The 55,113-nt window shown below is 73.7% G+C and carries 56 protein-coding genes (1 of these 56 only partly in view); 26 read left to right on the top strand and 30 right to left on the bottom strand.

The window, feature by feature from the left end; genetic code table 11:
* From LG396_RS03240 to LG396_RS03230, 3 genes are all read left to right on the top strand, one after another.
* Window positions 1–7: the final stretch of an HAD family hydrolase gene (locus tag LG396_RS03240; RefSeq protein ID WP_225793484.1), read on the top strand. It extends 719 nt beyond the left edge of the window; only the last 7 of its 726 coding nucleotides appear in the window; its start codon lies off the left edge, out of view; its stop codon occupies window positions 5–7.
* A 102-nt stretch (window positions 8–109) separates the two neighbouring features.
* Window positions 110–1,219: an aminoglycoside phosphotransferase family protein gene (locus tag LG396_RS03235; RefSeq protein WP_225793483.1), complete on the top strand. Its 1,110-nt coding sequence runs from the start codon at window positions 110–112 to the stop codon at window positions 1,217–1,219.
* A 9-nt stretch (window positions 1,220–1,228) separates the two neighbouring features.
* Window positions 1,229–1,633: an ankyrin repeat domain-containing protein gene (locus LG396_RS03230; RefSeq protein WP_064751431.1), complete on the top strand. Its 405-nt coding sequence runs from the start codon at window positions 1,229–1,231 to the stop codon at window positions 1,631–1,633.
* 5 nt (window positions 1,634–1,638) lie between these two features.
* On the opposite strand, the gene LG396_RS03225 is transcribed toward LG396_RS03230, so the two are convergent.
* A complete protein-coding gene (locus LG396_RS03225; RefSeq protein ID WP_130456278.1) occupies window positions 1,639–2,403 on the bottom strand; it encodes an ABC transporter permease in 765 nt (254 codons plus the stop codon).
* Entirely contained in the window at window positions 2,396–3,337 is a 942-nt protein-coding gene (locus tag LG396_RS03220) for an ATP-binding cassette domain-containing protein (protein ID WP_225793482.1), read from the bottom strand. Before LG396_RS03220 ends, LG396_RS03225 begins: the two co-directional genes overlap by 8 nt.
* Before the next feature lie 126 nt (window positions 3,338–3,463).
* On the opposite strand from LG396_RS03220, the gene LG396_RS03215 reads away from it, so the two are divergent.
* Together LG396_RS03215 and LG396_RS03210 are read left to right on the top strand one after the other, a co-directional pair.
* Window positions 3,464–4,270, top strand: a complete 807-nt coding sequence (locus tag LG396_RS03215) for a TetR/AcrR family transcriptional regulator (protein ID WP_225793481.1) — start codon at window positions 3,464–3,466, stop codon at window positions 4,268–4,270.
* A 91-nt stretch (window positions 4,271–4,361) separates the two neighbouring features.
* Window positions 4,362–5,219, top strand: coding sequence for a GNAT family N-acetyltransferase (locus tag LG396_RS03210; protein ID WP_225793480.1), 858 nt, complete (start codon window positions 4,362–4,364; stop codon window positions 5,217–5,219).
* 47 nt (window positions 5,220–5,266) lie between these two features.
* Here LG396_RS03210 and LG396_RS03205 read toward each other — a convergent pair whose 3' ends face one another.
* Window positions 5,267–6,328 (bottom strand): MerR family transcriptional regulator, encoded by a 1,062-nt coding sequence (locus LG396_RS03205; protein WP_225793479.1) that lies wholly within the window; start codon window positions 6,326–6,328, stop codon window positions 5,267–5,269.
* 127 nt (window positions 6,329–6,455) lie between these two features.
* Between LG396_RS03205 and LG396_RS03200 the strand changes: the two genes are divergently transcribed.
* The 4 genes from LG396_RS03200 (at window position 6,456) to LG396_RS03185 (ending at window position 8,453) form a co-directional block, all read left to right on the top strand.
* Window positions 6,456–6,833 carry a VOC family protein gene (locus tag LG396_RS03200; RefSeq protein WP_225793478.1) on the top strand — a complete coding sequence of 126 codons (378 nt, stop codon included), beginning with the start codon at window positions 6,456–6,458 and terminating at the stop codon, window positions 6,831–6,833.
* 77 nt (window positions 6,834–6,910) lie between these two features.
* Window positions 6,911–7,381, top strand: coding sequence for a helix-turn-helix domain-containing protein (locus LG396_RS03195; RefSeq protein WP_018836000.1), 471 nt, complete (start codon window positions 6,911–6,913; stop codon window positions 7,379–7,381).
* A complete protein-coding gene (locus LG396_RS03190; protein WP_037753804.1) occupies window positions 7,378–8,016 on the top strand; it encodes a hypothetical protein in 639 nt (212 codons plus the stop codon). The genes LG396_RS03195 and LG396_RS03190 overlap by 4 nt, the downstream gene beginning before the upstream one ends.
* A 104-nt stretch (window positions 8,017–8,120) precedes the next feature.
* Window positions 8,121–8,453, top strand: a complete 333-nt coding sequence (locus LG396_RS03185) for a DUF2516 family protein (RefSeq protein WP_026276213.1) — start codon at window positions 8,121–8,123, stop codon at window positions 8,451–8,453.
* 13 nt (window positions 8,454–8,466) lie between these two features.
* Here LG396_RS03185 and LG396_RS03180 read toward each other — a convergent pair whose 3' ends face one another.
* From LG396_RS03180 to dacB, 3 genes are all read right to left on the bottom strand, one after another.
* The gene (locus tag LG396_RS03180) at window positions 8,467–9,975 is read right to left on the bottom strand and encodes a PP2C family protein-serine/threonine phosphatase (protein WP_225793477.1); all 1,509 of its coding nucleotides are present in this window, start codon (window positions 9,973–9,975) and stop codon (window positions 8,467–8,469) included.
* A 243-nt stretch (window positions 9,976–10,218) separates the two neighbouring features.
* Window positions 10,219–11,277: a C40 family peptidase gene (locus tag LG396_RS03175; protein ID WP_130456282.1), complete on the bottom strand. Its 1,059-nt coding sequence runs from the start codon at window positions 11,275–11,277 to the stop codon at window positions 10,219–10,221.
* Between the two features lie 264 nt (window positions 11,278–11,541).
* Window positions 11,542–13,104 carry a D-alanyl-D-alanine carboxypeptidase/D-alanyl-D-alanine endopeptidase gene (gene dacB, locus LG396_RS03170; protein ID WP_225793476.1) on the bottom strand — a complete coding sequence of 521 codons (1,563 nt, stop codon included), beginning with the start codon at window positions 13,102–13,104 and terminating at the stop codon, window positions 11,542–11,544.
* Between the two features lie 86 nt (window positions 13,105–13,190).
* Here dacB and LG396_RS03165 point away from each other — a divergent pair, with 86 nt between their 5' ends.
* Window positions 13,191–13,685: an inorganic diphosphatase gene (locus LG396_RS03165; RefSeq protein ID WP_018835994.1), complete on the top strand. Its 495-nt coding sequence runs from the start codon at window positions 13,191–13,193 to the stop codon at window positions 13,683–13,685.
* Window positions 13,686–13,749: 64 nt separating this feature from the next.
* On the opposite strand, the gene LG396_RS03160 is transcribed toward LG396_RS03165, so the two are convergent.
* From LG396_RS03160 to LG396_RS03130, 7 genes are all read right to left on the bottom strand, one after another.
* The gene (locus tag LG396_RS03160) at window positions 13,750–15,405 is read right to left on the bottom strand and encodes a threonine/serine exporter family protein (protein WP_018850792.1); all 1,656 of its coding nucleotides are present in this window, start codon (window positions 15,403–15,405) and stop codon (window positions 13,750–13,752) included.
* A 226-nt stretch (window positions 15,406–15,631) separates the two neighbouring features.
* Entirely contained in the window at window positions 15,632–16,471 is an 840-nt protein-coding gene (locus LG396_RS03155; RefSeq protein ID WP_225793475.1) for an ABC transporter permease, read from the bottom strand.
* The gene (locus tag LG396_RS03150) at window positions 16,468–17,538 is read right to left on the bottom strand and encodes an ATP-binding cassette domain-containing protein (RefSeq protein WP_225793474.1); all 1,071 of its coding nucleotides are present in this window, start codon (window positions 17,536–17,538) and stop codon (window positions 16,468–16,470) included. Before LG396_RS03150 ends, LG396_RS03155 begins: the two co-directional genes overlap by 4 nt.
* An 80-nt stretch (window positions 17,539–17,618) precedes the next feature.
* Window positions 17,619–18,236 (bottom strand): PadR family transcriptional regulator, encoded by a 618-nt coding sequence (locus LG396_RS03145; RefSeq protein ID WP_100299845.1) that lies wholly within the window; start codon window positions 18,234–18,236, stop codon window positions 17,619–17,621.
* Window positions 18,237–18,382: 146 nt separating this feature from the next.
* Complete coding sequence (locus LG396_RS03140; RefSeq protein WP_225793473.1) at window positions 18,383–18,826, bottom strand: CBS domain-containing protein; 444 nt, start codon at window positions 18,824–18,826, stop codon at window positions 18,383–18,385.
* 191 nt (window positions 18,827–19,017) lie between these two features.
* A complete protein-coding gene (locus LG396_RS03135; RefSeq protein ID WP_225793472.1) occupies window positions 19,018–20,475 on the bottom strand; it encodes an aldehyde dehydrogenase family protein in 1,458 nt (485 codons plus the stop codon).
* Between the two features lie 99 nt (window positions 20,476–20,574).
* Complete coding sequence (locus LG396_RS03130) at window positions 20,575–21,435, bottom strand: Sco1979 family transcriptional regulator (RefSeq protein WP_026276212.1); 861 nt, start codon at window positions 21,433–21,435, stop codon at window positions 20,575–20,577.
* Between the two features lie 285 nt (window positions 21,436–21,720).
* Here LG396_RS03130 and LG396_RS03125 point away from each other — a divergent pair, with 285 nt between their 5' ends.
* Window positions 21,721–22,209, top strand: a complete 489-nt coding sequence (locus LG396_RS03125) for an ATP-binding protein (protein WP_225793471.1) — start codon at window positions 21,721–21,723, stop codon at window positions 22,207–22,209.
* Window positions 22,210–22,274: 65 nt separating this feature from the next.
* Window positions 22,275–23,912 carry a serine/threonine-protein kinase gene (locus LG396_RS03120; RefSeq protein ID WP_225793470.1) on the top strand — a complete coding sequence of 546 codons (1,638 nt, stop codon included), beginning with the start codon at window positions 22,275–22,277 and terminating at the stop codon, window positions 23,910–23,912.
* A gap of 7 nt (window positions 23,913–23,919) precedes the next feature.
* Here LG396_RS03120 and LG396_RS03115 read toward each other — a convergent pair whose 3' ends face one another.
* Window positions 23,920–24,159 carry a DUF397 domain-containing protein gene (locus tag LG396_RS03115; RefSeq protein WP_018835984.1) on the bottom strand — a complete coding sequence of 80 codons (240 nt, stop codon included), beginning with the start codon at window positions 24,157–24,159 and terminating at the stop codon, window positions 23,920–23,922.
* A 187-nt stretch (window positions 24,160–24,346) separates the two neighbouring features.
* Window positions 24,347–24,541 carry a hypothetical protein gene (locus LG396_RS03110; RefSeq protein WP_018835983.1) on the bottom strand — a complete coding sequence of 65 codons (195 nt, stop codon included), beginning with the start codon at window positions 24,539–24,541 and terminating at the stop codon, window positions 24,347–24,349.
* Window positions 24,542–24,712: 171 nt separating this feature from the next.
* Here LG396_RS03110 and LG396_RS03105 point away from each other — a divergent pair, with 171 nt between their 5' ends.
* On the top strand, window positions 24,713–27,109 hold the full coding sequence (locus LG396_RS03105) for a phosphoketolase family protein (protein ID WP_225793469.1): 2,397 nt from the start codon (window positions 24,713–24,715) through the stop codon (window positions 27,107–27,109).
* Window positions 27,110–27,182: 73 nt separating this feature from the next.
* On the opposite strand, the gene LG396_RS03100 is transcribed toward LG396_RS03105, so the two are convergent.
* Complete coding sequence (locus LG396_RS03100) at window positions 27,183–28,592, bottom strand: family 2B encapsulin nanocompartment shell protein (protein WP_225793468.1); 1,410 nt, start codon at window positions 28,590–28,592, stop codon at window positions 27,183–27,185.
* 169 nt (window positions 28,593–28,761) lie between these two features.
* On the opposite strand from LG396_RS03100, the gene LG396_RS03095 reads away from it, so the two are divergent.
* Window positions 28,762–29,808 carry an NAD-dependent epimerase/dehydratase family protein gene (locus LG396_RS03095; protein WP_225793467.1) on the top strand — a complete coding sequence of 349 codons (1,047 nt, stop codon included), beginning with the start codon at window positions 28,762–28,764 and terminating at the stop codon, window positions 29,806–29,808.
* A 3-nt stretch (window positions 29,809–29,811) separates the two neighbouring features.
* Here the strand turns inward: LG396_RS03095 and LG396_RS03090 are convergent, their stop codons facing one another.
* Window positions 29,812–31,044: a sensor histidine kinase gene (locus LG396_RS03090; RefSeq protein WP_225793466.1), complete on the bottom strand. Its 1,233-nt coding sequence runs from the start codon at window positions 31,042–31,044 to the stop codon at window positions 29,812–29,814.
* Window positions 31,041–31,796 carry a response regulator transcription factor gene (locus tag LG396_RS03085; RefSeq protein WP_308190064.1) on the bottom strand — a complete coding sequence of 252 codons (756 nt, stop codon included), beginning with the start codon at window positions 31,794–31,796 and terminating at the stop codon, window positions 31,041–31,043. The genes LG396_RS03090 and LG396_RS03085 overlap by 4 nt, the downstream gene beginning before the upstream one ends.
* Before the next feature lie 222 nt (window positions 31,797–32,018).
* Between LG396_RS03085 and LG396_RS03080 the strand changes: the two genes are divergently transcribed.
* The 3 genes from LG396_RS03080 to LG396_RS03070 all read left to right on the top strand — a co-directional run bounded on the left by LG396_RS03080 (window position 32,019) and on the right by LG396_RS03070 (window position 34,548).
* Window positions 32,019–32,693 (top strand): glycosyltransferase family 2 protein, encoded by a 675-nt coding sequence (locus LG396_RS03080; RefSeq protein ID WP_037753761.1) that lies wholly within the window; start codon window positions 32,019–32,021, stop codon window positions 32,691–32,693.
* Window positions 32,690–33,442, top strand: coding sequence for a TIGR04282 family arsenosugar biosynthesis glycosyltransferase (locus tag LG396_RS03075; RefSeq protein ID WP_225793464.1), 753 nt, complete (start codon window positions 32,690–32,692; stop codon window positions 33,440–33,442). The genes LG396_RS03080 and LG396_RS03075 overlap by 4 nt, the downstream gene beginning before the upstream one ends.
* A 347-nt stretch (window positions 33,443–33,789) precedes the next feature.
* Window positions 33,790–34,548: a methyltransferase domain-containing protein gene (locus LG396_RS03070; RefSeq protein ID WP_372483239.1), complete on the top strand. Its 759-nt coding sequence runs from the start codon at window positions 33,790–33,792 to the stop codon at window positions 34,546–34,548.
* On the opposite strand, the gene LG396_RS03065 is transcribed toward LG396_RS03070, so the two are convergent.
* A complete protein-coding gene (locus tag LG396_RS03065; protein WP_372483215.1) occupies window positions 34,436–35,113 on the bottom strand; it encodes a hypothetical protein in 678 nt (225 codons plus the stop codon). The genes LG396_RS03070 and LG396_RS03065 overlap by 113 nt on opposite strands.
* Window positions 35,110–36,411: a molybdopterin-dependent oxidoreductase gene (locus tag LG396_RS03060; RefSeq protein WP_225793462.1), complete on the bottom strand. Its 1,302-nt coding sequence runs from the start codon at window positions 36,409–36,411 to the stop codon at window positions 35,110–35,112. The genes LG396_RS03065 and LG396_RS03060 overlap by 4 nt, the downstream gene beginning before the upstream one ends.
* Before the next feature lie 113 nt (window positions 36,412–36,524).
* Here LG396_RS03060 and LG396_RS03055 point away from each other — a divergent pair, with 113 nt between their 5' ends.
* Complete coding sequence (locus LG396_RS03055; protein WP_225793461.1) at window positions 36,525–38,024, top strand: hypothetical protein; 1,500 nt, start codon at window positions 36,525–36,527, stop codon at window positions 38,022–38,024.
* A 31-nt stretch (window positions 38,025–38,055) separates the two neighbouring features.
* Here the strand turns inward: LG396_RS03055 and LG396_RS03050 are convergent, their stop codons facing one another.
* Entirely contained in the window at window positions 38,056–38,379 is a 324-nt protein-coding gene (locus LG396_RS03050; RefSeq protein ID WP_225793460.1) for a hypothetical protein, read from the bottom strand.
* A gap of 60 nt (window positions 38,380–38,439) precedes the next feature.
* Between LG396_RS03050 and LG396_RS03045 the strand changes: the two genes are divergently transcribed.
* Window positions 38,440–38,661, top strand: a complete 222-nt coding sequence (locus LG396_RS03045; RefSeq protein WP_018835970.1) for a DUF2277 domain-containing protein — start codon at window positions 38,440–38,442, stop codon at window positions 38,659–38,661.
* Between the two features lie 2 nt (window positions 38,662–38,663).
* On the opposite strand, the gene LG396_RS03040 is transcribed toward LG396_RS03045, so the two are convergent.
* From LG396_RS03040 to LG396_RS03020, 5 genes are all read right to left on the bottom strand, one after another.
* Window positions 38,664–39,482, bottom strand: coding sequence for an SAM-dependent methyltransferase (locus tag LG396_RS03040; RefSeq protein WP_225793459.1), 819 nt, complete (start codon window positions 39,480–39,482; stop codon window positions 38,664–38,666).
* A gap of 82 nt (window positions 39,483–39,564) precedes the next feature.
* Window positions 39,565–40,335, bottom strand: a complete 771-nt coding sequence (locus LG396_RS03035; protein WP_225793458.1) for a hypothetical protein — start codon at window positions 40,333–40,335, stop codon at window positions 39,565–39,567.
* Between the two features lie 295 nt (window positions 40,336–40,630).
* A complete protein-coding gene (locus LG396_RS03030; RefSeq protein ID WP_225793457.1) occupies window positions 40,631–41,050 on the bottom strand; it encodes a recombinase family protein in 420 nt (139 codons plus the stop codon).
* Between the two features lie 109 nt (window positions 41,051–41,159).
* Window positions 41,160–42,332, bottom strand: coding sequence for a helix-turn-helix domain-containing protein (locus LG396_RS03025; protein ID WP_225793456.1), 1,173 nt, complete (start codon window positions 42,330–42,332; stop codon window positions 41,160–41,162).
* Between the two features lie 89 nt (window positions 42,333–42,421).
* Entirely contained in the window at window positions 42,422–42,892 is a 471-nt protein-coding gene (locus tag LG396_RS03020; RefSeq protein ID WP_225793455.1) for a GNAT family N-acetyltransferase, read from the bottom strand.
* A 79-nt stretch (window positions 42,893–42,971) separates the two neighbouring features.
* Between LG396_RS03020 and LG396_RS03015 the strand changes: the two genes are divergently transcribed.
* Both LG396_RS03015 and LG396_RS03010 read left to right on the top strand, forming a co-directional pair.
* Window positions 42,972–43,598, top strand: coding sequence for a TetR/AcrR family transcriptional regulator (locus LG396_RS03015; protein WP_225793454.1), 627 nt, complete (start codon window positions 42,972–42,974; stop codon window positions 43,596–43,598).
* On the top strand, window positions 43,582–45,252 hold the full coding sequence (locus tag LG396_RS03010; RefSeq protein ID WP_225793453.1) for an acyl-CoA dehydrogenase family protein: 1,671 nt from the start codon (window positions 43,582–43,584) through the stop codon (window positions 45,250–45,252). Before LG396_RS03015 ends, LG396_RS03010 begins: the two co-directional genes overlap by 17 nt.
* Window positions 45,253–45,371: 119 nt before the next feature.
* Here the strand turns inward: LG396_RS03010 and LG396_RS03005 are convergent, their stop codons facing one another.
* On the bottom strand, window positions 45,372–45,965 hold the full coding sequence (locus tag LG396_RS03005; RefSeq protein ID WP_225793452.1) for a TetR/AcrR family transcriptional regulator: 594 nt from the start codon (window positions 45,963–45,965) through the stop codon (window positions 45,372–45,374).
* 132 nt (window positions 45,966–46,097) lie between these two features.
* On the opposite strand from LG396_RS03005, the gene LG396_RS03000 reads away from it, so the two are divergent.
* Window positions 46,098–46,505, top strand: a complete 408-nt coding sequence (locus LG396_RS03000; RefSeq protein ID WP_225793451.1) for a nitroreductase family deazaflavin-dependent oxidoreductase — start codon at window positions 46,098–46,100, stop codon at window positions 46,503–46,505.
* Between the two features lie 219 nt (window positions 46,506–46,724).
* A complete protein-coding gene (locus LG396_RS02995; protein ID WP_225793450.1) occupies window positions 46,725–47,612 on the top strand; it encodes a phosphatidylinositol-specific phospholipase C/glycerophosphodiester phosphodiesterase family protein in 888 nt (295 codons plus the stop codon).
* A 7-nt stretch (window positions 47,613–47,619) separates the two neighbouring features.
* On the opposite strand, the gene LG396_RS02990 is transcribed toward LG396_RS02995, so the two are convergent.
* Window positions 47,620–48,228: a TetR/AcrR family transcriptional regulator gene (locus LG396_RS02990; RefSeq protein WP_225793449.1), complete on the bottom strand. Its 609-nt coding sequence runs from the start codon at window positions 48,226–48,228 to the stop codon at window positions 47,620–47,622.
* Between the two features lie 98 nt (window positions 48,229–48,326).
* Between LG396_RS02990 and LG396_RS02985 the strand changes: the two genes are divergently transcribed.
* Window positions 48,327–49,763 carry an MFS transporter gene (locus LG396_RS02985; RefSeq protein ID WP_225793448.1) on the top strand — a complete coding sequence of 479 codons (1,437 nt, stop codon included), beginning with the start codon at window positions 48,327–48,329 and terminating at the stop codon, window positions 49,761–49,763.
* Window positions 49,764–49,894: 131 nt separating this feature from the next.
* Here LG396_RS02985 and LG396_RS02980 read toward each other — a convergent pair whose 3' ends face one another.
* A complete protein-coding gene (locus LG396_RS02980; protein ID WP_037753724.1) occupies window positions 49,895–50,467 on the bottom strand; it encodes a TetR/AcrR family transcriptional regulator in 573 nt (190 codons plus the stop codon).
* A 91-nt stretch (window positions 50,468–50,558) separates the two neighbouring features.
* Here LG396_RS02980 and LG396_RS02975 point away from each other — a divergent pair, with 91 nt between their 5' ends.
* On the top strand, window positions 50,559–50,972 hold the full coding sequence (locus tag LG396_RS02975) for an organic hydroperoxide resistance protein (RefSeq protein WP_037753723.1): 414 nt from the start codon (window positions 50,559–50,561) through the stop codon (window positions 50,970–50,972).
* 51 nt (window positions 50,973–51,023) lie between these two features.
* Complete coding sequence (locus tag LG396_RS39585; protein WP_225793447.1) at window positions 51,024–51,776, top strand: M23 family metallopeptidase; 753 nt, start codon at window positions 51,024–51,026, stop codon at window positions 51,774–51,776.
* 73 nt (window positions 51,777–51,849) lie between these two features.
* Here the strand turns inward: LG396_RS39585 and LG396_RS02965 are convergent, their stop codons facing one another.
* Complete coding sequence (locus LG396_RS02965; protein WP_372483238.1) at window positions 51,850–54,921, bottom strand: ThuA domain-containing protein; 3,072 nt, start codon at window positions 54,919–54,921, stop codon at window positions 51,850–51,852.
* Between the last annotated feature and the right edge of the window lie 192 nt (window positions 54,922–55,113).

The raw sequence follows: 55,113 nt of genomic DNA, 5'->3' as shown, positions 1-55,113 counted from the left end.
CAATTAGCTGGTGTCTCAGTGGCGTCGACGGGACGACACAGGTCGCAGCCGAGTAATCTTCCCTGATCACTGCAACACCCGCTCGCCACAGCCGAGGACACCCCGACCGATGCCGGCCTCCCAAGCATCCCCTCTTCAGGCCCTCTTCGCCGCGGCGGAGCAGGTCGTGGGGCCGCTGCCCGGATACCACCACGAGACATACGCGGTCCGGCTCAGCGCCGCGTCCGGCCTGTTCGGGCAGTCGGCCGGGTGGGTGAAGCTGCGGGACCCCCGCCCCGGACTGCTGTGGTTCGACCGCAGGTGCTTCGGCTCCGAGGACGATCTGCTCGCCAGGCTGGCGGGACGCGTGTCCCGTATCCCGGAGGTCGGCCGCATCGACTCCCTCACTGTCCAGAGCTTCATCGTGGGAAGCACGCTGGCGGAGGTCTCGCGGCCGGGAGAAGAAGTGCCCGCCGAGTTCGTCGACCAGATTTTCCGGCTCTTCCAGGAGCTGCTGGCCGTCGAATCCCACGATCCCGCGCTGCTCGCGCTCCACTCGCCCCTGCCGGAGGACCGTGGCAGCACGGCGTTCGCCCGGGATCTCGTCCGGTTCACCTTCACCGACGTGGTCGCGCACTCCCTCTCGCACTTCGAGGCACTTTTCCACAGCCTGGGCATCCATCCGGCGTCGGCCACCGCCTCGATGCGCTCCCTCCACACCGAGCTCGAGCGCATGACCCCACGCCCCTTCGGGCTGCTGCATGGGGACGTTCACCGCGCGAACCTCATCGTCGACGAGGACGACGGTCTCTGGACCATCGACTGGGAGCTGGCCCTGATCGGTGATCCGCTGTACGACCTCGCCACCCACCTGCACCTGATGCGCTATCCCGCGCGCCAGGAGAACCACGTCGTCGCGCGCTGGGCCGCCGTGGCGGAGGACCTCCGGCCCGGCGCGACCGCGGGCATCGAGGCGGACCTGCCTCGCTACCTCGCGTTCAAGCGGATCCAGTCGGTGTACACGGACGTGATCCGGCAGGCGTACTCGACGGAGCGGGGCGAGACGTCGACGGCCGAAGCCGCGAAGGTGATCAACACAGCTCTGGACCGGGCGGCGGACTCACTGCTGTTGCCCACGGTGGCCGGCGCCGGTGAGATCGAGCAGGAGTTGCTGCGGTGGCTCACCACACCGCGGAAGCGGCGACCGGACAATACCGGCGGATCGCCTTCCGCACCGTAGGGTGACGGCATGAGTGGAGCTCATGTGCCCGCGCACGACCCCGCCGTGTTCGAGCTGGCCACCAAGGCTTTCGAGCTCGCCCGGCAGGGGCGGACCGACACGCTGGCCGCCTATGTGGACGCCGGGGTCCCGGCCGGGCTGCGGGACGACGAGGGGGACACCCTCGTCATGCTCGCCGCGGTGCACGGGCACTCCGGGACCGTCGCCGCGCTGCTCCAGCGGGGTGCGGACGTGGATCAGGTCGGGGCCGCGGGTGCGACACCGCTGGCCGCGGCGGTACGGGCCGGGGCGGACGACGTCGTGCGGGTGCTGCTGCGGTACGGGGCGGATCCGCAGGCCGGCTCGCCGTCGGCGGTGGCCGCGGCCCGGGTGGCCGGCCGGACGGAACTGCTGGAGCTGTTCGGCGGGGTGTGAGGGCGTCACGTCGTCCGCCTCCTGAACAGCGCCGCCGCTGCCGCCACCGACGCCGCCGTCAGCGCCGCGCACCACGCCAGCGCCTCCCACGGGCTGCTCCCCACCGACTCGCCCAGCAGCAGCCCCCGCAGCGACTCGATCACCGGTGTCAGCGGCTGGTGCTCGGCGAAGCCGTGCAGCCAGCCCGGCATCGAGTCGACCGGGACGAAGGCGCTGGACGGGTACGGCAGGAAGGCCAGGAAGAACGTGAAGCCGCCCGCCGCCTCCGGGGAGTTGGCCAGCAGGCCGACGGCCGCCGCCACCCACGATATGGCCGTGATCACCGCCAGCAGGATGCCCGCGGACGCGAGCCAGCCGCCGACGCCCGCGTCGGGGCGGAAGCCGATGGCGAAGGCGACCCCGAAGACCAGCACCGTGGCGGCCAGGTTCCGCACGACGCTGGCGGCGACGTGGCCGGCGAGGACGGCGGTGCCGCCGACGTCGAGGGAGCGGAAGCGGTCGATGACGGCGCCCTTCATGTCGTCCGCGACGCTCATCGCCGTCGTGCCGGCGCCGAAGCCGGCGCACAGGACGAGGACGCCGGGGGCGACGTAGTCCACGTAGCGCCCGTAGCCCCCGCCGGTGTCGATCGCGCCGCCGAAGAGGTAGACGAAGACGAGCATGAGCAGCACGGGCAGCGCCAGCGCCGTGATCACGGCGTCGGGGTTGCGGGAGCTGAGCCGCACGGAGCGGCCGACCATCGTCGCCGAGTGGGTCAGGGCGTCAGCCATCGCGGGTCACCTTCAGGAAGACGTCGTCGAGCGTCGCGGAGTGCACGGCGAAGCGCTCGATCTGGGTGCGGTCGGGGTCGATGGCGTCGAGCAGGTCGCGTATGTGGGCGGCGCGGCCGTCGGTGGTGACGCCCAGGGTGCGGGTGCCCGGGTCGCGGCGCACGGCGAGGTGGTCCAGGGCGTGGGCCGCCTTCTCGTACGCCTCCGGCGAGACCAGCGTGAGGTCCAGCCGCTCGGCGGAGACCTGCTGCTTCAGCTCCGCCGCCGTGCCCTCCGCGACGAGCCGGCCGCCGTCGAGGAGCGCGATGCGGTCGGCGAGGCGGTCGGCCTCCTCCAGATACTGCGTGGTCAGGAAGACCGTCACGCCGGCGTCGGCCAGGCTGCGCACCTCGTCCCAGACGGCCTGGCGGCTGCGCGGGTCGAGGCCGGTGGTCGGCTCGTCGAGGAAGATCACGGAAGGGTCGCCGACCAGGCCCGCCGCGAGGTCGAGGCGGCGGCGCATGCCGCCCGAGTACGTGCCGACACGGCGGTCGGCGGCGTCGCCCGCGAGGCCGAACCGCTCCAGCAGCTCGGCCGCGCGGCGGGCGGCCGCCGGCCGGGACAGGCCCGTGAGGCGGGCGACCATGCGCAGGTTCTCCGCGCCGGTCTGCTGCTCGTCGAGCGCGGCGTACTGGCCGGTGAGGCTGATGGCCCGGCGGACCTCGGAGCGCTCCGCGACCACGTCGAACCCGGCGACGCTCGCCGTGCCCGCGTCGGCGCGCAGCAGCGTCGCGAGGATCCGGACCGTGGTGGTCTTGCCGGCGCCGTTGGGCCCGAGGAGGGCGTACACGGTGCCGGGCGGGACGCTCAGGCCGACGCCGTCGAGCACCTTCGTGCCGCCGTACGCCTTGGTGAGGCCGGCGGCCTCGACGGCGGGGCGGATGGGCTGGGGCACAGCTCCCCCCTTTCTCCGTAGAGCTGCTCTGCGTGGAACCGGTCGCCGCAGAGCTGTTTTCTGCGTATGCCTTACGCACTACTGCGTAGACCATACACGGCACTGCGTATGGCGTAAACTGAGCAGATGGACGCCATGGACACCGCCGGCGAGAGCGAACACGGCGAGGACAAGCGCGGCACCGGGGCCATCCCGGCCAGCGTCGAGGCCGCCTGGGGCCTGCGGCCCCGGCCGCACAAGGGGCCGAAGCGGGGGCTGACGCTGGAGGGCATCGTGGCGGCGGCGGTCGCGGTCGCCGACGCGGAGGGGCTGGAGGCCGCGTCGATGGGGCGGGTCGCCAAGGAGCTGGGCGTCTCGACGATGGCGCTGTACCGGTACGTGGCCACGAAGGACGAGCTGGTCACGCTGATGGTCGACGGGGCCTTCGGCCCGCCGCCGCCGCTGCCCGAGGGCGTCGGGGACGACTGGCGGGCGGGGCTGCGGCACTGGTACCAGGCCATCGGCACCGCGATGTTCGCGCACCCGTGGGCCGTGGCGCACATCCCGAGCGGCGGCCCGCCGGTCACGCCGAACCAGCTCGCCGCGCTCGACCAGGCCCTCTACGTCCTCCGCGACACCCCGCTCACGGAGTTCGAGAAGGTGGCCACGGCGCTGCTGGTGAGCAACCAGGTGCGCGCGGAGGTGACGATCGCCCTGGCGATGGGCGGGAGCGCGGACTTCGAGCGGCTTATGGGCGAGTACAGCCACTTCCTGCTCCGCGTCTCCGACACCGGCCGCCTGCCCCATCTGCGTACGGCGGTGGAGGGCGGTGCCTTCGACGAGCCGGACGTACAGGCGCCGCAGAAGCCCTCCGACTACGACGAGTTCGCGTTCGGCCTGGAGCGCGTGCTCGACGGCATCCAGGCGCTGATAGACGCCCGCCGCCCGGACTGACCACCGGACCGATCACCGGCCAGATCACCGGGCAGATCACCGGACCGGTCGAGGGCTTCCGCGCGGCCGCGGCCCCGGGGGATCATGCAGCATGCGCGCGGACGGCTGGCACTTCACCGATGACGTGGACGAATTCCTGGCCGAAGCGGGGGAGTTCCTGCGCGCTCGGCCCGTACCGCACATCATGGCGCTGACCTGGACCGCACGGCTGCGAGCGCGCGGCACCGGCCCGTACGGCGGCGGGCGCCCGCTGCTCGGCCGGCTCACCCGCGCGGGGTCCGTCCGCGGCGCCTGCCACCAGCTCCCGGGCCGCAGCCTCGGCCTCACCCCGCTCACCGCGGAGCAGGCCGGCTCCCTCGCCGCGCACCTCGCGGCCGCGGGCCACGCCCTGCCCGGCACCGGCGGCGACCACGACACCACCACCGCCTTCGCCACCGCCTGGCAACGGCACACGGGCGCCGCCCCGACCCCCGCCGTCCGCCTCCGGCTGCGCCGCCTCGCTGCACTCACGCCCCCGCAACCCGCGCCGGCGGGGCAGGCGCGGGCGGCCGGCGAGGCGGACCGGGACCAGCTCATGGACTTCTGCCGCGGCTTCGCCGCCGACGTCCGCGAGGACGTCGCCATCGACGCCGTGACCTGGCCCACGACCCGCTACGCCGACAAGGACTACACCTTCTGGGAGGCCCCCGACGGCACCCCGGTCTCCATGGCCGGCATCAACCCCACGGTCGCCGGCCTCGCCCAGGTCGACCCGGTCTACACCCCCGCCGCCCACCGCGGCCGCGGCTACGCGGCGGGGGTGACGGCGGCGGTGACCCGCGCGGCACTCGCCGCGGGCGCCACGGAAGTGACGCTCTTCACCGACGCGACCAACCCCACCAGCAACGCGCTCTACCAGCGCCTCGGCTACGACGTGTACGCGGACTGGACGACGTACACGTTCGCCTAGCGGCGCGCGCGACGGGCGCATCCCGTACCACTCGGCGTGCACCGCGCCTACTGCCGCTGGAGCTCCACGACGTCGGCCACCACACAACTCACGTTGTCGGGGCCGCCGGAGCCGTTGGCGAGGGCGACGAGCGCGCGGACCGTCGGCTCCGGCTCACCGCCCTCCGCGAGCACCCGGCGGATCTCCTCGCCGGGTACGACGGCCGACAGCCCGTCGGAGCAGAGCAGGTAGCGGTCCCCCGGCCGGGCGTCGTGCAGGCGCATCTCCGCGGTGCCGTCGGCGCCCGCGCCCAGGGCGCGTATCAGCAGGGACCGCTCCGGGTGCGACGCGGCTTCCTCCGGGGAGAGGCGGCCCTCGTCGACCATCGACTGCACCATGGTGTGGTCGTGCGTGATCAGGAACAGCTCGCCGTCGCGCAGGACGTACGCGCGGGAGTCCCCGATGTGGACGAGGGCGAGCTGCGACCCGGTCCAGAGCATCGCGGTGAGCGTCGTCCCAGCGTCCCCGGGGGCGGCGGCCGCGACGCCGTGCACGGCGCGCCCGGCCCGTTCGACGGCGTCCTCCAGCACGTTGAGGAGACCGCCCGCGGGGATGCCCTCTGTCTCCAGGCGCCGGAGCGCGTCGACGGCAGCCGCACTCGCGGGCCCGCCCTGCCCTCCGTACCCGTCGGCGACGGCGAGCAGCCGCTCCCCGGCGTAGGCGGTGTCCTGGTTGCTCTCGCGTACGAGACCGGCGTCGGACAGGGCGGCGTAACGGATTCCCAGCGGCATGGCAGGTTCCTTCCACGACAGATGACCGACGAGGAAGGCGGCCAGCTCCCGCCGCGCGGCGGTGTCGGCCTCGACCTGCGACCAGAACGCCCGGACCTCCGCCGCGGCCGCCCCGCCGTCCAGCGCGCACACGCGCCGGATACGGGCCAGGGGCATCCCGAGCCGCCGCAGCCAGGCGACCAGCCGGGCCTGCTCCAGTTGCTCCGGCGCGTAGAGGCGATAGCCGGTCACCGGGTCGACACGGGCGGGCGTCAGCAGCCCCAGCTCGTCGTAGAGCCGCAACGCCTTGGGCGACAACCGCGCCGCCTTCGCAAACGCCCCGATGGTCAACAACCCCACGCCGTCCCTCCTCGTACCGGACCCTCGCCCGGCCCGCCCGATGCTGCGGCTTCCCCAAGGGTGAAGGTCAAGCGGCACCCCTAGGCTCGGCGGAGCGACGTTTCCTGGTCGACTGCCCGGAGGTGCCATGGCCCCGCAGATGAAGCTGAGCGCGATCACCCTCGACTGCCCCGACCCGTCGGCTCTCGCGGCCTTCTACCAGCGGGCCACCGGCCTCCCGCTGCACCCGGACTCGGATGCGGACTTCGCGGCCCTCACCCGCGAGGACGGGCTCTCCCTCGGCTTTCAGCGGGTCGACGGCCACCGGGCTCCGACCTGGCCCACCCAGATCGTCCCCCAGCAGCTCCACCTCTGCTTCCGGGTCGAGGAGGAGCTGGACGATGCCGAGGCCCGGCTCCTGGAGCTGGGGGCGGGCAGGCCGGACGGCCAGCCCCGCGAGGAGAGGTGGCGGGTCCTCACCGATCCGGCGGGGCATCCCTTCTGCATCATCGGGAACTCGCGATAGTGTCGCGATATGTGGCGTGTGACACACTTGCAAGCAGGTGCTTGCAATAGTTAGCACGCCTGCGGCAGCATCGGGGCATGGGTTCGATACACGTCGGCAACCTCGGGGAGTTCCTGCGGGAGCAGCGGCGCAGCGCGCGGCTCAGTCTGCGGCAGCTCGCCGATGCCGCCGGGGTGTCGAACCCGTACCTCAGTCAGATCGAGCGCGGGCTGCGGAAGCCCAGCGCCGAGATCCTGCAGCAGCTCGCCAAGGCTCTGCGGATCTCCGCCGAGACGCTGTACGTGCAGGCGGGGATCCTCGACGAGCGCCGGGGTGACGGGGTCGACGGGATGGCGGTGCATACCGCGATACTCACCGATCCCACGATCAGTGAGCGGCAGAAGCAGGTGCTGTTGCAGATCTACGACTCCTTCCGCAAGGAGAACGCGCGCGACGACGCGGGCGCGGACGCGGAGGAGGGACCGACGAACGGGGATGCCCCGCGGCCGGGTGGCGGGCGGGGCGAGGGCGATGCGAAGCCCGCCAGTGACCGGAGGAGAACACCATGACCATGACGGACGACGTACGCAAGACGCTCAGCGACCCCACGCCCCTCTACGCGGTCGCCGGCACCGCCGACCTGGCGCTGGAGAAGCTGCGTGAGGTGCCGGCGCTGGTGGAGCGGCTGCGCGCCGAGGCGCCCGAGCGGCTGTCCGCGGTGCGGGAGACCGACCCGCGGGAGGTGCAGGAGCGGGTGTCGAAGCAGGCCAAGGAGGCGCAGGCGAAGGTCGCCGAGCGGTTCGGCGACCTGGACACCGACATCAAGAAGCTGCGCGAGACGGCGCAGGATCTCGCCCTGCAGGGCGTGGGGCGCGCCGCCGAGTACGCGGTGAAGGCCCGCGAGACCTACGACGAGCTGGCCGAGCGCGGTCGCGGGGCGGTCGCGGAGTGGCGCGGCGACACCGCCGACGCAGTCCAGGTGACCACCGAGATCATCCGGCCCGGCGAGGAGAAGGCCGCCGCCGGCGAGAGCGCTGCCGACGAGGCGGCCCCGCCCGCCGCGGGCAAGCCCGCCGACGACGAGCCCGCCGCCAAGCCGGCCGCCGCGAAGAAGGCCGCGCCCCGCAAGCGCGCCCCCCGGGCCGCCAACGGCACCGCGAAGAAGTCCGCCGCCAAGAAGAACACCCCCAAGGCGGACTCCTGAGCTCCGCGCCCCGGGCACCCCTCGCGTGCCCGGGGCGTTATCCGGGTACGGTGTCTGCGCCGGATCCCTGAACACTGTGTCGGACTCAATAGGCGGTGGACCGCGTGCTCATCTCTGGCTTCAACTCGTTGCTGGCCCTGCTCAGCCTGGCCCTGACGGTGTTCGCCGGCGTGGCACTGTTCTTCGCGGCCACGGCCCGCGAGGACGCTTACCGCGCCGCCGACAAGAACACCAAGCAGTTCTGGCTGATCATCCTCGGCGTCGGCTTCGCCGTGATGGTCATCTTCCCGATCATGTCGTTCCTGCCGATCATCGCGCTGATCGCGACCATCGTCTTCATGGTGGACGTCCGGCCCGCACTCAAGCAGGTCGGCGGCGGTCGGCGCAGCGGGGGCAGCAGCTCCGACGGGCCCTACGGCCCGTTCAACGGGCGCTGACCCGCCCCGGCGATCACGACCTCCGGTCCCCGGGTCCGCAAGGACCCGGGGGCCGATCCAGTAGCAGCACCGCCACGTCGTCGGTCAGGTCGCCGCCGTTGAGCGCCCGCGCCTCGGTGACCGCGCCGTGCAGCAGGTCGTCGCCGGCGAGGCCCTCGTCCAGCAGCCTGCCCACCAGCGCGAGCATGCCGTCCTGGCCGAGCCGGCCGCGGCCCGGCCCGGTGCGGCCCTCGATGAGGCCGTCGGTGTAGAGCATCAGGCTCCAGGCGCCGCCCAGCTCCACCTGCTGGCGCGGCCAGCGGGCGTGCGGCAGCAGGCCCAGCGCCGGACCGCCCAGCTCCTGCGGCATCAGCCGCGGCCGGCCGCCGGGGACGGCGACCAGCGGCGCCGGATGGCCCGCCAGGTAGAGGCCCGCGCGGCGGGCGTCGGGGGAGACGTCGACGGTGCACATCGTGGCGAATATCTCGTCGTCGGCCCGCTCGTTCTCCAGCACCTGCTGGAGCGTGGCCAGCAGCTCGTCGCCGACCAGGCCCGCGAACGTCAGCGCCCGCCAGGCGATGCGCAGCTCCACGCCGAGCGCGGCCTCGTCCGGGCCGTGGCCGCAGACGTCGCCGATCATGGCGTGCACCGCGCCGTCCGGGGTGCGCACCGCGTCGTAGAAATCGCCGCCGAGCAGCGCCCGGGTCGGGGTGGCGCCGGCCGCGGGCGGCGGCAGGCCGGGGCGGTAGCACGCGGAGAAGCCGAGACCGGAGCCGGCGAGCAGCGGCGTGGGCAGCAGCCCCCGCTCCAGCCGGGCGTTCTCCTGCGCCCGCAGCCGCGAGGCCGTCAGCCGGCTCTGCGCCAGGTCGGCCCGCTTGCGCTCGACCGCGTACCGGATGGCGCGGCCGAGCACCCGGCCGTCCAGCTCGCCGCGGAAGAGGTAGTCCTGCGCGCCGACGCGGACCGCCTCGGCGGCCAGCTCGACGTCGTCCTCGTCGGTGAGCGTCAGCACCGCGTGCAGCGGCGCCATGGCCAGCACCTCGCGCAGCGCCTCCAGCTCGTCGCCCTCCCGCGCGGGGTCGGCGTCCTCCGCGACCGCCTCCTCGCCGGACACGCTGAGGTCCAGCAGGATGCAGTGCACGTCCGGGCCGAGCAGCCGCTCCGCCTCGGTGAGGTTGCGTGCCGTACGCACCCGGATCCGCTCCCCGTGGCGGCCGGCACCCGCCTGCTCCAGCATCCGCGCGATGCCGGGCCCGCTGCCGGGCTCCGCCTCTATCAGCAGCAGCGTCAGCGACTCCGGGACCGCCCGCTCGCGTGCGTGCGGCTGCCCGGGAACCGGGCCGGGCTGCGCCGGCACCGCGCCGTGCCCCGAGCGCTGCGCCGGCAACGGCGCGTGCGATTGCGGCAACGGTGCGTGCGCGGCCGACGGCTGCGGGTGCCGTCGCCGCGTCGCGGCCTGCGCGTCGGCCACCCCGGCGCCTGCGGCGGACTGGTCAGGTCCGCCGGACGGTCCGGAGGCCGGGGAACGCCCGGGTGCGGGCATCGCTCTTCCTTCCCTCCCCCCGAGGGTGACGGCCGGGCGCGAGCGCGCCGGCGGCCGTGTGCGGCGGCTCGTGCTGTTCCTCCAGCGAAACCGCCAAGGAGGGACCCTAGCGTGATCACCCGCCGGTACGGAACGGGTGACGCGGCCCGGAACGCGGCCGCTCCCCCGGTCCTTTGCCCTGTTCGGAGGCCCCGCGCCGGGTCCGCCCGCCCCGCATCCGACAGGCCGGTCACATGACGCAGATCACGCCTCGGGGCGCACCACGGCCTTGATCGGCATGGTGCCCGCGCCGGCCACCGTCACCTGACGGCCGGGCCGCGGCGCATGCACGATCGCACCGTCACCGACATATATGCCGACGTGGCTGGCGTCGGAGTGATAAATGATCAGGTCGCCCGGGCGCATCTCCCGCACGTCGACCCGCCGCAGCCCCGCCAACTGGGTCTGCGACGTCCGCGGGATCCCGACCCCCGCCGCCTCCCACGCGCGCATCGTCAGGCCCGAGCAGTCGAACGTGTCCGGCCCCTCGGCACCCCACACGTAGTCCTTGCCGAGCTGATCCGTGGCGTACGCGATGGCCTTCTTGCCGGCGGGCGTCGCCTCCGCGTCGATCTCGTCCAGGATCCCGGAGTCCAGCCAGCGCGCCTGCGCCTCGCGGGCCCGCTCCCGCTCCAGCCGGCGCAGCCGCTCGCGCTCCTCGGCCTTGAGCTTCTTCTCCAGCTCCTTCGCCTCGTCGAGGCGCTCCTCGATCTCCTCCTTCGCCTCGGCCCTGGCCTCGCGGCTGCGCTCCAGCCGCTCGTACGTCCCGGCGGCCTTCTTCGCGTAGCCGTCCAACCGCTTCTGCGTGCCGGTGACCTCCGTGATCAGCCGCCGCTGCGCGTGCTGCCCCTTGCGGGCCAGCCGCAGGTCGTCCACGAACTCCTCCGGGTCGTCGCTCAGCAGCAACTGCGCCTCCATCGGCACCCCGCCGCCGCGGTACTGCGCCCGGGCCAGCGCGCCCGCCTCGTCCTTCAGCCCGGCCAGCCGCACGCTCGCGTCCGCCACGGCCTTGTCGAGCCGCTCGACCTCCTTGCGCTGCTTCTTCGCCTTCTCCTCCGCGTCGTTGTACGCGTCGGTGGCGGCCTCCGCCTCGCGGTACAGCCGCTCCACGCGGGCATGCACCTCCTCGACCGTCGGCTTCGGCTCCGCCTCGGCGGCCGGCCCGGTCAGCGGCACGAGCAGCGCCAGCAGCCCGGTCACGGCCAGGACGATGCCTCTGCGCCGGCGCGCTCCCGCCGCCCGCGCCTCCCCGATTCCGCGCATGCGTCTCCCCCACTCCCCCGATCGTGGTCCGCCGGGCCCTTCACTCAGCGGGCCCGCCCCGGGGCTCTGGCCAGCCCCGCGCGATCACATGCCCCGGATGCTGCCATATCACCCGCAACTCCCGCAGCCCTCCTCCACAGACCTGTGGATAACCCGGCGAGGACTTGCAACACGCCTGCGACACAGCGGGGTTCAGGGGGCGCGGGGTGCGGATGTTGCGGGATTTGGGGTTCGGGGGACTCCCGGGGCCGGAGGTTCGGGGTCTCAGCGGCAGCCGCAGGCCGCTACCGCCGCCGCCATCCGGTCCAGCGCGTCCCCCGCCCCCGTACGGTCCGTCGCGCCCATCGTGAAGAACGCGAACGCCAGCAGCCGCCCGTCCGCGTCCACCACCGTCCCCGCCAGCGAGTTGACCCCCGTCAGCGTCCCCGTCTTCGCCCGCACCACGCCCCGCGCCGCCGACGTGCCGCCGGCGTCCTGGCCGTCGCCGCCGCCGTCCCCGTACCGGTCGCGCAGCGTGCCGTTGAACCCCGCCACCGGCAGTCCCGTCAGCAGCGAGCGCAGCTCAGGCCGGTCCTGGTCCGCCGCCGTCACCAGCAGCCGGGCGAGCAGGTCCGCCGAGACCCGGTTGCCGCGGCTGATGCCGCTGCCGTCGGCGAACCGCGCCCCGCGCACCGGCAGACCCAGCTTCTTCAGCTGCCCCGCGACCGCCCGCCCCGCGCCCTCGAAGCTCGCGTCGCGGCCCACGGCGATCGCGGTCTGCCGGGCCAGCGCCTCGCCCAGGTCGTTGTCGCTGTACGTCAGCATCCGCTCGGTCAGCTCCGCCAGCGGCGCCGAGTACGTCGCCGCCAGCTCGTCCGCCCTCTCCGGCACCCGCGCGGCCTTCGGCTCGCCCGCGACCCGTACGCCCGCGTCGCGCAGCTCGCCGGCGAAGTCGTCCGCCGCGTCGCGCGCCGGGTCGGTGGCGCGCGGCGCCGGGCCGTGCCAGGAGTCGTCGAGGCGGGCCTCGTTGACCATGAGCGGGGTGACGGGCGCGATGTTCTCGTTGGGCCCGATCTCGTGCAGTACGTCGCCGGCGTACGCGGTGGCGTCGTACCGGACGGCCACCTTCCGCACCCCGTCCTTCTTCAGCTTCCGCGCCGTGTCGCGCGCCAGCCCCTTCAGCCGCTTCGCGGACAGCGTGGGGTCGCCGCCGCCGACGAGGAAGACCTCCCCGCCCTCGGCGAGCGACGCGGTCGGGATGCGGTGGTCGGGGCCGAGCGCGGCGAGGGCGGCGGCGCCGGTGGCCAGTTTGACCGTGGAGGCGGGGACGACGCCGGTGGTCTCGCGCTCGCCGTACAGCTCGCGGCCCGTGGTCACGTCCCACACGGCCGCGGTGGTCGGCGAGCCGAGCGCGGGGTCCTTCAGCAGCGGCGCAAGTTCCCTGGCGAGCCCGGCACCGGTCGGCCGGGGGGTACCGACGGGCCGGGTGCCGTCCTGCGGGCCGAGCGGGGTGAGCACCCGCGGGGCGCCCGCGCCGGCGCCCTGGAAGCCGTCGCCGGGGGCGCCTTTGCCCGGTACACCGTCCGAGGAGCCGTGATCCGCGTCACCTGTACGGCCCTGGGCGGCGTCCGCACGCGCGGCCGTCTCCTTCTCCGCCGTACGCTGACCCGAGTCCCAGGGCCCCGCCACGGCGATCAAGCCGCCGGCGAGGACCCCGCCCAGCGCGCCGGACGCGGCCACCAGCCGCACGGTACGGCGGGTGTGCAGGGGCTGTGCTTCCCACCGCCGGGTCCAGTGCCGTGCCCAGCGGGCGGCCTTCCGCCGTGCCACCGCGACCCCGACCCTCACCAGGGACCAGCCCCTTTCGCCACCACCCCGCTGCGTGGGGGACACTTAATCATCTGAACCATGCTGATCTTGAAGGAGAGCCACCCGTGGAGTTCGACGTCACCATCGAGATCCCGAAGGGTTCGCGGAACAAGTACGAAGTGGATCACGAGACGGGCCGGATCCGCCTGGACCGGCGGCTCTTCACCTCGACCAGCTACCCCGCAGACTACGGCTTCATCGAAGGCACGCTCGGCGAGGACGGCGACCCGCTCGACGCGCTGGTCCTTCTGGACGAGCCGACGTTCCCCGGATGCCTCATCGCGTGCCGCACGATCGGCATGTTCCGCATGACCGACGAGGCCGGCGGCGACGACAAGGTGCTGTGCGTCCCGGCGCACGACCCGCGGGTGGAGCACCTGCGCGACATCCACCACGTGTCGGAGTTCGACCGGCTGGAGATCCAGCACTTCTTCGAGGTGTACAAGGACCTGGAGCCCGGCAAGTCCGTGGAAGGCGCCAGTTGGGTGGGCCGGCAGGACGCGGAGGCCGAGATCGAGGCGTCCAAGAAGCGCCTGGAGGCCGCGGGCGGCCACCACTGACGTAGCCCCGGCACGGCAGTCGGCAGTCGGCAGTCGGCAGTCGGCCCACCGTCGGAGACGGCCCCTAGAAGCCGCGGGTGCGTTTTGCGCCGCGGCGGGCGGGGGCCGTCTTCTCGCCCGGGCGCTTCATGAACAGCCGGGCCATCTCGCCGCCCAGGTTCACCCCGATCGCGATCGCCAGCGCCAGCGCGGCGGCGGTCAGCAGCGAGCGGGCGCCGGCGTTCAGCTCGTCCTGGGCGAAGCCCAGGAGGCCGAAGTACGTGGCGCTGCCCGGCAGCAGCGGGCCGATGGCGGCCGTGACGTACGGCAGCGCGGAGATGAACCGGTAGCGCGAGAAGAGCTGGCCGAAGAGCCCGACGAGCCCCGCGGCCAGCGCGGTGGCCAGCACCGGCGACTTGTTCGCCTGGTGGGCGATGACGGCATAGATCAGCCAGGCGACGCCCCCGTTGAGGGTCACGACGATCACGGTGGAACGCTCCTGCTGGAGCAGGACCGCGAAGGCCAGCGTCAGCAGCATCGCCGCCAGCAGGGAGACCACCGGCCGCTCCTGGCGGTGCAGGGCCGCGTCCGGGCTCAGTTCTGCGCCGAGTTGCACGCCCACGTAGAGCATGATCAGCACCCCGACGACGATGCCGACGACGAGGTAGAGCACTTCGAGCAGGCGCGCCGAGGCGGTGATGTAGTAGCCGGTCAGGCCGTCCTGGACGGCGGCGACCAGGGCCCGTCCCGGGATCAGCGCGAAGAGCCCGCCGGTGATGACGGCGGAGGACTGGGCGTCGATGTCGGCGAGGTTGAGTGTGACGCCGACCGCCGCGGGGGCCATCGCCGCGGCCACGAACTGGTAGAACTCCGGCAGCCCGCGCCCCGCCGCCAGCCACGCGAGCCGGTCGCCGAGCATCGCGCCGATCGCCGCCGCGCAGAACACCAGCGGCCCGCCGCCCACCAGCGTCGCCGCCGCGCCCGACAGGCCGCCGCTGGCGAGGGTGAGCGCCCATTTGGAGTACGGGTGCCGGTTGCGGCGGATCTCGGCGAGGCCGCGGTACGCCTCCTCCAGGCTGACGGCGGCGGCCTCGTCCACGATGGCGTCGACGAGGCGGTAGACGGCGGAGAGCCGGTTGTAGTCGGTGCCGCGGCGGCGGACCGTGCGGCTGAGCGTCACCGGGTCGTCGACCAGGGACGGCTGGTACGTGACCGTCAGCAGGGTGAACGTGACGGTCGGCTCGCAGCGGTCGAGGCCGAAGGCGTGGGCGATGGCGAACATCGCGGCCTCGACGTCCTCCGCGCCCTCGCCGCCGGCGAGCAGCAGCTCGCCGATGCGCAGGGTGAGGTCGAGTACGCGCGGCACCGGCAGCGCGGTCTCCTCGGTGGGCGACAGCGACCGTTCGGGCGTGGGTCGTTCCGTCATGGGCGTACGGAGCATGACACGCATCCGGTCCTGCCACGGCGTGGATCGCGACAGCGGACCGGTGGCGGGCGGGGGCGGGGGCGCGACCCCGGCGGCGGCCGAGGGGCCGCCGCGCGGGGGCCGGAAGCCCGAGCCGGTGCTCTGGTCCTCGGGGGCGTGTTCGCCGATGCCCACGGGGCGTGCGAACTCCGAGGTCGTCTGCCCGTCTTCGGGCGCCGGGGGGAGAGGCACGCCGAAGGGCGGCGTGAAGGCGCTGTGCGCCTCGTCGGAGTGCGGCTTGTCTTCGCCGTTATCCGGTTCGGGCTCCTGACCCACTGGACCATCACCCCCCGCGGACGTGCCGAAAGGTTTACGCCCGCGAGCATAAGTCGGACGCATGAAGAACGCCCCCGGGGGGTCGGAAGGGTACGGAGGCACGGCGGCACATCAGATCAAGTCGTACAAACGGGGCGCCACTGGCGCGCAGCGGGGGCGCCACCCGCGTCGAGAGCGCCGTCGCCCACGCCCGCGGGCGACGCCCGTCGCCTGTCCGTACGCGCCCTCAGCGCCCCAGACTCCGGTACCGGCGCACCGCCAGCGGGAAGAACACGGCGAGCAGCACCAGCGGCCACACCACCGCCAGCAGCACCTGATGCTGCGCCGCCCACGAGTCGCCGGACCAGCCGGGGTTGTCGAACAGCTCGCGGATCGCACCCGCCGTCGCCGACATCGGGTTCCACTCCGCGACGGCGCCCAGCCAGCCCGGCATCGTCTCCGGCGAGGTGAACGCGCTGGACAGGAACGCCACCGGCCACACCAGGATCTGCACCGCCTGCACCATCTCCGGCTTGCCCGCCACCAGGCCGAGGAAGATCCCGGCCCACAGCATGGCGAACCGCAGGAGCAGCAGCAGCCCGAACGCGGCCAGCGCCTCCGCCCACGTACCGTGCCAGCGCCAGCCGACCGCGAGCCCCGCGCCGGCCATCACGACGAGCCCGGCGGCCGACTCGGCCATGTCGGTGAGCGCCCGGCCGACGAGGACCGCGGACGGGGCCATCGGCATCGTCCGGAAGCGGTCGACGACGCCCTTGCCGAGGTCGGAGGTGAGGGAGACCATCGTGGCCTCCAGGCCGAAGGACATCGCGAGCGCGAGCATGCCGGGCACCAGGTACTCGCGGTAGCTGCCGCCGCCGCTCACGGCCATGCCGCCGCCGAGCAGATAGGTGAAGACCACGAGCATCATCACCGGGAAGACGAGGCTCACCACGGCCTGCCCGGGCCGGCGGGCCCAGTGCGCGAAGCCGCGGCCGGTCATCGTCAGCCCGTCGGCGACGGCCCACTTCAGCCGGGCGCCCGCGGTGCGGGCGGGCGGCGGCGGGGCGGGGAGGGTGGTGGCGGTCATCGGGCGCTCCCTTCCGCTACGGCGCGCGCCCGGCCGGCGGCGCCGCCGTCCGCCCGGCCGTCGTCCCGCTCCGGGCGCCGGTCCTGGTCCTGGTCCTGCTCCTGGTTCAGGTCCTGTGTGCGGCCGGTGAGGTGGAGGAACACCTCGTCCAGCGTCGGACGGCGCAGGGAGACGTCCTCCGCCGCCACGCCCGCCGCACCCAGCCCCGCCACCGTGTCGGCCAGCGCCGCCATCCGGTCGGCGACCGGGGCGCTGATCCGCCGGGCGTCGGCGTCGACCTCGACGGCGTCCTCGCCGGCGCGGGCGGCCATGCCGATGACGGCAGCGGCGGCGTCGAGGCGGTCCGCGTCCCGTACGACGACGTCGATGCGGTCGCCGCCGAGCCGGGCCTTGAGCTCGTCGGCGGTGCCCTCGGCGACGGCGCGGCCGTGGTCGACGACCGAGACCCGGTCGGCGAGCTGGTCGGCCTCCTCCAGGTACTGCGTGGTGAGCAGCACGGTGGTGCCGTCGCCGACGAGCGAGCGGACCGCCTGCCACACCTCCGTACGGCCGCGGGGGTCGAGGCCCGTCGTCGGCTCGTCGAGGAAGAGCACCTGGGGCCGCATGATCAGGCTCGCGGCCAGGTCGAGCCGGCGCCGCATGCCGCCGCTGTACTGGCCGACCGGCTTGCCGCCGGTGTCGTCGAGGCCGAACTGCGCCAGCAGCGCCGCCGCCCGCTGCCGGGCGCCGGCCCTGCCGAGGTGGTAGAGCCGGCCGAACAGCTCCAGGTTCTGCCGGCCGCTGAGCACCTCGTCGACGGCGGCGTGCTGGCCGAGCAGCCCGATGCGGTACCGGACCTCGTCCGGCTCCCGTACGGCGTCGCGGCCCGCGACGCGCGCGGTGCCGGCGTCGGGGCGCAGCAGGGTGGCCAGGATCCGTACGGCCGTGGTCTTGCCCGCGCCGTTGGGGCCGAGCACGGCGTGCACCGTGCCCGCGGGGACCGCGAGGTCCAGGCCCGCGAGCGCCGCCTTCGCGGAGCCCTTCTTCCCGTAGGTCTTGCGCAGTCCTTCGGCGAGGATCGCCGTCATACGCCTCCTCCAGTCCCTCAGGTAGTCAAATTTGACCACCGGCCGAAGGTATCCCCGGCCTCCGCATTAGTCAAACTTGATTAGCTGGGGTTCCGGTCGTCAGGACCACCGGGGCTCGTCTCCACCCCGGCCCACGGATCGCCCTCGCCGGCCATCACGTACGCGCCGGCCTCCAGCCGCGCGATCAGGGCGCGCGTCCACTCGGCACCGGCCTCGGCGGTGTGCAGCCAGAGCCGCATGATCTCGCCGATGTGCCCGTAGTCCTCGCCCTCCTGCGGCGAGTAGTGCTGGAGGACCGCGGCCCGCCACTCCTCCATCGCCCCGACCCGCTCCTTCAGCAGCGCGACGGCCTCGGCGCGCGGCAGGTCGACGAGGAAGCCGACGCCCGCGGTGAGGAAGTCGATCTTCTCGTCGTGGCGGCGCAGCGCCTCGCGCAGCAGCCGGAAGTACTCGGCGTCGCCGGCGGCCGTCATCTCGTACTCGGTACGCGGCGGGCCGCCGGCGGTGCTGGGTGCCACCTCGTGGGCGACCAGCAGGCCCTGCTTGGCCATCTGCTTGAGCGCGTGGTAGATCGAACCGGCCTTGACGCTCGACCACTCGTGGGCGCCCCAGTACTCCAGGTCGGCCCGGACCTGGTAGCCGTGCGCCCGGCCGTGCCGCCGGACGGCGCCCAGGACCAGGAGGCGAGTCGCGGACAAATGGAGCCCCTTGTCTACCGCGGCGATGTGTGGCCTCCCAGCCTAGTCAACCTTGACTAGCAGCAGCCGCGGGGGCGGCACGACGCAGGGCCGGGACTCCCCGCGCGGGAGCCCGGCCCTGCGCCGGTCCGGTGGGCGTACGGAGGTCAGTGGTGGCCGCCCCCGTACACGCTTCGGCAGAAGGCCGCCATCTGCTCGTCCGTCAGGCCCCGGCTCAGGTCCGCCTCGCTGATCATGCCGACGAGCCGGTGGTCCTCGATGACCGGGACGCGGCGCACCCGGTGCTGCTCCATCGTGCGCAACACGTCGTCGACCGAGGCGTCGGCCTCGACGTACACCGGCCGGCCGGCCGCCAGTTCCGCGGTCGCGCAGGTCGTCAGGTCGCGGCCGCGGGCGACGCACTCCACCACGATGTCGCGGTCGGTGATCATGCCGGCGAGCTTGCCGTCCTGGCCGCACACCGGCAGGCAGCCGACGTCCATGGAGCGCATCTTCGCGGCGGCGGTGGCGACGGACTCGGTCGAGTCGATGCACTCGGCGCCTTCGTGCATGAGGTCGCGGGCGTTCCGCGCGGTGGTGGGAGCGGTCATCGCAAGGGCTCCTGTTCGTTCTGTCCCGGAGGTCCGGAGGGAGTGGAGGGGGGTGGAGGGGTACGGAAGAAACACGGAAGGGGTACGGAAAGGGGGTTTCCGTCACCGCCATGCTCCTGGCCCCCGACCGCCCGGGCGACATACGCGCCGCCGAACGGGTGACCCGGACGGGACAGAGGCCGCGGCGCCGCTCAGAAGGGGAAGTGCGTCCGGCCGTGCTGCACGGAGATCCACTTCAGCGTCGTGAAGGCGTCGACCGTCGCCTCCCCGTTCAGCCGCCCCAGCCCCGAGCACTTCTCGCCGCCGAACGGCACCAGCGGCTCGTCGTTGATCGTGCCGTCGTTGACGTGCACCATCCCCGAGTCGATCCGCCCCGCCAGCCGCACGCCCCGCTCCAGGTCCCCGGTGTGCACCGCGCCGCTCAGCCCGAACGGGGTGTCGTTGACGATCCGTACGGCCTCGTCCTCGCCCGTGAAGGGGAGCAGGAACGCCACCGGGCCGTAGAACTCCCGCCGCAGCAGCTCGCTGTCCGCAGGCAGCCCGGTCAGCACCGTGGGCTCCACGAGCGTGCCGTCCGTGCGCCCGCGCAGCAGCGCGGTGGCGCCGGCGGCGAGCGCCGCGTCGACCCGGGCGGCCAGCTCGGCGGCCTCACGGGCGCTGATGAGCGGGCCGAGCTGGGTCGCGGGGTCGGCCGGGTCGCCGACGGTCAGCGCGCCGGCCTTGGCGACGAACTTCTCCGCGAACTCCGCGAGCACCGCCCGGTCCACCAGCACCCGGTTGGCGGCCATGCAGACCTGCCCCTGGTGGGCGAAGCGGCTGAAGACGGCGGCGTCCACGGCGTAGTCCACGTCGGCGTCGGCGAGCACCACGATCGCCGAGTTGCCGCTCATCTCCAGCACGGTGCGCTTGAAGTGCCGGGCGGCGACGCTCGCGACGTGCCGGCCGGCCTCGGTGGAGCCGGTGAAGGACAGCACACGCGGCACCGGGTGCTCGATGAAGGCGTCGCCGATCTCGGCGGTGTCGGTGACGACGACGTTCAGCAGCCCGGGCGGCAGCCCGGCGTCCTGGAGCAGCCACGCGAGCAGCGTGCCGCCGACGACGGGTGAGTAGTTGTGCGGCTTGAGCACCACGCCGTTGCCGAGCGCGAGCGCGGGCGCCACGGACTTCGCGGCCAGGAAGAGCGGGAAGTTGTACGAGCTGATGACGCCGACGACGCCCGCGGGCAGCCGGTAGACGCGGTTCTCCTTGCCGGGTGTCGGCGACGGCAGCACCCGGCCCTCGGCGCGCAGCGCGTACGACACGGACTCGCGCAGCACGTCCTTGGTGAGGGCGATCTCGAACGCGGCCTTCAGCCGCGTACCGCCCAGCTCCGCCACGATCGCGCGGGTGATCTCCTCCTCGCGCTCCTCGACGAGGCGCAGCGCGCGCTCGAAGACCAGCCGCCGTTCGTACGGCGAGCGCTCCGCCCAGAGCCGCTGCGCCCGCTCCGCCGCGCGGTAGGCGGCGTCCACCTCGGCGGCGGTCGCGACGGTGACGGCCGCGAGCTGCTCACCGCTGTACGGGTCGAGGTCGATGACGTCCCACGAACCCGCGCCGGGGCACCACTTGCCGTCGATGTACTGCAGTGCCAGGTCGGAGAAGAGAGACATGAGCGAGGCTGCACCCCTGCGCACGGCGGACCGCGGGCACGGCTGTGACCGCTGACACGCCATCGTACTGGTGCGCGAAATGCGCCTCCCGGGGCCTCCCTACACCTCCCGGATGAGCCGGTGCAGCAACTCCCTTGACTCCGCCTCGTTCTGGGCGGCGACGCGCAGCAGGTCCATGGCCTTCGTGTACGTCGCGACGTCCTCCGGCTTGTCCAGGTAGAGGGCGCTCGTCAGATGCTCCACGTACACGACGTCGGAGAGGTCCTCCTCCGGGAAGCTCAGGATCGTGAAGGCGCCGGAGTCGGGGGTGTGGCCGTGCTGCGCCAGCGGGATGATCCGCAGCGACACGTTCGGCATCTCGGAGGCGTCGAGCAGGTGCTGCAACTGCTTGCGCATCACCTGGCGGCCGCCGTACGGGCGGCTGATCGCGGCCTCGTCGAGCACCGCCTTCAGCTCGGCGGGGTGCTCGGCGTACAGCCGCTTCTGCCGCTCCAGCCGGGCGCCCACGCGCTTGTCCGCCTCGGCGGGCGAGATGGGCAGGCCCGCGGTGACGACGGCGTGCGCGTACTCCTCCGTCTGCAGCAGGCCGTGCACGAACTGGACTTCGTACACGTCGATCCCGGCAGCGGCCGACTCCAGTCCCACATAGGTGGGGAACCAGCCCGGCAGCACGTCGCTGTAGCTGTGCCACCACCCTGCGGTGTTCGCCTCGCTGACGAGGCCGACGAGGGCGTCGCGCTCGGTCTGATCGGTCACGCCGTACAGCGTGAGCAGGTCCTCCACGTCTCGGCTCTTGAAACTCACCCGGCCCAGCTCCATCCGGCTGATCTTGGATTCCGAGGCCCTGATCGCGTATCCGGCGGCGTCGCGCGAGATCCCCTGTTCTTCCCGCAGCCGTCTGAGCTGAGAGCCCAGCAGGATACGGCGCACGACCGATCCGCTTGATCCGTCCACGGCCATCGGAGCCCTCCACCCACCTCGGCGACATGGCACTTACAAAAGGACATGGCACTACAAGCGCGCCCCCGGCGCCACCGGCCCATACTGCCACCACTCCGTATCATTGCGTGCCCGAACGGTTACCCAACCGAGAAAATTTTGCTGGACAATGCCCATGAACCAGTAAGTTGCTAGACATTCCTCCCTCGTGCACGTGCATCTGCCCTTGCATCTGCCAAAGGCATTCGGAAGCATGGGCATCCGCACGGTGACGACAGACACGCACGCGACTGGGGAGTGCCGCGCATGGGGACCGAAGCAGCAGCCGTGCTCGCGCCCTTATGGCGAGGGCTGCCCCCGCTGGACTCCGGCTCCGTCGACGGTGCCGCATCCTGTGCGATATCCGGCAGCCACGAGTCCGTGAGCGGCGCGCGCGCCTTTACCCACACCACGTTGCGGCACTGGGAGCTGACCGACCTCAGCGACGATGTCGCACTGGTCGTCTCGGAGCTGGTCACCAATGCGCTCCGGCACGCCCTCACCGGCTGCACCGAACAGGACCCGGCGGTGCGGCTGCACCTGATGCGCTGGGCGTCCCGGCTGGTGTGCGCCGTCCGCGACCCGAGCACCGCGAGTCCGGTGGCCGGGGTCGCCGACGTGGGCGCGGAGTCGGGGCGCGGGCTGTACCTCGTCGACTCCTTCAGCGACAGCTGGGGCTGGCACCCGCTGGACGGCTCGCTGCGCGGCAAGGTCGTGTGGGCCGTGTTCCACCTACATCCGCCCGCGGCTGACTGAGGGCCCGTACGCGCACGCCGACCGCATGATCGCCCGACGGCCGCAGGCCGTTAGGCTCTCGAAGTATGAGCGGGGGGCGCGGGGCACTGGTCGACGGGCGGTTCGAGCTGATCGAGCGCCTCGGCAGCGGCGGCATGGGCACGGTGTGGCGCTCGCGCGACACCGTGCTGGAGCGCGAGGTGGCGCTCAAGGAGGTGCGGTCGCCCGATCCCGCCCACGACGCGCGAACGGTACGGGAGCGGGTGCTGCGCGAGGCGCGGGCGCTGGCCCGGCTGAGCCACCCCAACGTCGTCACCATCCACCACATCGTCGCCGCGGAGCCGCACCCCTGGCTCGTCATGGAGCTGGTGCCCGGGCCGAACCTCGCCGACCGGATCGGCTCGGCGGGACCGCTGCCGCCGCAGGAGGCCGCGCGCCTGGGCCGCGACGTGCTCGCCGCGCTGACCGCCGCGCACGCCGCCGGGATCCACCACCGCGACGTCAAGCCCGCGAACGTCCTGCTGCGCCCCGGGGAGCCGCACGCGCGCGCCGTGCTCACCGACTTCGGCATCGCCGCGCTCGCCGGCGCCACCGCGCTCACCGCGACCGGTGAGGTCGTCGGCTCCCCCGAGTACGTGGCGCCCGAGCGGATCCGCGGCGCCCCGGACGCGCCGCCGGCCGACCTGTGGTCGCTCGGCATGACGCTGTACGTGGCCGTGGAGGGCGCGAGCCCGCTGCGCCGCGGGACGGCGCTGGCGACGCTGGCGGCGGTGCTCGACGAGCCGCTGGCGGCGCCGCGCCGCGCGGGCCCGCTGGCACCGGTGCTCGACGCGCTGCTCGTACGGGACCCGGGGGCGCGGCCGGACGCGGCGGCGCTGGACGGGATGCTGCGGGCGGCGGCCGACGGCGAGTACGGTGCCCCGCCCGCGGCCCCGCCCGCCTACGGCCCGGCGCCGGCGGTCCCGTTCCCCGCCCCGGTCGCGCCCACGGCCCCGTCCCCGTACACGCCGACCGCGCTGGACAGCCCGCGGCCCGCGCCGCCGCCGCCGCCCGCCGGGGGGCGGCGCGGCGGGGTGGTCGTCGGCGTACTGGCGGCGGCGGTCGTGCTGCTCGGCGCCACGGTGGCCGCGCTGCTGCTCAAGTCCGGCGGGGACGGCGGCGGGGCCGCCGCGGGCCGCGGTACGGAGAGCACCGCCCCGGCCGGAGGGACGGGGAACGACGGCGACGGCGACGGCGAGAACGGCGATCGCCCGGACGGGAGCGCCGACGAGGACGGCGGGAACGGCGCGGACGCCGGGAACGGCCCCGGCACGGGCGGGACTTCCGGGCAACCCGACGCGACCTCCCCGCCCTCGTCCTCCCCGCAGTCCCCCCAGTCGCCCCAGTCGCCCCCGCTGAACGATTCGTGGATCGCGGTGCTGGCCTCCGAACCGGTCCGCAACGGGCCGGAGGCACGCGATGACAGGCTCACAGGCGTCCTGGCCGAAGTGCCGGAGGCGGAACTGCTGCGCAGCGACGACTACCCTTCGCTGCTCCCTGGATACTGGGTGATTCACGCTCCGGGACCGTTCGCGGACGGAAAGGAAGCGATCGCATTCTGTGCGGATCGCGGCCGTACCGCGATCAACGCCTGCTACGGGCGATATCTCAGCCAGGATCCGGATGACCGGCGGCTGCAGTGTCACCCCGCCGATGGGGGAAGCGGACGGTGCAGCCGGGAATAGGGGGGTGTCAGTCAACTATCAGATGGTCGAACTCTCCGTCCTTGACGCCCAGCAGCATCGCCTCCACCTCGGCACGGGTGTAGACGAGGGCGGGGCCTTCGGGAAATCGGGAATTGCGAACGGCTATCTCGCCGCCGGGAAGCCTGGCGAACTCCACACAGGAACCCTGCGAGTTGCTGTGCCGGCTCTTCTGCCAGGCGGCGCCGTGAAGATCTCTGGCCGCAATGCCGTTGTATGCGTGGGCCACAGCGCTTCTCCAAGGTGGTTGCCAATGTCAACTGTCGGGGATCATAGCTGTGTTGGCGGCTAGGTGCACGCGCAAATGCACGTGCACACAGCGTGCGCGCGTGATTCCGATCAGGCGTCCACCAAGGTCATCCCCCGAAGGGTTCAACGCACAAGGCGGTACCGAATAGTTCCCGGAACGGCCACATTCACGGCCGGATGCTGCTCACCACGTTCGCCGTGGCCTCCAGACCGGACTGGATCGTCGGGGCCACGGTGGTCCCGGACAGATAGAAGCCGAGGAGCACGCAGACCACCGCGTGCGAGGTCTTCAGCGAGCCGCTGCGCAGAAACACCACGGCCAGCACGAAGAGCAGCAGCACGACCGACACCGACACGGCCATCTGATCACCTGTCCCCGCGTTCGCCGTCCACATACGTGGCAGTCTGTCCCACCCGTACCCCCCGTTACGTGCGAGCCGTGCCCGCCATCCGGGTGATAGAAGGGCCGTCCGGGGCGGGCGGGCGCGCGTCGCGCGCCGTGCGGTGGTGGGCACGCCCCCGGGCCGTAAGACTTGGCCGTACCGCCTACCGCCCCCTTCGTCGATGGGACGACGATGAAGAAGCAGGAGCTGGCCGACCTCGACGCCCACTGGCGCGCCCTCAACTACCTGGCCGCGGGCCAGATCTACCTCACCCGCAACCCGCTGCTCACCGAGCCGCTGACGCCCGCGGACATCAAGCCGCGGCTGCTCGGCCACTGGGGCACCTGCCCCGGCCTCAACCTCGTCTACACCCACCTCAACCGCGTCATCTCCGCCCGCGACCTCGACGCCGTCTGCGTCTGGGGGCCCGGACACGGCGGTCCCGCCGTCTACGCCGGCGCCTGGCTCGACGGCTCGTACGGGGAGGTGCACCCCGACGTCTCGCGCGACGCCGCCGGGATGGCGCGGCTGTTCCGGCAGTTCTCCTTCCCCGGCGGTACGCCGAGCCACGTCGCGCCCGTGATCCCCGGCTCGTTCCACGAGGGCGGCGAGCTGGGCTACTCGCTCGCGCACGCCTACGGGGCCGCGTTCGACAACCCCGGGCTCGTCGCGGCCTGCGTCATCGGCGACGGCGAGGCGGAGACCGGGCCGCTGGCCGGGTCGTGGCACGCGAACAAGTTCCTCGACCCCGCGTACGACGGCGCCGTGCTGCCCGTCCTGCACCTCAACGGCTACAAGATCGCCGGCCCCACCGTCCTCTCCCGCATCCCGCAGAGCGAGCTGGACGAGTTGCTGCGCGGCTACGGCCACGAGCCCCTGCACGTCAGCGGGGACGACCCCGCGCGCGTCCACCGGGACATGGCGGCCGCGATGGACACGGCACTCGACCGGATCGCCGAGTTCCAGCAGGCCGCGCGCGCCCGCGGCGGGCTGCGCGGGCGGCCCCGCTGGCCGGCGATCGTGCTGCGCACCCCCAAGGGCTGGACCGGCCCCGAGGACGTCGACGGCACCCCGGTCGAGGGCACGTGGCGCTCCCACCAGGTGCCGCTGCCGGAGGTCCGCGAGAACCCCGAGCACCTGGCGGAGCTGGAGCGGTGGCTGCGCTCGTACGGGCCGGAGCAGCTCTTCGGCGCCGACGGCAGGCCGAGCCGGCAGGTGCTCGCCTGCGTACCGCACGGCGACCGCCGCCTCGGCGCCAACCCGCACGCCAACGGCGGCCGGCTGCTGCACGCGCTGCCGCTGCCGGGGCCCGAGACGTACGCCGTGGCCGTCGACCGGCCCGGCGGCCGGCTGCACGAGCCGACCCGGGTGCTCGGCGCCATGCTGCGGCAGGTGATGGCCGACACCGCGGAGCGCCGCGACTTCCGCGTCTTCGGCCCGGACGAGACGGCGTCCAACCGGCTCCAGGAGCTGTTCGAGGTCACGGACCGCGCGTGGCAGGCGGAGACGGAGCGGACCGACGAGCACCACGGGCCGCACGGCCGGGTCATGGAGGTGCTCTCCGAGCACCTGTGCCAGGGCTGGCTGGAGGGGTACGTCCTCACCGGGCGGCACGGGCTGTTCTCGTCGTACGAGGCGTTCGCGCACATCGTCGCGAGCATGGCCGCGCAGCACATCAAGTGGATCCAGACCGCGCGGGAGGAGCCGTGGCGGGCCCCGGTCGCCGGGCTCAACTACCTGCTGACCTCACACGTCTGGCGGCAGGACCACAACGGCTTCAGCCACCAGGACCCCGGCTTCGTCGACCACATCCTCAACAAGAGCCCCGGCGTCGTCCGGGTCTACCTGCCGCCGGACGCCAACACCCTGCTGTGCGTGGCCGACCACGTGCTGCGCACCCGCGACGTCGTCAACGTCGTCGTCGCCGGCAAGCAGCCGTCGTTCGACTGGCTGACGCTGGAGCAGGCCCGCGCGCACTGCCTGCGCGGCGTCGGCATCTGGGAGTGGGCCGGCACCGAACGCCCCGGCGAGGCGCCGGACGTGGTGCTGGCCTGCGCCGGGGACGTGCCGACGCAGGAGGTGCTGGCCGCTGCGGGGCTGCTGCGCGAGCACCTGCCGGAGCTGGCGGTACGGGTCGTCAACGTCGTCGACATCGCGCGGCTGATGCCGCACGAGGATCATCCGCACGGGATGACGGGCCGGGAGTTCGACTCGGTGTTCACCCGCGACACCCCGGTCATCTTCGCGTACCACGGCTATCCGTGGCTGATCCACCGGCTCGCCTACCGGCACGCGGGGCACGACCAGCTGCACGTGCGCGGCTACAAGGAGATGGGCACCACGACCACGCCCTTCGACATGGTCGTACGCAACGACCTCGACCGCTACCGGCTGGTGATGGACGTCATCGACCGCGTCCCGGGACTGGCCGTGCGGGCGGCGGCGGTGCGGCAGCGGATGGAGGACGTACGGGGCAGGCACCACGCCTGGATCCGCGAGCACGGCACGGACCTGCCGGAGGTGGCGGACTGGACGTGGCCCGGCTGAGGGGGCGGAGCCCGGCGGGGGTGGCCCCCGGCCGGCACGTGCGGATGCCGGCCGGGGGGCCTTCGCGTACGGGTCAGTTGCTGCCGATCTGCACGTCCTCCAGGATGCCGAGCGCGTCCGGGACGAGCACCGCCGCGGAGAAGTAGACGCTCACCAGGTACGAGATGATCGCCTTGTCGCTGATCCCCATGAACCGTACGTTCATCCCCGGCCGGATCTCGTCCGGCAGCCCCGTCTGGTGCAGCCCCACCACGCCCTGGTCGGCCTCGCCGAGCCGCATCGCGATCACCGAGCTGGTCCCCTCCGCGGTGACCGGGATCTTGTTGCACGGCAGCAGCGGGATGCCGCGCCAGTTGTTGACCTCGCTGCCCAGGTACTCCGTGCGCGGCGGGTAGATGCCGCGCTTGTTCCACTCCCGGCCGATCGCCGCGATCGCCTTCGGGTGCGCCAGCAGCACGTGCGTCTGCCGGCGGCGGGAGATCAGCTCGTCCAGGTCGTCGGGCGTGGGCGGGCCCGAGCGGGTGTGGATGCGCTGCTTGAGGTCGGCGTTGTGCAGCAGGCCGAACGAGCGGTTGTTGATCAGCTCGTGCTCCTGGCGCTCGCGCAGCGCCTCGACGGTCAGCCTCAGTTGCTGCTCGACCTGGTTCATCGGGTCGTTGTACAGGTCGGCGACCCGGCTGTGGACGCGCAGCACGGTCTGCGCGACCTCCAGCTCGTACTCCCTGGGCGTCAGCTCGTAGTCCACGAACGTGCCCGGGAGGTCCGCCTCGCCGCGGTGGCCGGAGGCCAGCTCGATCTCGGCCTCGCCCTTGCTGTTCTGCCGCTGCTGCGGGACGGAGCCGAACGCCGCCAGGTGCTCGCGCAGCCCTTCCGCCTGCGCCAGCAGCTCGTCGAGGGCGGAGCGGGCGAGGACCAGCACCGTGCCGCGGGTCGTGGCGCGTACCGTGGCCGACCACGTGCCGTCGGCGGAGACGAGCACCTCCGAGCCGACGTAGTCGCCGTCGGCGAGGACGCCGAGGACGGTCTCGTCCCCGTACTTCCCGGTGCCGACCCGCTCCAGCCGCCCGTGCGCGACCAGCACCACCTGGTCCGCCGCCGCCCCCGCGGAAACGACCGCGTCCCCCGGCGCGATCTCCCGCTGCTCGAACCGGCCTGCCAGCGCCGTGAGCACCTCCTCGTCGTCGAACGCGCGCAGCTGCGGCAGCTCGCGCAGCTCCTGCGGGATGACGCGCACCTCGCCGCCGACCGAGGTGAACTCGACCTGCCCGTCGCCGAGCGTGTGGGTGAGGCGCCGGTTCACCCGGTACGCACCACCCTTGACCTCCGTCCACGGCAGCGCCTTGAGCAGCCAGCGGGAGGAGATCCCCTGCATCTGCGGGGGCGTCTTGGTGGTGGTCGTGAGGTTCCGCGCGGCGGCTGTGTCGAGGCTGAGGCGGTCGGGGGGTTCGACGGACGCGGACGTTTCTTCTGGCGTGGTCGTCATGGCACCGAAGCTAGGCTTCGGTGCAAAGCGGCAGCAATCGCTCGAAGGAGTAAGAATATCTGCCTTGATTCCTGGATAGGGCTGGGTCCTACGGGACGTGATTACCGGAGTGTGACGGCGGGCGTGGCAGTGGCCGCCCGCCGCGGCCGGCGACCCTAGGCTCGCCGCCATGCGCGTACTCGTCACCGGCGGCGCCGGGTTCATCGGATCGCACGTGGTCTCCGCCCTCGCGGAGCGGGGGCACGAGGTGGTGGTGCTGGACGTACGGGACGCGGGGCCGCCCGGTCGTACGTGCGACGCGTACCTGCGGGGCGACGTGCGCGACCGCGACGCCGTCGCGGCGGCGCTCGCCGGGGCCGACGCCGTCTGCCACCAGGCCGCGATGGTCGGCCTCACCGAGGACTTCGCAGACGCGCCCGCGTACGTCGGCGTCAACGACCTCGGCACCGCCGTGCTCCTCGCTGCGATGGCGGAGGCGGGGGTGCGGCGGCTGGTGCTGGCGGGGTCGATGGTCGTGTACGGGGAAGGGCGCTACGACTGCCCCGCGCACGGCACCGTACGGCCCCTGCCGCGGGCGGCGGCGGACCTCGCGGGCGGGCGCTTCGAGCCGCGGTGCCCGCGCTGCGGCGCGGAGTTGGCACCGGGGCTGGTGGCGGAGGACGCGCCGGCGGACCCGCGGAGCGTGTACGCGGCGACGAAGCTGGCGCAGGAGCACGTCGCGGGCGTGTGGGCGCGCGTCACCGGCGCGCGTGCGGTGTCGCTGCGCTATCACAACGTCTACGGCCCCGGGATGCCCCGCGACACCCCGTACGCCGGCGTCGCCTCCTTCTTCCGCTCCGCGCTGGCGCGGGGCGAGGCGCCGCGGGTGTACGAGGACGGGGCGCAGCGGCGGGACTTCGTCCACGTACGGGACGTCGCGGAGGCCAACGTCCGGGCGCTGGAGGCGGTGTACGGGGACGAGGCGGCGGCGGAGGTGCTCACGGCGTACAACACCGGCAGCGGGGACGTGCACACTGTCGGCGAGCTGGCCATCGCGCTGGCAGCGGCCTACGGCGGGCCTGCGCCGCTCGTGACGGGCGAGTACCGGCTCGGGGACGTACGGCACATCACGGCGGACTCGGCGCGGCTGCGGGCGGAGCTGGGGTGGCGGCCGGCGGTGGGGTTCGCGGAGGGGGTGAGGGAGTTCGCCCAGGCGCCGCTGGGAGCGGCGCCCTGACGGTCAGCCGTGGGCCGCGGGGAGGGTGACCTCGAAACGGCAGCCGCCGGGCACGTTGCGCACCTCCGCCCGCCCGCGGTGCGCCTCGACGATCCCCCGCACGATCGCCAGCCCCAGCCCGGCCCCTGCGGGCGGCACGGGCGTTCGGGCGTGGTTGCCGCGCCAGCCCGTGTCGAAGACCCGCGCCAGGTCCTCCTCCGGGATGCCGCCGCACTGGTCGGTGACCGAGACGACGACGGCCGCACGGTGCCGGTCGCCGTCCCGGTGCCGGTCGCCGTCCTGGTCCCGGCCCTGGTCCCGGCCCTGGTCCCCGTTCTGGTCACGGTCCTGCTCCTGCTTGCGGAAGGCGACGGTCACCGCGACCGTGCCGTCCGCGGGCGTGCGGCGGATGGCGTTGACCAGGAGGTTGCCCAGCACCCTGGTCATCTCCTTGCCGTCGACCTCCACCGGCACCGCCGCCCCGGGCTCCGGCGGCTCGCCCACGAGCCGTACGCCGTGCTCGCGCGCCAGCGGGTCCGCGCCCGCAAGCGCGTCGCCGACGAGGTCGTGGACCGACATCCGGGTGGGCGCGAGCGCGAGGGCGCCCGCGTGGATGCGGGAGAGTTCGAAGAGGTCGCCGACCATGGCGTCGAGGCGCTCGGTCTCGGCGCGGATCTGCCGGTGGTAGCGGCCGGGGTCCGCGGCCATGCCGTCCTCCAGCGCCTCCGCCATGGCACGCAGTCCGGCCAGGGGGGTACGCAGGTCGTGCGAGATCCACGCGACCAGCTCGCGCCGCGAGGCGTCGAGCGCCCGCTCCCGCTGCCGCGACTGCGCCAGCCGCTCGGCGGTCGCCGCCAGCTCCCGGCTGAGCGCCGCGAGTTCTGCGGTCGCGCCGCCCGCGGGGGGCGCGAAGGAGCCGCCCTCGGCGAAGGCGTGGCCGAACGAGCGGGTCGCGGCGGCCAGCGCGTTGCTGCGGGCGACCACCCAGCGGCCGAGCAGCACGGCGGTGGCGAGGGCGACGACGGCGGCCATGAGGCACACGATGCTGACCACGGTCAGGTCGTGGCCGGAGAGGAACATCTCCCGGGCGACGGCGAGGGTGCCCAGGAGCATCGCGGTGACGGCGGTCGCGGCGACGACGGAGACGGAGACGACGAGGGAGCGGTTGCGCAGCAGGCGCAGGGCGATGGCGCCGAGGACGCCGGCGACGGCGGCGCCGAGGAAGGCGAAGGCGGCCATGAGGAGGATGTCGTTCACGGTCGGGCCTCCCGGTCGGCTGCGGATCCGTGCTGCGGGCCGTCCTCCGGGTACGCGCCGTCCCGTACCGCACCGGCCGCGGCCGGGTCGGCGTCGAAGCGGTAGCCGACGCCCCAGACCGTCGTGATCAGGCGCGGCCGGGCCGGGTCGTCCTCGACCTTGCCGCGCAGCCGCCGCACGTGCACCGTCACCGTCGACAGGTCGCCGAACTCCCACCCCCACACCTCCCGCATCAGCTCCTCCCGCCCGAACACCCGCCCCGGGTGCCGCAGGAAGTGCGCCAGCAGGTCGAACTCCCGCAGGGTCAGCGCCAGCTCGGCCCCGTGCTTGGCGGCCCTGCGCGCCGCGGTGTCCAGGGTGAGCCCGGCGCCGCCCAGTTCGCCGCCGCGGGGCGCCGCGGCGCGGCTGCGGCGCAGTACGGACTCCACGCGCAGCACCAGTTCGCGCGGGCTGAAGGGCTTGGTGACGTAGTCGTCGGCGCCGAGTTCGAGGCCGAGGATGCGGTCGTCCTCGTCGCCCCGGGCGGTGAGCATGATCACCGGTACGGGGCCGGTGGCACGCAGCTTCGCGCAGACCTCCAGACCGTCCATGCCGGGCAGCATCAGGTCGAGCACGACGAGGTCGGGCCGCGCGGAGGCGGCGGCGGTCAGCGCCTGCGGGCCGTCGGCGGCGCGGTCGACGGCGTAGCCGGCGCGGTCGAGGTAGCCGGCGACGACCTCGGCGACGGTGAGGTCGTCGTCGACGACGAGCACGCGGGCCGGTCGGTCCGGGCGGTCCGGGCGGTCCGGGCGGTCCGGGCGGTCCTGGCGGCGGTCCGGTGGCCGGGGCCCGGCGGGCGGGACGGGGTCCATGGCGCCAGCCTGGCACGGCCGGGGACGGCGGGCGGGGGCCGAACGGATGGCGGCGGCCGACGTCCGTGATTCGTAAGAACCATGCGCCCGCTATGCGGCTTTTGCGCTCGTAGGGTGGTGGCCATGACCGACGTCGTACTCCCCTGTCTGGACGAAGCCGCCGCGCTGCCGTGGGTGCTGGCCCGTATCCCCGCCGGCTGGCGCGCGGTCGTGGTGGACAACGGCTCCACGGACGGCTCCGGCGACCTCGCCCGCGAACTCGGCGCCACCGTCGTGCACGAGCCGCGGCGCGGCTTCGGCGCCGCCTGCGCGGCGGGCCTGCGGGCGGCCACGGCCGAGCTGGTCTGCTTCTGCGACTGCGACGGCTCCCTGGACCCGGGCCTGCTGCCCCTGCTCACCGGCCGGATCACGGCGGGTACGGCGGACCTCGTCCTCGGCCGCCGCCGCCCGACCGCGCGCGGCGCGTGGCCCCTGCACGCCCGCGCGGGCAACGCCGCGCTGGGGCTGATGCTGTACCGCCGCACGGGCGTGCGGCTGCGCGACCTGGGCCCGATGCGGGCCGCCCGGCGGGCGGCGCTGCTGGACCTGGCGGTGGCGGACCGGCGCAGCGGGTACCCGCTGGAGACGGTGGTACGGGCGGCGGACGCGGGGTGGCGGATCGCGGAGCTGCCGGTGCCGTACGCGCCGCGGACGGGGAAGTCGAAGGTGACCGGAACGTGGCGGGGGACGTGGCAGGCGGTCCACGACATGAGCGGCGTCCTGCGCGGCGCCCCGGCGGGCGCGGGGGCCGGGCGGTGAGCGGCGGAGGCGTCACCCTGCTCGTCATCGCCAAGGAGCCCCGGCCCGGCCGGGTCAAGACCCGGCTCACCCCCGCGTACAGCCCCGCCGAAGCCGCGCAGCTCGCGGAGGCCGCCCTCGCCGACACCCTCGCCGTCGTACGGGACCTGCCCGCCCGGCGCCGCGTGCTCGTCCTCGACGGCGCCCCCGGCGACTGGCTGCCGCCCGGCTTCACCGTCGTACCGCAGGCCGCCGGCGGCCTCGACGCGCGCCTGGCAGCCGCGTTCGGCGGCTGTACGGGCCCGGCGCTGCTCGTCGGCATGGACACCCCGCAGCTCACCGCAGGACTGCTGGCACCCGCCCTCGCCGCGGACGCCTGGTCGGCCTGCGACGCCTACCTCGGCCCGGCGCCGGACGGCGGCTTCTGGGCGCTGGGCCTGTCGCGGCCGGACCCCGAACTGCTGCGCGGCGTACCGATGTCGACACCCCACACCGGCGCCGCCCAGCACCGCAGGCTGCGCGAGGCGGGCCTGCGCGTACGGGAGTTGCCGCCGCTGCGCGACGTGGACACCCCGGCGGACGTCCCCGAGGTCGCGGCGGCCGCCCCGGGCAGCCGCTTCGCCGCGACGGCACACCGACTGGGCGCCGGCGACCGGGCGCCGGGCAGCACCGGGGCCGACGCCACGGCTGCGGGCACGTCGCCGCGCAGCGCGACGGCAGCGGACACCTCCGCAGTCGGCAGCACGGCACTCGACCGAGCCGCCGGATGACGTCGCCCCCGCCCCGCCGCCCGTCCGATCCCGCAACACCCTCCGGTCCCGGCACGCCGACGCATGCGGATCCGGCCGGACTCCGGCCCGTCGCGCGGACGCAGGACGCCCAGGCCGGGCCGCGGCCGGGGGCAGCCGGGCCCGGCGCCTCCCAGCCGCCCACCGGCCGGCCCGCCGCGCAGCCGGCGGCCTCCCCGGACGACGCGCCCCCGACCGCCTCCGCACCCGGCCCGGCCCGCGTCCACCCGGCCGACCCCCGCCCGGTCCCCCCGCGGCCGGCCCACCCCCGCCCCGGCGTCGGCCGGCCGGCGGACGTCCCGCCGCCCGCGCCCGCCGCTCCGGAACCCATACCTCCGCCCACGGCTCCCCCGCCCCGGACCACCGCGCTCCCGCCCGCCCCGGGCACCCCCGACGCCGACTGGGACCGCGCCGACCCCTACGCGCGGGCCCTGCGCAGCGGCGCCGGTCCGCTCTTCCTGCGGCGGCGCGACGGGTGGCTGCTGCCGCTCGAAGTGGAGCGCTGGTGCGGGGTGCCCGACGGCGGCGACGTGACCGTGCTGCGGCGGTGCACGGGACCCGTACTGGACATCGGCTGCGGCCCCGGGCGGCTCGTCGCGGCGCTCGCCGCGCTGGGGCGTCCCGCGCTCGGCGTCGACGTCAGCTCCGAGGCGGTGGCGCACGCCCGTTCGCGGGGCGCCGCCGTGCTGCGCCGGTCGGTGTTCGAGCCGCTGCCCGGCGAGGGCCGCTGGGGCACCGCGCTGCTCATCGACGGCAACGTCGGCATCGGCGGCGACCCCGCCGCCCTCCTCGCCCGCGCCGCCGCGCTGCTGCGGCCCGGGGGGCGGCTGGTCGTGGAGGTCGCCGCGGACGACGACGTGGACGAGCGCGTGCACGTCCACGTCACGGACGGGGCCCGCGGCCACCCCGCGCCGCACCGCCCCGACCGCGCGCACCACGGCTTCCCCTGGGCCCGGGTGGGGCTGCCCGCCCTGCTCAGGTACGCGGCGGCGGGCCGCTGGCGGGAGGACGACCGCTGGACCGCGGGCGGGCGGCGGTTCGCCGCGCTGCGAGCACCAGGGCGGACGCCGCGAACAGCGCGGCGGTGAGCAGCAGCCAGCGGTGGAGGTAGGCGTCGGCGGGCAGGGCGGTGACGCGCTCGTAGCGGCCCACCTGGCGGGTGATGAGCGGGAAGTAGACGAGCAGCAGCAGCCCGGAGACGACTGCCGGGAAGCGCACGTAGTTCACCAGCCGCGGGCCCAGTACGCGCTGGGCGCCCCGGTCGGCGAGCGAGTACAGGGGCACCAGCGCCAGGTCGTGCAGCACCGCCGCTCCCGCCAGCCACAGGGCGACGCCCAGCGGGTCCTTGTCGAAGAGGCGGACACCGGCGTAGCCGGTGAGCGCGAAGGAGGCGAGGAGGAGGACGAGGGTGGGGAGCGGACCGGGCGCGAGCAGGCGGCGTACGGTCGCGCGCGTGGACGCGCGGCGGCGTACGGACGCGGGGGCCCGTTCCGTACGCGATCCGCGTGCCGGGCCCGCACCGCGCGGCTCGCCGGTTTCGCCCGAACCACCCGCACGGCCCGGGCTGTCCGGCCCACCGGCCCCGTCCGAACCGCCGGCCTCGTCCGGCCTGCCGGCCCCGTCCGAACCGCCCCGCGGGCCCTCCGGGCTCACGGCAGCTCTCCGAACGTCAGCCTGGTGACCCACTTCGTGTTGTGCACCCCGGGGTTCGCCGGGACGATGATCCGCGCCGGGTACCCGTGGTCCCGGGACAGCACCGCGCCGTTGACGTGGAGCGCCAGCAACGACCGCGGATCGTGTACTTGGTTGGCCCGCAGCGACGCCGCCCGGAACGCCCCCTTCTGCTGCGCCGACTCCGCAAACACCCCGTCCGACTCCCCCGCGCCCACCAGCGCCGCCAGGTCCGCCAGCCGGACCCCGCGCCACATCTGGTCGTCCGTCGACCACCCCTCGACGCACGCGATCGGCAACGCCGCCGTGTGCTGCGGCAGCGCCAGCAGCTCCGCCCGGGTGAACACCGTGCGGGGGCCGCTCCCGGCCCGTACGACCAGGCGCCAGCGCTCGCCGATGTCGGCCGGCTCGATGCCGAGGGCGGCGGCGGTCTTGTTGATCTGGAAGCCGTTCGGCCCCTCGCCCGGGTCGGCGCCGCCGTGCGGTGCGAGGAGTGCGGTGCGGCGCAGCGGGCCGCCGATGCTCTGCCCCGCGGTGACCGCGACCAGGCCCAGCGACCCCGCGCCCACCAGCGCCGCGGCCCCGCGCCGCGTGATCGTCGGCGGCGCGGGTTCCGTGGCCCGTAGCTCGTCCATCCCCCGGTCGTGCAGCCCGCGGCGCAGCTTGCCGACGCGGGTGGCGAGGTGGACGGCGAGGGCGGCGAGGAACACCCAGGCGCCGTAGAAGTGGAGGGCGTAGAAGGAGCCGGGGAAGACGTAGAAGAGCTGCATGTTGAGGATGCCGGTGGCGAACTCGAAGAGCGCGCTGCCCACGAGGAGCAGCGTCGAGGCGCGCTCCAGCGCGTGCCGGGCGGAGCGCAGCGGCGGCCAGGCGAAGAGGCGGGGCAGGACGGACCAGAGCTTGGCCAGCACGACGGGGACGAGGGCGACGCCGAGGGTGACGTGGACGCCCTGGTTGAGGCGGTAGAGCCAGTGGGGGTCGGTGGGCCAGGAGAACAGGTAGAAGCCGAGGAGGCCCTTGCCGGGGGTGGTGTCGTTGCCGGGGAGGTCCGGGTTGTAGGCGGCGTACGACAGGAGGCCGGTCAGCAGCATCAGGGGGAGGCCGGCGAGCAGGACCGTGCCGAGGAGCGCGGTGAACCACGGGCCGCGCAGCGGGCTGCGCCAGAAGGCGGGGCGGAAGGGGCCGGGCGGGGGGAGGGTGCCCCCCGGGCCGGCGGCTGTGTCGGGGGCGGGGTCGGGGTGCGGGCCGGGGCGGGGTTCCGGCGGGCGTACGGCGGGCATGGTCCGACCGTAGGCCGCGGATGCGCCCATATCCCCGCACCGACTCCTGACGAAAGCGTGACGTCGCCGCGCGTTCCCGGCGCGGGCGGGCCGCGGCTGCCTAGCGTGGCGACGTGACCTCCTCGCCCACCGGACCGCCCGCGGCGGGTACGGAACCGGAAGCCGGAACGGCCGCACCCGCGCCCCTCCTCCCCGCCGCCCCCGTGTCCGCCCGCACCGCCCACGCCACCGGCCGCCGCTGGGACCTGCTCGCCGCCGTCCTCGCCGCCGCGGCGATCGCCGCGGCCGTCGTCGTCGGGCGGGCCGTCAACGGCGACGACATCCTGCACGTGCGCTTCCCGCCCCTGTCCGCCGCCTGGGAGCCGCACTACGGCCCCGGCACCCCCGCGGCTGTTGCCGTGGCCGTCGCCGTCGTCGCGTACGGGCCCGGGCTCGCCGACCGGCTGCCGTGGCGGCGGCTGCTCCTCGCCGCCTGGGCGGCGGCCGTGGCGTGGATCTGGTCCCTGGCGCTCGTCGACGGCTGGCAGGACGGCGTCGCCGGCCAGCTGACGGGGACGAACGAGTACGCCCGGCCGGAGACCGTCGCCCGCTTCGCCGACCTCGGGCACGCCGTACGCACCTTCACCGACCACATCCTCATCCAGACCCCCGACAACTGGCCCGCGCACATCGCCGGCCACCCGCCCGCCGCGGTCCTCACGTTCGTCGGCCTGGACCGGGCGGGGCTGGACGGCGGGGCGTGGGCGGCGGTCTTCTGCATCGCGGTGGGCGGCTCCGCGGCGGTCGCGGTGCTGGTGGCGCTGCGGGCGCTGGGCGGCGAGGAGCGTACGCGGCGCGCGGCGCCGTTCCTGGTGCTGGGGCCGTGGGCGGTCTGGGCGGGGGTGTCGGCGGACGGCTACTTCGCGGCGGTGGCCGCGTGGGGCCTGGCGCTGCTGGCCCTCGCGGCGACGCGCACTGTGCGGCGGCCCGCGGTGGCGGCGGCGGGTGCGGGGCTGCTGCTGGGGTGGGCGGTGTACCTGTCGTACGGGCTGACGCTGCTGGTGCTGCCGATGGCGGCGGTGCTGTGGTGCGCGGCGCGGGGTGCGCCGGGGGGTGGGCCGCGGGGGGAGCCGGGGGGCGGGCCGCGCGTGGCCGTGCTGCGGGTGGTCCCGTGGGTGGTGCTGGGTGCGCTGCCGGTCGCGGTGGTCTTCACGGCGGCGGGCTTCTGGTGGTGGGAGGGGTACACGCTGCTGCACGAGCGCTACTACCAGGGCTTCGGCGGAGAGCGCCCGTACAGCTACTGGGTGTGGGCGAACCTGGCGGTCGCGGCCCTCAGCGCGGGCCTGGCGGCGGTGGCGGGCACCCGCCGCGCTGTACGCACCGCCTGGCCGCGCGGCGCCGGACGCTCCTCCGCGTACGCCCCGGCCGTGATGGCGGTCGCCGCGCTGGCGTGCCTGGTGGCGGCGGACCTCTCCGGGCTCAGCAAGGCGGAGACGGAGCGGATCTGGCTGCCGTTCACGCTCTGGCTGCTGCCGGCCGCCGCCCTGCTCCCGGCGCGCGACCACCGGGCCTGGCTGGCGGCGCAGGCGGGGGTGGCGCTGGTGGTGAACCACCTGCTGATCACGAGCTGGTAGGGCCGTCGGGAACGCCGGCCGCCGGACCGGGTCAGTCAGGGCCGCCGAGCGCCCGCCGGGCGTCGGCCCACAGCCGCTCGAACTCCTCCGCGGAGACCTCGGCCGCCCCGGGCTGGGTCTCCCAGCCGTCGAGGGAGCCCTCCGCGAGGACGCCGTAGCGCCGCTCGTATCGGCCCATGGCGGCGAGGTCGGCGTGGTCGCGCAGGTGCACCACCTCCGCGAGGGAGGCAGCGGTCACCGGCCGGGAGTCGGCCGCCCGGATCTCGACCTGCCGGGCCGCCCACCCCTCGTCATCGGCCTCGAAATAGAGCCACAGGTCCTCGTCCTCGTAATAGGTCCGGAACCGGACGGTCACCGTCGCCCCCTCGCCCGCGGCCGCCGCCGTTTGTCAGACCTGCGGCGTACCGTCGTAAGTATGTGCCGAAGCATCAAGACCCTGCGCCCCCCGTACGCCGACACCGTCACGGACGACGACATGCGGGCGGCGGCCCTGCAGTACGTACGGAAGATCTCCGGCTTCCGCCACCCCGCCCCGCACAACGCCGAGGCGTTCGACAAGGCGGTGGCGGAGATCGCCGCGTCGACGCAGGAGCTGCTGGACGCGCTGGTCGTCCGCGGCGGCAAGGGCGCCGCGTAGCCCTACGGCTTGCGGCCCACCGCGGCCAGGCCCAGGACCTGCGGGGGCGCGCCGAAGACGGTGTGCTCCGGGCGCCAGCGGCTCATGGACACCACCCCGGGTTCCTGGAGTTCGAGGCCGTCGAAGAAGCGGCCGAACTCCTCCGGGCCGCGGGGGAACAGCGGGGTCGCCGCGCGCTCGTCCCAGTCCTCGCGGGCCTCGGCGTTGGCCTTCAGCGACGTCTCGTCGGCGAGCGAGGGATCCATGGTGGCGTGCGTCGCCACCAGGAAGCTGTCCGGGGGCAGCGCGTCGAGCAGCCGGGCGACGATTCCGTACGCCTCGTCGAAGTCGGGGACGAAGTGCAGGATGCCGAGCAGCATGACGGCAACGGGCTCGTCGAAGTCCAGCGTCTTCGCCGCCCCCGCGAGGATGTCCTGCGGGCGGCGCAGGTCGGCCTCGATGTAGCTGCAGCGGCCCTGCGGGGTGCTGGTGAGCAACGCGCGGGCGTGCGCGAGGACCATCGGGTCGTTGTCGACGTAGACGATGCGCGCCTCCGGCGCGACGCGCTGCGCGACTTCGTGCGTGTTGTCCATCGTCGGCAGCCCCGTGCCGATGTCGAGGAACTGCCGGACCCCCGCCTCGCCGGCCGTGAACCGCACGGCACGGCCGAGGAACGCCCGGTCCGCACGGGCGATGTCGACGATCTGCGGGAAGACGGCCTTGAACTGATCGGCGGCGGCGCGGTCGACGGCGTAGTTGTCCTTGCCGCCGAGAAGGTAGTTCCACACCCGGGCCGAGTGCGCCACACCGGTGTCCACCCCTTGACGGGGGTCCTGATCCATGAGGAGTGCCCTCCCTCTCGTCCGTAGCGCCCAACCTAGAGGGTCTCGTGACGCATGGTGGCATGGTCATCCGCCCCGCGTTCTACGCGAGTTCGTGGAAGAACTCCGTGCCGTGGGTGACGGACCACCCGTCGGCGACCAGGCTGCGGGCGACGTCGACCAACGCCGTACGCCCGGGCGATCCGTCCTCGCTCCACAGCGACCAGTTCGCGGACACCGCCAGCTCCACCTGGCCGTGGTTCGAGGCGTGCAGCGTGATCGGCGCACGCGCGCCGACTTGCCGCATCTCGCGGGTCGGCCCGGCGACCCAGGCGGTTCCTTCACGCCACTGGAGGGGCACGTTCGCGACCCATCGCACCTCGGCGACGTCCAGGGCGACGTGTGCCGTTGCCTCCGGCGCGTACGGGCGGGGGACAAGGGCCCGAGTGGCGTTGAACCACAGGTCCGTCCAGCCCGTGTCGTGAGTCTCGGGCGCGGGAGACGCCTGCACCTGTGCGCGCTCCAGCCAGGTCCCGACGACCTCGGCGGACAGCTCCGGAACCGGCTCCACGACCGGATCGACGTGCCACGGGTCGACCACGTCGAGTGCCTGCTGCCCGGTCGGCCGGGCAGCCGCGCCGTCGTGGACGAACCAGTGCGGGCGCTGCGGCTTCACGCCGATGTCCGGGTAGCCGGTCTCGCGGTCGAGGCAGCCGATGACGGCCTCGGCACTGAGGGGCCGGACCAGCGGCCAGAGGCACCGGACGCCGTCCACGAGCCGCTCGCCGGCGACCACGGCGCTCCCCAACCCGGGCCCCGGAAGGGGCTCGGCGAACGTCAACACCGGCCCGCCGTCCTTGTGCTCGCGGACCATCGCTACACCCCGGCGCCCGGGCCCGTCCCGGCAGGGCTGACGCAGACCATGGCGCGGAGCGTACCCCGGGTGTCCGGGACCCGCCCCCTGGCCGGAGTACCCGGGGGCCAGGGGGCGGGGGTTCAGTGCGCGGGGTGCCGTCGGATGAGGACGTTGGCGTCGCTGACGGCGGACAGATCCCCCGCCGCGCGGGCGACGGCCCGCCCGGCGGCCAACTCGGCACACCGCCCGCACCCGTCAACGGGCGCGGGCTGCACGAGCGGCCACCCGTCGGGGAGTTGAACCGGCCCGGTGCTCACGGCCGCGCCCTGCGCGGGAGCGGCGCGGTGACGCTGATGCGTCCGTGGCCGGGTTCGAGGTCGTTCTCACCGCCGGTGGTCATGCAGTAACCACCGGTCTGGTGGACCGCCAGCCGCAGGACGGCGCTGGCCTCGCGGTCCCGGCTGATCCGGTCCCAGGAGTCGACCAGGCATACGGCACGGGCGGCGGACTGCCGTATGGCGTACGCCATCGCCTCCCACCGCGGCCGCGGCCAGTTCGTCAACGCGTGATCCCCGCGGTCCACCCACTCCCCGGCGATCACCCAGCCCCGCTCGACGGCATACCGGCGGCACCGCGTTATCCGCTCGTCCAGAGCGGCAGCCGCCAACGTGGCGTGCCGGTCGTAGACGAATGCGAGAGTCGGGCGGGTGGGTGTGGCAGTCGGGCAGTCCATGACGTTCGCCTGTCGTCGGTGATCAGGTCGTCACCGAACGTAATGCGGTCATGGCCGTGGTCGCCATGGGAGTCCGCCCCGAACCCCGGAGGGAGTATCAACGTGCAGGTCAGAGCGGCAGGTTGACCGCATCGGCCAGCTCGCGCATGTCCGGCGTCAACGTGCGCCTCTTGGTAACCATGTCGCCCATGATGTCCCTGGCGTACTTCTGCTGCGCCAGCCACTCCGGCGCCCGTTCGCGTACGCCTTGCAGCACGCTCACCGCCTCGTCGCACTGCCGCATCATCAGGTGTGCCCGCGCTACGTCGAGCCGGTGTCGATGGTGCTCAGTGCTGTCCGTCGGGCCGGTCTGGTGCAGTCGTTCGGCGGTCTTCAGAACGGTGTCGGGTCGGCCGGTGACGATGCCGCGCTCCGCCGTCTTGTACGCGACCGTCACCGGGCCCCACGTCGCCAACACCGGGGCTCCACGCGGCACTTCACGGCCAGTGAGGACTGCTGCGGCACGGGCCAGTCGCATCGCGTCCTGAGCCTCACCATCGCGGTTGTCCCGCAGCGCCGCGGCAGAAACCTGCAGCAGTAACCACCCCCACACCGTCAGTTCCTCCTGGGTTGCGCGGGACATCCGGGGCTCAAGGTCGTCGGCCCACCGCGTCGCGAGTTCCCGCGCCTCGCTCAGGCGACCCTGGCGCATGAACAACCACGTCCAGGTCGTGACGACGGACGCCGCGCGGAGTCGGTCCGTCGCGGTGTCCAGAGCGCGGGAGAGCGCGATCTCCGCGGCGTCGTACTGATGCACCTGGGTGAGAGTGCTGCCCGCAATCTGCAGGAGTTGCGCGCGGACCGCACGAGCCTCCGGGGCATCGTCGAGTGCGTCGGCGTCGCGGAGCAGGGGTGCAAGAAGACCGGCGAGTTCCGCCATACGGTTGCCGAAGTAGGCGGCCCGTACCTCCGGCAGGCGTGCCGCGACGCCTTCGACCGTGGGTGCCTCGTCCAGTTCCACGGGCGGGTCCTGCACCGCCTTCTGCAGCGGGCGCCACGGCTCCGGTGCCGGGCCCGCTTCCGGCTCCGGCCGCTTGATGAGCGCGGTCGTCGGCACGCGGAGTGCGCGGGCCATCGCATGCGCGGACTCCATGCGGGTGTCAGTGAGTTCGCCCTGCTCCAGTTTCGAGATGAGGGACAACGAGACACCGGCAGCCTTGGCCAGTTCCCGTTGTGTCAGCCCGCGGCGCTTTCGCACCGCCTTCAGTCGGTCGCCGATGTGATCTTCGGGGGTGCTCGGCATGCTGAACTCCCAGCTCTGCGGTGACACCAAAAACCGTACCCGCGGGACGCCCCACGACTACCCCGCAAACGGCCCCCGCCCCCAGGCGGTTACGCCGCCGGCCCCGGCTCGTCCAGGACCAGCATCACGTGTTCGTCCTCGCCGTTCCACTCCGAGCCCCGCCGCTGGAAGCCCAGCTTCTCCAGCAGCCGGACCGAGCCCTCGTTGCCCACGTACGGGTCCGCGTGCAGGGGGCGGTTCCGTTCCAGCTCCAGGAACGCTGCCACCGCGCGTGTGCCTATGCCGCGGCCCCAGAACTCCCGGCCGAGGACGTAGCCCAGGAACCGGCGGTCGCCGTCCCACCACGCCACCACGTTCCCCGCGACCTGCCCGTCCACCTCCACCGTCTGCACCAGGCCCGTCGGGTCCCCCAGGACCCGCCCCCGCCAGTGCGTCATGAAGCGCTCCCGCTCCCGTGGCGGGAAGTGGGAGCGGCGTACGTTCTCCGGGTCGTGCTCGTGTGCGAGGAAGACCTCCAGGTCCTCCTCCGCCACATCCCTCAGCCGCAGCTCATCCGTCATGCCGCCGAGTCTCGCACCCGCCACTGACATCCGCCCCGGCATCTTGTTGAAGCCCTGAATCGCTGCTTCAATCCTTCCCATGCCCTACCGCCGCACCCCCGCCGTCCAGGCGCGGATGGACGGCCGGCGCGACGCCCTCCTCGACGCCGCCCGCGCGCTGCTCGCCGACGAGGGGTACGCCGGCTGCACCGTCGCCGCCGTCGCCGCCCGGGCGCGTATCGCCACCGGCAGCGTCTACCGGCACTTCCCCAGCAAGTCCGTGCTCGCCGTCGAGCTGTTCCGCAGCGTCGTCACCGCCGAGGTCGACGCCGTGTCCGCCGCCGCCCGGCGGCCCGCCGACCCCGTGGCGGGCGTCGCCGCCGCCGCGGAGACGTTCGCGCGCCGGGCGCTGCGCCGCCCGCGGCTGGCGTACGCGCTGCTCGCCGAGCCCGTCGACACCGCCGTCGAGGCCGAACGCCTCGTCTTCCGGCGGGCGTTCCGCGACGTGTTCGCCGACCGCATCGCCGAGGGCACCGCCTCCGGGCGGCTGCCCCGGCAGGACCCGCAGCTGACCGCCGCCGCGCTCGTCGGGGCGTGTGCGGAGGCGCTCATCGGGCCGTTGTCCGGTGCGGCCGACGGCTCCTACACGCCCGGGGCCCATACCCCCGACCACCTCGTCGCCTTCACCCTGCGAGCCCTGGGAGTCCCCCATGCCGACCACCCATGAGGTCACCAACCAGCCCCCGCCCCTCACCTCCTACGACGTCGCCGCCTACCCCGCCCTCCTGGAGTCCCTCCGCGCCCACGGCGCCGGATGGGCCGAGGACGACCTCCACGCGCTGGGGCTCCTCGCCGGCGGGCCGCAGGCCCAGGAGTGGGCCCGCTGCGTCGAGGAGCAGCCGCCCGTGCTGCGTACCCACGACCGCTACGGGCACCGCACCGACGAGGTCGAGTTCCATCCGCACTGGCACGACCTGATGCGTACCGCCGTCGAACACGGCCTGCACGCCGCGCCCTGGCGGGAGCGCACCCCCGGCGCGCACGTCGCGCGCGCCGCGAAGCTCTTCGTCTGGGGCCAGACCGACGCCGGCCACCTGTGCCCCGTCTCCATGACGTACGCCGCCGTCCCCGCGCTGCGCACCTCGCCCGGTCTCGCCGCCTCGTACGAGCCCCTCCTGACGTCCGCCGACTACGACTTCGGCCTTCGCCCGCCCACCACCAAGTCCGGCCTCATCGCCGGGATGTCGATGACGGAGAAGCAGGGCGGCTCCGACGTACGCGCCAACACCACCCGCGCCGTACCGACCGGCGACGGCGACGGGCTCTACGCGCTGACCGGGCACAAGTGGTTCACCTCCGCGCCGATGTCCGACGTCTTTCTGACCCTCGCCCAGGCGCCCGGCGGGCTGTCCTGCTTCCTCGTCCCGCGCGTACTGCCGGACGGCACCCGCAACGCGATCCGCCTCATGCGCCTGAAGGACAAGCTCGGCAACCGCTCCAACGCCTCCGCCGAGATCGAGTACGAGGGCGCCGTCGGCCGGCTCGTCGGCGAGGAGGGCGCGGGCGTGAAGACCATCATCAAGATGGTCAACATGACGCGCCTCGACTGCGCGCTGGCCACCGCCGGCGGCATGCGCCTCGGCGTCGTCCAGGCACTGCACCACGCCGGGCACAGGCGCGCGTTCGGTTCGCGGCTCGCGGACCAGCCACTGATGACGAACGTGCTCGCCGACCTCGCCGTGGAGGCCGAGGCGGCGACGGTGGCGAGCATGCGCCTGGCGGGCGCCGTCGACCGCGGCGAGACGGGCGGGGCCGACGAGCAGGAGGCGCTGTTCCGGCGCATCGGGCTCGCGGTCACCAAGTACTGGGTGTGCAAGCGCGGCCCGGCGCACGCCGCGGAGGCGCTGGAGTGCCTGGGCGGCAACGGGTACGTCGAGGAGTCCGGCATGCCGCGGCTCTACCGGGAGGCGCCGCTGCCGTCGATCTGGGAGGGCTCCGGCAACGTCGCCGCGCTCGACGCGCTGCGTGCGATGGCCCGCAGGCCGGAGACCGTGGAGGCGTACTTCGCCGAGGTCGACGCGGCCGCGGGCGCCGACGCCCGGCTCGACGCGGCGATCGGGCGGCTGCACAAGGAACTGGCCGACCTGACGGCGGTGGAGTACCGGGCGCGGCGCGTGGTCGAGTCGATGGCGCTGGTGCTCCAGGGCGCGCTGCTGCACCGGCACGGCGACGCGGCGGTGGCGGACGCCTTCTGCGCGGGCCGCCTCGGCGCCGACGGCGACGGCGGCGGGCTGGCGTTCGGCACGCTCCCGCCGGGGGTGGACACGGCGGCGATCCTCGCCCGGGCCCGCCCGACGGGGGGCTCGTACGGAACGAGCTGAGGCGGAGAGCCTCGTACGGCACGCACCGCGCCCCCGCCGGCTCGTACGGCACCGGCCTGCCCTCACTCTGCGCCGGCCCCGCCCGCCCATACCCGAGCCGGCTTGCGCCGGGTGCTTCCTCAGCCGGACGGGTTCGGGCGGACCAGCGGGAGGAAGACCTCATCGACGATCTCGGCGATGGCCTCCGGGGTGATCGATCCCCGTACGAGTATCTCGTTGCGCAGAAGATCCAGCGGCAGTGCGATCCGTCGCTCGGTCAGCCGCGAGGGGTCGACCTCGCCGCGGGCGACGGCGCGGTCGACGAGCACCGCCGTAGGCCCGCGGTGTACGTCGCTGAGCAGTTCGGAGCGGATCAGGCCGAGGAGTTCGGGGTCGCGGGCGCTCTCGGCCAGCAGTCCCCACAGCACGTCGGTGTCGACGGTGGCGAATCTGCCGGCGATCTGCTGGAGCAACTGGGCGGTGTCCGACCGGAGGGTGCCGGTGTCGGGAAGGTCGTCCGGGGTCGGCACCCCGTGGACGATCGCGGCGAAGACCAGTTCTGCGCGGCTCGGCCACCGGCGGTAGAGCACCGCCTTACTCGTACGCGCCCGCGCGGCCACGTCCTTGACGGTCATGGCCGCGTAGCCGACTTCGGCGAGCTGCTCCCACACCGCCTGCATGATCGCCGTCTCAAGCGCCTTACCGCGGCGCCGGGTTGCAGGGGACTCGGTCATCCCACTCCTTAAGGATCGCCAGGTTTCTTATTGTGCCCGGCCGTGCCACCCTTTAAGATACTCAGAGTTTCTTATTTGAGGGCTTCCATGCCGGAAACGAACCCGACCACCCGTGTACGAGGAGTTCCAGACATGACCATGCCACGCGCCTTCCGCCGGATCAGCCGCGCCGTCAACCCGGTTGTGATCCCACTCGCCCGCCGCATGCCGCCACTGGCCGTGATCGAACACGTCGGCCGCCGCAGCGCCAAGCGGTACCAGACGCCGGTGCAGGCGTTCCGCACTGACACCGGTTGGGTCATCGCCCTGGCATACGGCAAGGACGTCCACTGGATCCAGAACGCGCTCGCGGCCGACGGCGGACATCTGGTAAGCCGCGGACGGCGCCACGAACTCACCCGGCCTGAATGCGTCCACGGCACCCCGGGACGACGGCTGCTGCCACGCTGGGCCCGCGCCGTGATGACGCTGGCACGCGTCCGTGACTACGCCACCTTCGCGACTGTCGAGGATCCGGTGGGACGATCCGGGAACTCCTGACCCTCTACACGATGTCGGCCTCGCAACGCGGATGCCCCCGGTATTCGCGACGCGATCCCGGAGGTGCGGCACAAGCCGACAGCCTGCCCCGCCCGCGCCGGACCCGGCCGCCTCTGCCGTACGCGGTCAACTCCCGTTCACCGCAGGCACCCTGTGCAAGTCGGCCCGGCCGTTCGATACTTCGGTCCATTCCTGCACGCCGCACCAGGGGAGGGACCCTTGTCCGCCTACTCCAGACGCCGCGCCGTCGCCACGCTGTCCGCCGCCATAGCCGGCGGCGGGCTCGCCGGGGGGCTCGCCTCGTCCGCCCGGGCCGCCGACCGCGGCGACGGCGACCGCGGGCGGGGCCGCGGGCCCGCGCCCCTGAAGCGGGCGCACGCGCACAACGACTACCTGCACGAGCGTCCGCTCCTCGACGCACTCGACCACGGCTTCGCGAGCGTCGAGTCGGACATCTGGCTGGTCGACGGCCAACTCCTCGTCGCCCACGACGAGTCGCAGCTCGACCCCGCCCGTACGCTCCAGCGGCTCTACCTCGACCCGCTGGCACGCCGCATCCGGGCCAACGGCGGCCGCGTCTACAAGGGCCACCGGCTCACCCTGCAACTGCTCATCGACCTCAAGACCGCCGGCGACCCCACGTACCGCGCGCTGTCCGAGGTGCTGCGCGGGTACGGCTCGATCTTCAGCTCCGCCACCGGCGGCAAGGTGCGGCGCCGCGCGGTGACCGCCGTCATCTCCGGCGACCGCGGCGCCCGGGCGCCGATGGAGGCCGAGAAGCTCCGGTACGCCTTCTACGACGGCCGCCACGACGACATCAACTCCGGTGTCCCCGCGTCGTTCATCCCGCTCATCAGCGGCAACTGGAACTCCAGCTTCACCTGGCAGGGCACCGGCACGATGCCGGCGGCCGAGCGCGGCTGGCTGGACCTCATCGTCCACACCGCCCACAAGCAGGGCCAGACGGTCCGCTTCTGGGCCACGCCCGACCTCCCGGGCGAGGCGCGCGACAACCTATGGCGCACGCTGCTCGACGCGAACGTCGACTGGGTCAACACCGACGACCTGGCGGGCCTGCAAGCGTTCCTGCGCAAGCACGACGCCTGACGCGCCCTCACACCACGTACGCCCCCTCCCGCGCCGCCACCGCCGCCGCCTCGGCGGCGCGGTCGGCGGCGGCGGTGTCGAGGGGGTCGCCGCTGGCGAGCAGGCGGTAGTAGAGGGGGGCGGAGACGGCGCGGACGACCTCGTGCGGGTCGGTGCCCTCGGGGAGTTCACCGCGGGCCACCGCCTGCTCGACGCAGGGGGCCCACTCGGCGATGCGGATCGCGTAGAAGCGGTGCAGGGCCGCCGCCGTGCGTTCGTCGCACGTGGCCGCCGCGATCACGGCGCGGAAGAGCGCGCCCTGCCGCGGGTCGGTCAGGGTGCCCAGGACGAGGCGGGCGTTGGCGCGCAGGTCGCCGAGGAGGGTGCCGGTCTCGGTGCGCGGTACGGACTGCTCCGCCATGTCCGCGAGCAGGTCGGCGACGAGCCCGGTGGCCGAGCCCCAGCGGCGGTAGACGGTGGTCTTGCCGACCTCGGCGCGGCGGGCGACGTCGGCGAGGTCGAGGTGGGCGAAGCCCTGTTCCGCCAGGACGTCGCCCGCGGCCGTCAGGACCGCCGCCCGGACCCGTGCGGTGCGGCCGCCGGGCCTGAGGGTGCCGGGATCGGACTCGGAACTCATTAACGGGTCTCCAGTTTCATTAGTGCCCCATTCTCTGCTACCTTCGACTCCAGCTTAACGGAACACAAGTCCCGTTAGCTCGGTCGAAGGGAACCTCCATGTCCGTCCTCGACAGAGCCGCCACGGCGCCCGCCACGCGCATGACCGGCTCCCAGAAACTCGTCCTCACCCTCCTCCTCGGCGCGCAGTTCATGGTCGCGGTGGACTTCTCCATCCTGAACGTCGCCCTCCCCGTCATCGGCGCGGGGCTCGGCTTCCCCCTCGCCCGGCTGCAGTGGATCGCCACCGCCTTCGCGCTCGCCGCCGCCGGCTTCACCCTCCTCTTCGGGCGCATCGCCGACCTCTTCGGCCGCAAGCGGATCTTCCTCGGCGGCATGGCCCTGCTCGGCCTGTCCTCCGTGCTCGGCGGCCTCGCCACCTCCCCCGGGATGCTGCTCGTCGCCCGCGTGCTCCAGGGCCTGGCCACCGCCGCCGTCGTCCCCGCCGGGCTGTCCCTGCTCACCACCGCCTTCCCGGAGGGGCCGCTGCGACAGCGGGCGCTCGGGCTCAACGGGGCGCTGATGTCCGCCGGGTTCACCGCGGGCGCGATACTCGGCGGGCTCCTCACCGACCTGCTCTCCTGGCGCTGGGCGTTCCTCGTCAACGTGCCCGTGACCGCCGCGATCCTCGCCGTCGCCCCCGCCGTCCTCACCGACTCCCGCCCCGCCGGCCGGCCCCGGCTCGACCTCCCGGGCGCGGTCACCGTCACCGGCGGGCTGCTCGCCGTCGTCTACGGGCTCACCCACGCCGGCGAGGCCGGCTGGACCGAGCCGCTCACCCTCGCCGCGCTCGGCGCGGGCACCGTGCTGCTCACCGGGTTCTGGTTCGTGGAGAAGCGGGCCGAGAAGCCGCTGGTGCCGGTACGCATCCTCCGGCGGCCCACCGTCGTGTGGGGCAACGCCGCCGGGCTCGTCGCCTTCCTCACCGAGACCTCCCTCGTCTTCCTGCTCACCCTCTACCTGCAAGAAGTACTCGGCTACACCCCGCTCGCCACCGGCCTGGCCTTCGGCGTCCTGGGCCTGGGCACCGTCCTCGGCGGCACCCTCGGCGGGCGGGTCGTCGGCCGCGTCGGCAGCCGCGCGGCGATCGTCTACGGCGGCGCGGCCCAGGCCGTCGCCACCACGGCGCTGCTCGCGCTCGGCACCTCGGGCGAGTGGATCTGGCTGCTGCTCGCGGCGACGTTCGCCGGCGGCGTCGGCAACATGCTGATGATCGTCGGGTTCATGGTCACCGCCACCTCCGGGCTGCCCGACTCGGAACAGGGCCTGGCCACGGGGCTCGCGACGATGACCCAGCAGGTCGGCATCACGATGGGCATCCCGGTGATGAGCGCCATCGCCACCGCCCGGATCGCCGCCGCCGGCGGCGACGGCCCGCAGGCCGTGCTCGACGGGGTCAGGACCGCGGTCGGGGTCAACGCCGCACTCGTCCTCGCCGGTGCACTGGCCGCGGGGGCGCTGCTGGGACGCCGGCAGAAGCCGCCGGCCGGCCGATGAGCTGCGTACAGCCGCACCGTCCGGTCCGTGCAGGCGGAGCACCCGGCGGCTCGCCGTTCGGGCGGAGCACGGTACGGAGCAACGGGGCGGAGACGTGCCGGTTGCCCGGCGGCGGGCCGCTCCCCGCGCCGCTACGCCGCCGCGCCCCGCGGCGTCAGCACCCGCTCCACCGCCTCGCGCGTCAGCTTCCGCAGCTCCCCCGCGTCGTCCAGGTCGTTGCCGACCACGAGCCCGTCGCGCAGCACCAGCAGGATGTCCGCCGTGCGCGCCGGGTCCGGGTGCCCGTCCGCGGCGAGCAGGTCCCGCATCAGCCCGCGGAACCACCGGCGGTACTCCCCCACCGCGCGGCGCACCGGGTGGGCCGGGTCGGGGTACTCGGCGGCGGCGTTGATGAAGGGGCAGCCGCGGAACCCGGGCCCCGCGCCGGCCTCGGCGATGTGGTCGTAGACCGCGAGCACCGTGGCCCGCGGCGGGCCGCCGGCGAGAGCCGCGGCCGCCTGCTGCTGCCGCGTGCACTGGTCGGTCAGGTACGCCGCGACCAGGTCGTCCTTGGTACGGAAGTGGTGGTAGAAGGTCGCCTTCGCCACGCCCGCCTCGGCGATGATCCGGTCGACGCCCACCGTGTGCACGCCGTCGGCGTAGAAGAGCCGCGTCGCGGCGTCGAGGACGCGGCTGCGGGCGGAAGACTTCACGGGGGCGGACACGCCTTGACCGTACCAGACAGATCTGTCTAATCTGAGCCGGAACCAGACAGAACTGTCTGTTCGCTACCGACTTCCGGAGAGGCACCTCCCCATGAGCGTTCTGTACACCGCGGTCGCCACCGCCAACGGCCGCGACGGCCGCGGCGCCACCTCCGACGGCAAGCTCGACGTCAAGCTCGCCCCGCCGGCCGAGCTGGGCGGGAGCGGCGACGGCACCAACCCCGAGCAGCTCTTCGCCGTCGGCTACGCCGCCTGCTTCACCAGCGCCATGGGCGTCGTCGCCAAGGGCATGGGCCTCGACGTCTCCGACGTCTCGACCACAGCAGAGGTCGGCATCGGCCCCAACGACGCGGGCGGCTACGGGCTGGAGGTGACCCTGCGGGTGGAGATGCCCGACGCCATCCCGGCCGAGGAGGGACAGAAGCTGCTGGACGCCACCCACCAGGTGTGCCCGTACTCGAACGCCACCCGCGGGAACATTCCGGTACGACTCGTCGTGGAGTGACCCCGGCGCGCCGTCGCCGAAAGGGGTGGGGCGCGCACCTAGCGTGACGCCGTGTCAACGAGACGTCACCTCCCCCCACGAAAGCGGCGCACCGCCGTCGCCGTTGCCCTCGCCGCCGTGCTCGCGGTCCTCACCGGAGCGAGCACGGCCGGCGCCGCGGGCGCGGCATCCGCCACCGCGACCGGCCCGCCGTCCGCGTACGCGCCGCACGCCGCCGGCGAGGCCCCAGCGGGACCGGAACCGCCCGGGTACCGCGTGGACAAGGGCGACACCCTCTACTCCATCGCCCGCCGGATGGGAGTGCCGCTGCAGCGGCTGTACGAGGCGAACAGGTCCGTGATCGGCGCCGACCCGAACCTGCTGCGCCCCGGCCAGTTCCTCGTCGTGCCCGAGCCCGGCTGGGTCGCCCCGGTCAGCGCCGAGTACGAGATCTCCGCGCGCTACGGCATCCCCGGCGACGGCTGGATCGCCGGCTACCACACCGGCGTCGACCTCGCCGTCCCCACCGGCACCCCGGTGTACTCCGTCGGCCCCGGCGAGGTGCACAGCACCTCCACCGAGGGCGACTACGGCAACCACCTCCTGGTCCGCATGGCCGACGGCCGGTACGTCCTCTACGCCCACCTCGACCGCACGGACGTCGCCGCCGGCGACCGCGTCGAGGGCGGCACCCGGATCGGCGACTCCGGCAACACCGGCAACTCCACCGGGCCCCACCTGCACTTCGAGGTCCGCACGGGCACCGACTACGGCACCGACATCGACCCCGTCGAGTACCTCGCGGAGCACGGCATCATCCTGTGAGCGGGACACGCGGGCACAGCGGCGCCCCGGGCCTCCGGGCCCGGGGCGCCGCCGTCCGTTCACCTCCTGCGCGCTAGCCGAACGTCACCGAGTCGACGTCGAACGAGTTGTTCTGCGGTGACGTGAACTTCAGGTACAGCTTGTGCGAGCCCGCCAGGGCCTCGACCGGCACCGCCTCCGTGGCCTGGTAGGTGTCCCAGTCCCCGGTGTTCGGCACCGGCGTCGTCGCCAGCAGCTGCCCGTCCGGGGAGTCGGCGCGCAGTTCGATCGCGCCCACGCCGTACGGGGACGACAGCTTGTACGAGACCTGGCTCATGCCCTCGACGGACATCGGTTCGAAGGCGACCCAGTCGCCGTCGGAGACGTCGCCGATGCGCTTGCCGTTCTCGGCCCCGGCCTGGCTGACGATCCGGGTGCCGGACTGGTCGTCGTAGTACTCGGCCTGCTTGTGCTTGGGCTGGAGCACCGACTTGGCGTACCCGGTCAGCGAGCCGGCGCCGTCGCCGCCGCCGTCCTGGTAGCGGGCGTTGAGGACGTACGTCAGGTCCGCGCCCTCCGGGTGGCCGCCGAGGTCACCGGTGTCGACGGTGCCCTCGCAGCCCGGCAGGTCGCTCGTCGAGTGCTCGTGGTCGTCGTGCCCGAGGGCCGGGTTGACGAAGACCTTGGAGCAGTCGATCTCGCCGTCCTCCGGGTCGGTCACGGTGACCTTGTACGGGACCTGGTCGCCGAACTCGATCAGCTTGCCGTCGACCGGGGTCTCGATCGTCACCTTCGGCGCGGTGTTGCCCGCGGTGATGGGGACGTTGGCGTAGCCGGTCTTGCCGGTGGAGTCGGTGACCTTGAGCTGGGCGGTGAAGTCGCCCGCCGTGTCGTAGGTGTGGCTGGGGTCGGCGTCGGTCGAGTCGAAGGTGCCGTCGCCGTCGAAGTCCCACTCGAAGCTCAGCGCGTCGCCGTCGGCGTCGCTGGAACCCTCGCTGGAGAAGTCGACGGCCAGCGGCACCGGCCCGTTGGTCGCCGAGGCGGTGGCCTTGGCGACCGGGGAGCGCTTGCCCTGGCTGTAGTCGATGCGGTACAGCCCCGAGTCGCTGTTGCCGCCGCCGAACGCGCTGCCCCACTCCAGGACGTAGAGCGAGCCGTCAGGACCGAACGTCATGTCCATCGGCTTGTTGAACTTCGCCGAGGACAGGAAGTCGTTGATCTTGAGGACCTCCTCGTTCGCGTCGAAGCGGACCTCCTTGACGTAGTTGCGGGTCCACTCGTAGAGGAAGCTGACGCCGTCGAAGTACTCGGGGAACTTCGTCTCCGAGGGGTTGTCCGCGTCGTAGTTGTAGACCGGGCCGCCCATCGGGCCCGAGCCGCCCTCGCCCATCTCGGGGAAGGCCTCGGAGGGGCCGTAGCCGTACCAGATGTCGGGCTTCTGGACCGGGGGCAGCTCGGTGAGGCCGGTGTTGTTCGGCGAGGGGTTGGTCAGGTTGTCGCAGTCGAACTTCGCGCCGATCTCGCCGGTGTCCGGGTTGTACGGGGCGTAGGGCTGGTTGTCACCGTGGCAGAAGGGCCAGCCGAAGTTGCCGGGCTTCTTGATGACGTTGTACTCGACCATGCCCTCCGGGCCGCGGTCCGTCGTCGGCAGCCCGCGGTCGGGGCCGTAGTCGGCCGCGTGGACGTAGCCGGTCTCCTGGTCGACGGTGAAGCGGAACGGGTTGCGGAAGCCCATCGCGTAGATCTCGGGCCGGGTCTTGTCCGTGCCCTGGGCGAACATGTTGCCCTTGGGGATCGTGTACGTGCCGCCCTTGGTGGGCTTGATCCGCAGGATCTTGCCCCGCAGGTCGTTGGTGTTGCCCGCGGTCCTCGCGGCGTCCAGCATCTCCTCGCCCTCGCGCCAGTCGATCGGCGAGTAGCCCTGCCAGTCGGGGCTGAGGTTCGGCGGCACGTCGTCGCCGGTGCCCAGGTACAGCGTGCCGTCGGGGCCGAACTCGACCGCGCCGCCGGTGTGGCCGGGCTCGGGGAAGGTGCGGTCCCGGTACGCGGGCACGTCGAGCAGCTTCTTCTCGCTGGCGGTGTCGAGCTTGCCGTCCTTGAGCGTGAAGCGCGACAGCCTGTTCACGTCCTCGGCGCTGCCGGCCGGGGCGTAGTAGAGGTAGATCCAGCCGTTCTTGGCGAAGTTCGGATCCAGCTCCATGCCGACCAGGCCGTCCTCGCCGCCGGTGTAGACGTCGAGCTTGCCCGCGGTGGTGGTCTGGTGGGTCTCGGGGTCGAAGACCTGGACCTCGCCGGCGCGCTGGACGTAGTAGACGCGGCCGTCCTTGGCCACGTCCAGCTCCATCGGGTCGGCGGTGTCGTCGTCGAGGGTGACCTTCTCGTAGCCGTTCCAGACCGTGCCGCCGCAGTCGCCGGCCTCGGCGCCGGCGGCCCACTTCACGCCGCCGATGACGTGGTCGCGGAACTCGGCCTCGCTGTACGCGGGGGTGTCGTGGCCCATGGCGGTGGCCCAGACCTTGCCGCCCTCGGCGTTGCGGCACCAGGAGATCGGGTGGTCGGCGCCCATGGCGTCGCCACCGGGGTTGTACGTCGACTCGTCGGCGGTGACCAGGACGTGCACGTCACCGCGGGGGTTGACGTCGAAGTTGTACCACTCCTCGGGGCGCTCCCAGCGCTCGGGCAGGCCCTTGGTCGAGGGGTGCGTCTTGTCGGCGACCTTCGCGGTGCCCTGGAGGACGCCGGGCGAGTGGCTCGGCATGTGGGCGCCGCCGTTGATCAGCTCGTCCCACCACGGGAACTCGTTCTCGATCCCCATGTCGAGCGTGTTGTGGATGGCCGCGACGCCGCCGCCGTTCTGCACGTACGTCTGCATGGCGGCGCGCTGCTCGTCCGTGTCCCAGACCATGCCGGAGTTCTGCAGCATGATGATCACGTCGTACTCGGCGAGGGCGGCGTCGTTGAAGACGGTCGAGTCGTCGGTCTGGTCGACCTCGAACCCGTTCTCCTCCGCCTCCTCCTTGACCATCTCGATGCCTGCCGGGATGGAGCCGTGGACGTAGCCCACGGCCTTGGTGAACAGCAGCGCCTTGAAGGCCGGCGCCTTCTCCGCCGCGGACGACGGCAGTGCTGTGAGTGCGAGCAGGACGGCGGCCAGCAAGGTGACCATCGACCTGCCTATGTCACGAGCATGACAGCTCATGAGTCGGTCCTCTCCTTCGGTGTGCGGGATGTGTTGGGCGTACCGGTCGGTGAGAGGGGGCATGGGCGCAGCCCGCGCGGGCTGGGGGTACGCGCGCAGGGCTGGTCCGCCGGGCCCGGATCGGGGTCGCGGATCTCCGGGCCCGGCGGCGTTCTGTGG

Source organism: Streptomyces aculeolatus, assembly GCF_020400605.1.
Lineage (GTDB): Bacteria > Actinomycetota > Actinomycetes > Streptomycetales > Streptomycetaceae > Streptomyces > Streptomyces aculeolatus.
The sequence above is the reverse complement of the archived record's forward strand: the minus strand, read 5'-3'. Positions and strand labels throughout refer to the sequence as shown.

What these genes read in the sequence shown, in the direction of transcription:
- LG396_RS03235 (WP_225793483.1), top strand. Translation starts at nt 110, where the DNA reads ATGCCGGCCTCCCAAGCATCCCCTCTTCAGGCCCTCTTCGCCGCGGCG.
- LG396_RS03230 (WP_064751431.1), top strand. Translation starts at nt 1,229, where the DNA reads ATGAGTGGAGCTCATGTGCCCGCGCACGACCCCGCCGTGTTCGAGCTG.
- LG396_RS03225 (WP_130456278.1), bottom strand. Translation starts at nt 2,403, where the DNA reads ATGGCTGACGCCCTGACCCACTCGGCGACGATGGTCGGCCGCTCCGTG.
- LG396_RS03215 (WP_225793481.1), top strand. Translation starts at nt 3,464, where the DNA reads ATGGACGCCATGGACACCGCCGGCGAGAGCGAACACGGCGAGGACAAG.
- LG396_RS03210 (WP_225793480.1), top strand. Translation starts at nt 4,362, where the DNA reads ATGCGCGCGGACGGCTGGCACTTCACCGATGACGTGGACGAATTCCTG.
- LG396_RS03200 (WP_225793478.1), top strand. Translation starts at nt 6,456, where the DNA reads ATGGCCCCGCAGATGAAGCTGAGCGCGATCACCCTCGACTGCCCCGAC.
- LG396_RS03195 (WP_018836000.1), top strand. Translation starts at nt 6,911, where the DNA reads ATGGGTTCGATACACGTCGGCAACCTCGGGGAGTTCCTGCGGGAGCAG.
- LG396_RS03190 (WP_037753804.1), top strand. Translation starts at nt 7,378, where the DNA reads ATGACCATGACGGACGACGTACGCAAGACGCTCAGCGACCCCACGCCC.
- LG396_RS03180 (WP_225793477.1), bottom strand. Translation starts at nt 9,975, where the DNA reads ATGCCCGCACCCGGGCGTTCCCCGGCCTCCGGACCGTCCGGCGGACCT.
- LG396_RS03175 (WP_130456282.1), bottom strand. Translation starts at nt 11,277, where the DNA reads ATGCGCGGAATCGGGGAGGCGCGGGCGGCGGGAGCGCGCCGGCGCAGA.
- LG396_RS03155 (WP_225793475.1), bottom strand. Translation starts at nt 16,471, where the DNA reads ATGACCGCCACCACCCTCCCCGCCCCGCCGCCGCCCGCCCGCACCGCG.
- LG396_RS03150 (WP_225793474.1), bottom strand. Translation starts at nt 17,538, where the DNA reads ATGACGGCGATCCTCGCCGAAGGACTGCGCAAGACCTACGGGAAGAAG.
- LG396_RS03140 (WP_225793473.1), bottom strand. Translation starts at nt 18,826, where the DNA reads ATGACCGCTCCCACCACCGCGCGGAACGCCCGCGACCTCATGCACGAA.
- LG396_RS03135 (WP_225793472.1), bottom strand. Translation starts at nt 20,475, where the DNA reads ATGTCTCTCTTCTCCGACCTGGCACTGCAGTACATCGACGGCAAGTGG.
- LG396_RS03130 (WP_026276212.1), bottom strand. Translation starts at nt 21,435, where the DNA reads ATGGCCGTGGACGGATCAAGCGGATCGGTCGTGCGCCGTATCCTGCTG.
- LG396_RS03125 (WP_225793471.1), top strand. Translation starts at nt 21,721, where the DNA reads ATGGGGACCGAAGCAGCAGCCGTGCTCGCGCCCTTATGGCGAGGGCTG.
- LG396_RS03120 (WP_225793470.1), top strand. Translation starts at nt 22,275, where the DNA reads ATGAGCGGGGGGCGCGGGGCACTGGTCGACGGGCGGTTCGAGCTGATC.
- LG396_RS03110 (WP_018835983.1), bottom strand. Translation starts at nt 24,541, where the DNA reads ATGGCCGTGTCGGTGTCGGTCGTGCTGCTGCTCTTCGTGCTGGCCGTG.
- LG396_RS03100 (WP_225793468.1), bottom strand. Translation starts at nt 28,592, where the DNA reads ATGACGACCACGCCAGAAGAAACGTCCGCGTCCGTCGAACCCCCCGAC.
- LG396_RS03095 (WP_225793467.1), top strand. Translation starts at nt 28,762, where the DNA reads ATGCGCGTACTCGTCACCGGCGGCGCCGGGTTCATCGGATCGCACGTG.
- LG396_RS03080 (WP_037753761.1), top strand. Translation starts at nt 32,019, where the DNA reads ATGACCGACGTCGTACTCCCCTGTCTGGACGAAGCCGCCGCGCTGCCG.
- LG396_RS03060 (WP_225793462.1), bottom strand. Translation starts at nt 36,411, where the DNA reads ATGCCCGCCGTACGCCCGCCGGAACCCCGCCCCGGCCCGCACCCCGAC.
- LG396_RS03045 (WP_018835970.1), top strand. Translation starts at nt 38,440, where the DNA reads ATGTGCCGAAGCATCAAGACCCTGCGCCCCCCGTACGCCGACACCGTC.
- LG396_RS03040 (WP_225793459.1), bottom strand. Translation starts at nt 39,482, where the DNA reads ATGGATCAGGACCCCCGTCAAGGGGTGGACACCGGTGTGGCGCACTCG.
- LG396_RS03035 (WP_225793458.1), bottom strand. Translation starts at nt 40,335, where the DNA reads ATGGTCCGCGAGCACAAGGACGGCGGGCCGGTGTTGACGTTCGCCGAG.
- LG396_RS03030 (WP_225793457.1), bottom strand. Translation starts at nt 41,050, where the DNA reads ATGGACTGCCCGACTGCCACACCCACCCGCCCGACTCTCGCATTCGTC.
- LG396_RS03025 (WP_225793456.1), bottom strand. Translation starts at nt 42,332, where the DNA reads ATGCCGAGCACCCCCGAAGATCACATCGGCGACCGACTGAAGGCGGTG.
- LG396_RS03020 (WP_225793455.1), bottom strand. Translation starts at nt 42,892, where the DNA reads ATGACGGATGAGCTGCGGCTGAGGGATGTGGCGGAGGAGGACCTGGAG.
- LG396_RS03015 (WP_225793454.1), top strand. Translation starts at nt 42,972, where the DNA reads ATGCCCTACCGCCGCACCCCCGCCGTCCAGGCGCGGATGGACGGCCGG.
- LG396_RS03010 (WP_225793453.1), top strand. Translation starts at nt 43,582, where the DNA reads ATGCCGACCACCCATGAGGTCACCAACCAGCCCCCGCCCCTCACCTCC.
- LG396_RS03005 (WP_225793452.1), bottom strand. Translation starts at nt 45,965, where the DNA reads ATGACCGAGTCCCCTGCAACCCGGCGCCGCGGTAAGGCGCTTGAGACG.
- LG396_RS03000 (WP_225793451.1), top strand. Translation starts at nt 46,098, where the DNA reads ATGACCATGCCACGCGCCTTCCGCCGGATCAGCCGCGCCGTCAACCCG.
- LG396_RS02990 (WP_225793449.1), bottom strand. Translation starts at nt 48,228, where the DNA reads ATGAGTTCCGAGTCCGATCCCGGCACCCTCAGGCCCGGCGGCCGCACC.
- LG396_RS02985 (WP_225793448.1), top strand. Translation starts at nt 48,327, where the DNA reads ATGTCCGTCCTCGACAGAGCCGCCACGGCGCCCGCCACGCGCATGACC.
- LG396_RS02975 (WP_037753723.1), top strand. Translation starts at nt 50,559, where the DNA reads ATGAGCGTTCTGTACACCGCGGTCGCCACCGCCAACGGCCGCGACGGC.
- LG396_RS02965 (WP_372483238.1), bottom strand. Translation starts at nt 54,921, where the DNA reads ATGGTCACCTTGCTGGCCGCCGTCCTGCTCGCACTCACAGCACTGCCG.